49 protein-coding genes (2 of these 49 cut by a window edge) are annotated in these 56207 nt (G+C 63.9%); 30 read left to right on the top strand and 19 right to left on the bottom strand.

Annotated elements, in window-relative coordinates; genetic code table 11:
* The 6 genes in view from LNV08_RS08240 to LNV08_RS08215 are tightly spaced (at most 33 nt apart) and all read left to right on the top strand, a layout consistent with a single transcriptional unit that may run on beyond the window.
* A protein-coding gene (locus LNV08_RS08240) for a catecholate siderophore receptor Fiu (protein WP_263533216.1) crosses the window boundary here: on the top strand, positions 1-2396 show its 3' portion. 16 nt of this gene lie to the left of the window's left edge; the window shows 2396 of its 2412 coding nt (coding positions 17-2412); its start codon lies off the left edge, out of view; its stop codon occupies positions 2394-2396.
* A gap of 33 nt (positions 2397-2429) precedes the next feature.
* Positions 2430-3113, top strand: a complete 684-nt coding sequence (locus LNV08_RS08235; protein WP_263533215.1) for a Fe2+-dependent dioxygenase — start codon at positions 2430-2432, stop codon at positions 3111-3113.
* Positions 3110-3778, top strand: coding sequence for a PepSY-associated TM helix domain-containing protein (locus tag LNV08_RS08230; protein ID WP_263533214.1), 669 nt, complete (start codon positions 3110-3112; stop codon positions 3776-3778). The genes LNV08_RS08235 and LNV08_RS08230 overlap by 4 nt, the downstream gene beginning before the upstream one ends.
* An 8-nt stretch (positions 3779-3786) precedes the next feature.
* The gene (locus LNV08_RS08225; RefSeq protein ID WP_263533213.1) at positions 3787-4299 is read left to right on the top strand and encodes a DUF2271 domain-containing protein; all 513 of its coding nucleotides are present in this window, start codon (positions 3787-3789) and stop codon (positions 4297-4299) included.
* 11 nt (positions 4300-4310) lie between these two features.
* On the top strand, positions 4311-5126 hold the full coding sequence (locus tag LNV08_RS08220) for a DUF4198 domain-containing protein (RefSeq protein WP_263533212.1): 816 nt from the start codon (positions 4311-4313) through the stop codon (positions 5124-5126).
* 7 nt (positions 5127-5133) lie between these two features.
* Complete coding sequence (locus tag LNV08_RS08215; RefSeq protein WP_263533211.1) at positions 5134-6162, top strand: FAD:protein FMN transferase; 1029 nt, start codon at positions 5134-5136, stop codon at positions 6160-6162.
* Positions 6163-7291: 1129 nt separating this feature from the next.
* On the opposite strand, the gene LNV08_RS08210 is transcribed toward LNV08_RS08215, so the two are convergent.
* Entirely contained in the window at positions 7292-7765 is a 474-nt protein-coding gene (locus LNV08_RS08210; protein WP_263533210.1) for an MAPEG family protein, read from the bottom strand.
* Between the two features lie 98 nt (positions 7766-7863).
* Between LNV08_RS08210 and LNV08_RS08205 the strand changes: the two genes are divergently transcribed.
* Both LNV08_RS08205 and LNV08_RS08200 read left to right on the top strand, forming a co-directional pair.
* Complete coding sequence (locus LNV08_RS08205; RefSeq protein ID WP_263533209.1) at positions 7864-8865, top strand: GlxA family transcriptional regulator; 1002 nt, start codon at positions 7864-7866, stop codon at positions 8863-8865.
* 89 nt (positions 8866-8954) lie between these two features.
* Positions 8955-10811 carry a gamma-glutamyltransferase family protein gene (locus tag LNV08_RS08200; RefSeq protein WP_263533208.1) on the top strand — a complete coding sequence of 619 codons (1857 nt, stop codon included), beginning with the start codon at positions 8955-8957 and terminating at the stop codon, positions 10809-10811.
* On the opposite strand, the gene ubiM is transcribed toward LNV08_RS08200, so the two are convergent.
* From ubiM to LNV08_RS08185, 3 genes are all read right to left on the bottom strand, one after another.
* Positions 10812-12068 (bottom strand): 5-demethoxyubiquinol-8 5-hydroxylase UbiM, encoded by a 1257-nt coding sequence (gene ubiM, locus LNV08_RS08195; RefSeq protein ID WP_263533207.1) that lies wholly within the window; start codon positions 12066-12068, stop codon positions 10812-10814.
* Between the two features lie 65 nt (positions 12069-12133).
* On the bottom strand, positions 12134-12625 hold the full coding sequence (locus LNV08_RS08190) for a disulfide bond formation protein B (RefSeq protein ID WP_263533206.1): 492 nt from the start codon (positions 12623-12625) through the stop codon (positions 12134-12136).
* Positions 12625-13098, bottom strand: a complete 474-nt coding sequence (locus tag LNV08_RS08185) for a RidA family protein (RefSeq protein ID WP_263533205.1) — start codon at positions 13096-13098, stop codon at positions 12625-12627. Before LNV08_RS08185 ends, LNV08_RS08190 begins: the two co-directional genes overlap by 1 nt.
* A gap of 155 nt (positions 13099-13253) precedes the next feature.
* On the opposite strand from LNV08_RS08185, the gene LNV08_RS08180 reads away from it, so the two are divergent.
* A complete protein-coding gene (locus LNV08_RS08180; protein WP_263533204.1) occupies positions 13254-15827 on the top strand; it encodes a DNA internalization-related competence protein ComEC/Rec2 in 2574 nt (857 codons plus the stop codon).
* Here LNV08_RS08180 and mltB read toward each other — a convergent pair.
* Genes mltB through LNV08_RS08160 form a run of 4 tightly spaced genes read right to left on the bottom strand, consistent with a single transcriptional unit; the run spans position 15807 to position 21068 of the window.
* On the bottom strand, positions 15807-16904 hold the full coding sequence (gene mltB, locus LNV08_RS08175) for a lytic murein transglycosylase B (RefSeq protein WP_263533203.1): 1098 nt from the start codon (positions 16902-16904) through the stop codon (positions 15807-15809). The two genes, LNV08_RS08180 and mltB, sit on opposite strands and share 21 nt — an antisense overlap.
* 9 nt (positions 16905-16913) lie before the next feature.
* Positions 16914-19091, bottom strand: a complete 2178-nt coding sequence (locus LNV08_RS08170; protein ID WP_263533202.1) for a DUF3488 and transglutaminase-like domain-containing protein — start codon at positions 19089-19091, stop codon at positions 16914-16916.
* Positions 19088-20092 (bottom strand): DUF58 domain-containing protein, encoded by a 1005-nt coding sequence (locus LNV08_RS08165; protein WP_263533201.1) that lies wholly within the window; start codon positions 20090-20092, stop codon positions 19088-19090. Before LNV08_RS08165 ends, LNV08_RS08170 begins: the two co-directional genes overlap by 4 nt.
* Positions 20093-20117: 25 nt before the next feature.
* The gene (locus LNV08_RS08160; RefSeq protein ID WP_263533200.1) at positions 20118-21068 is read right to left on the bottom strand and encodes an AAA family ATPase; all 951 of its coding nucleotides are present in this window, start codon (positions 21066-21068) and stop codon (positions 20118-20120) included.
* A 95-nt stretch (positions 21069-21163) separates the two neighbouring features.
* On the opposite strand from LNV08_RS08160, the gene LNV08_RS08155 reads away from it, so the two are divergent.
* From LNV08_RS08155 to LNV08_RS08125, 7 genes are all read left to right on the top strand, one after another.
* The gene (locus tag LNV08_RS08155) at positions 21164-22099 is read left to right on the top strand and encodes a histone deacetylase family protein (protein ID WP_263533199.1); all 936 of its coding nucleotides are present in this window, start codon (positions 21164-21166) and stop codon (positions 22097-22099) included.
* 55 nt (positions 22100-22154) lie between these two features.
* Positions 22155-23444, top strand: coding sequence for a mechanosensitive ion channel family protein (locus LNV08_RS08150; protein WP_263533198.1), 1290 nt, complete (start codon positions 22155-22157; stop codon positions 23442-23444).
* Positions 23445-23569: 125 nt separating this feature from the next.
* Positions 23570-24223: a CerR family C-terminal domain-containing protein gene (locus tag LNV08_RS08145; protein WP_263533197.1), complete on the top strand. Its 654-nt coding sequence runs from the start codon at positions 23570-23572 to the stop codon at positions 24221-24223.
* An 11-nt stretch (positions 24224-24234) separates the two neighbouring features.
* Positions 24235-25695: an efflux transporter outer membrane subunit gene (locus tag LNV08_RS08140; protein WP_263533196.1), complete on the top strand. Its 1461-nt coding sequence runs from the start codon at positions 24235-24237 to the stop codon at positions 25693-25695.
* Positions 25696-25709: 14 nt separating this feature from the next.
* Entirely contained in the window at positions 25710-26816 is a 1107-nt protein-coding gene (locus LNV08_RS08135; protein WP_263533195.1) for an efflux RND transporter periplasmic adaptor subunit, read from the top strand.
* Positions 26817-26828: 12 nt separating this feature from the next.
* Positions 26829-29918, top strand: a complete 3090-nt coding sequence (locus LNV08_RS08130; protein WP_263533194.1) for an efflux RND transporter permease subunit — start codon at positions 26829-26831, stop codon at positions 29916-29918.
* A 22-nt stretch (positions 29919-29940) separates the two neighbouring features.
* Positions 29941-31125: an alpha/beta hydrolase family protein gene (locus tag LNV08_RS08125; protein ID WP_263533193.1), complete on the top strand. Its 1185-nt coding sequence runs from the start codon at positions 29941-29943 to the stop codon at positions 31123-31125.
* Here LNV08_RS08125 and LNV08_RS08120 read toward each other — a convergent pair.
* Positions 31020-31652, bottom strand: coding sequence for a hypothetical protein (locus LNV08_RS08120; protein ID WP_263533192.1), 633 nt, complete (start codon positions 31650-31652; stop codon positions 31020-31022). The two genes, LNV08_RS08125 and LNV08_RS08120, sit on opposite strands and share 106 nt — an antisense overlap.
* A gap of 205 nt (positions 31653-31857) precedes the next feature.
* On the opposite strand from LNV08_RS08120, the gene LNV08_RS08115 reads away from it, so the two are divergent.
* Together LNV08_RS08115 and LNV08_RS08110 are read left to right on the top strand one after the other, a co-directional pair.
* On the top strand, positions 31858-32916 hold the full coding sequence (locus tag LNV08_RS08115; RefSeq protein WP_263533191.1) for an AI-2E family transporter: 1059 nt from the start codon (positions 31858-31860) through the stop codon (positions 32914-32916).
* A 28-nt stretch (positions 32917-32944) separates the two neighbouring features.
* Positions 32945-33838 carry a YihY/virulence factor BrkB family protein gene (locus LNV08_RS08110; RefSeq protein WP_263533190.1) on the top strand — a complete coding sequence of 298 codons (894 nt, stop codon included), beginning with the start codon at positions 32945-32947 and terminating at the stop codon, positions 33836-33838.
* A gap of 26 nt (positions 33839-33864) precedes the next feature.
* Here LNV08_RS08110 and LNV08_RS08105 read toward each other — a convergent pair whose 3' ends face one another.
* A complete protein-coding gene (locus tag LNV08_RS08105) occupies positions 33865-35388 on the bottom strand; it encodes a DNA-3-methyladenine glycosylase 2 family protein (protein WP_263533189.1) in 1524 nt (507 codons plus the stop codon).
* Between the two features lie 171 nt (positions 35389-35559).
* On the opposite strand from LNV08_RS08105, the gene LNV08_RS08100 reads away from it, so the two are divergent.
* Entirely contained in the window at positions 35560-36399 is an 840-nt protein-coding gene (locus tag LNV08_RS08100) for an isocitrate lyase/PEP mutase family protein (RefSeq protein ID WP_263533188.1), read from the top strand.
* Between the two features lie 6 nt (positions 36400-36405).
* Here LNV08_RS08100 and LNV08_RS08095 read toward each other — a convergent pair whose 3' ends face one another.
* Entirely contained in the window at positions 36406-37005 is a 600-nt protein-coding gene (locus tag LNV08_RS08095) for a superoxide dismutase family protein (RefSeq protein WP_263533187.1), read from the bottom strand.
* 136 nt (positions 37006-37141) lie between these two features.
* On the opposite strand from LNV08_RS08095, the gene LNV08_RS08090 reads away from it, so the two are divergent.
* Positions 37142-37738 carry a GNAT family N-acetyltransferase gene (locus LNV08_RS08090; RefSeq protein ID WP_263533186.1) on the top strand — a complete coding sequence of 199 codons (597 nt, stop codon included), beginning with the start codon at positions 37142-37144 and terminating at the stop codon, positions 37736-37738.
* Here the strand turns inward: LNV08_RS08090 and LNV08_RS08085 are convergent.
* From LNV08_RS08085 to LNV08_RS08060, 6 genes are all read right to left on the bottom strand, one after another.
* The gene (locus LNV08_RS08085; protein ID WP_263533185.1) at positions 37671-38873 is read right to left on the bottom strand and encodes a patatin-like phospholipase family protein; all 1203 of its coding nucleotides are present in this window, start codon (positions 38871-38873) and stop codon (positions 37671-37673) included. The two genes, LNV08_RS08090 and LNV08_RS08085, sit on opposite strands and share 68 nt — an antisense overlap.
* Before the next feature lie 22 nt (positions 38874-38895).
* Positions 38896-40134, bottom strand: a complete 1239-nt coding sequence (locus LNV08_RS08080) for a DUF2252 domain-containing protein (RefSeq protein ID WP_263533184.1) — start codon at positions 40132-40134, stop codon at positions 38896-38898.
* A gap of 102 nt (positions 40135-40236) precedes the next feature.
* Positions 40237-40566: a hypothetical protein gene (locus LNV08_RS08075; RefSeq protein ID WP_263533183.1), complete on the bottom strand. Its 330-nt coding sequence runs from the start codon at positions 40564-40566 to the stop codon at positions 40237-40239.
* Positions 40567-40614: 48 nt separating this feature from the next.
* Complete coding sequence (locus LNV08_RS08070; protein ID WP_263533182.1) at positions 40615-41958, bottom strand: phenylacetate--CoA ligase family protein; 1344 nt, start codon at positions 41956-41958, stop codon at positions 40615-40617.
* On the bottom strand, positions 41933-43705 hold the full coding sequence (locus LNV08_RS08065; protein ID WP_263533181.1) for a PHA/PHB synthase family protein: 1773 nt from the start codon (positions 43703-43705) through the stop codon (positions 41933-41935). Before LNV08_RS08065 ends, LNV08_RS08070 begins: the two co-directional genes overlap by 26 nt.
* A gap of 84 nt (positions 43706-43789) precedes the next feature.
* Positions 43790-44653 (bottom strand): HDOD domain-containing protein, encoded by an 864-nt coding sequence (locus tag LNV08_RS08060; RefSeq protein ID WP_263533180.1) that lies wholly within the window; start codon positions 44651-44653, stop codon positions 43790-43792.
* Between the two features lie 134 nt (positions 44654-44787).
* On the opposite strand from LNV08_RS08060, the gene LNV08_RS08055 reads away from it, so the two are divergent.
* The 3 genes from LNV08_RS08055 (at position 44788) to LNV08_RS08045 (ending at position 48032) form a co-directional block, all read left to right on the top strand.
* A complete protein-coding gene (locus tag LNV08_RS08055) occupies positions 44788-45477 on the top strand; it encodes a transglutaminase-like cysteine peptidase (RefSeq protein WP_263533179.1) in 690 nt (229 codons plus the stop codon).
* 31 nt (positions 45478-45508) lie between these two features.
* On the top strand, positions 45509-47428 hold the full coding sequence (locus LNV08_RS08050) for a LapD/MoxY N-terminal periplasmic domain-containing protein (RefSeq protein WP_263533178.1): 1920 nt from the start codon (positions 45509-45511) through the stop codon (positions 47426-47428).
* 70 nt (positions 47429-47498) lie between these two features.
* Entirely contained in the window at positions 47499-48032 is a 534-nt protein-coding gene (locus LNV08_RS08045) for a hypothetical protein (protein ID WP_263533177.1), read from the top strand.
* A gap of 12 nt (positions 48033-48044) precedes the next feature.
* Here LNV08_RS08045 and LNV08_RS08040 read toward each other — a convergent pair whose 3' ends face one another.
* The gene (locus LNV08_RS08040) at positions 48045-48593 is read right to left on the bottom strand and encodes an NUDIX hydrolase (protein ID WP_263533176.1); all 549 of its coding nucleotides are present in this window, start codon (positions 48591-48593) and stop codon (positions 48045-48047) included.
* Between the two features lie 52 nt (positions 48594-48645).
* Here LNV08_RS08040 and maiA point away from each other — a divergent pair, with 52 nt between their 5' ends.
* The gene (maiA, locus tag LNV08_RS08035) at positions 48646-49278 is read left to right on the top strand and encodes a maleylacetoacetate isomerase (RefSeq protein ID WP_263533175.1); all 633 of its coding nucleotides are present in this window, start codon (positions 48646-48648) and stop codon (positions 49276-49278) included.
* A 76-nt stretch (positions 49279-49354) separates the two neighbouring features.
* Positions 49355-50074 (top strand): peptidoglycan editing factor PgeF, encoded by a 720-nt coding sequence (pgeF, locus tag LNV08_RS08030; RefSeq protein ID WP_263533174.1) that lies wholly within the window; start codon positions 49355-49357, stop codon positions 50072-50074.
* On the opposite strand, the gene LNV08_RS08025 is transcribed toward pgeF, so the two are convergent.
* The gene (locus LNV08_RS08025; RefSeq protein ID WP_263533173.1) at positions 50006-50305 is read right to left on the bottom strand and encodes a hypothetical protein; all 300 of its coding nucleotides are present in this window, start codon (positions 50303-50305) and stop codon (positions 50006-50008) included. The genes pgeF and LNV08_RS08025 overlap by 69 nt on opposite strands.
* A 114-nt stretch (positions 50306-50419) precedes the next feature.
* On the opposite strand from LNV08_RS08025, the gene phaC reads away from it, so the two are divergent.
* From phaC to LNV08_RS08000, 5 genes are all read left to right on the top strand, one after another.
* On the top strand, positions 50420-52162 hold the full coding sequence (phaC, locus tag LNV08_RS08020; protein WP_414858700.1) for a class I poly(R)-hydroxyalkanoic acid synthase: 1743 nt from the start codon (positions 50420-50422) through the stop codon (positions 52160-52162).
* A 109-nt stretch (positions 52163-52271) separates the two neighbouring features.
* Positions 52272-53450, top strand: a complete 1179-nt coding sequence (locus tag LNV08_RS08015) for an acetyl-CoA C-acetyltransferase (RefSeq protein WP_263533172.1) — start codon at positions 52272-52274, stop codon at positions 53448-53450.
* Positions 53451-53567: 117 nt separating this feature from the next.
* Positions 53568-54305, top strand: a complete 738-nt coding sequence (phbB, locus tag LNV08_RS08010; RefSeq protein WP_263533171.1) for an acetoacetyl-CoA reductase — start codon at positions 53568-53570, stop codon at positions 54303-54305.
* A 131-nt stretch (positions 54306-54436) separates the two neighbouring features.
* Positions 54437-55252: a TIGR00266 family protein gene (locus LNV08_RS08005; protein WP_263533170.1), complete on the top strand. Its 816-nt coding sequence runs from the start codon at positions 54437-54439 to the stop codon at positions 55250-55252.
* An 83-nt stretch (positions 55253-55335) separates the two neighbouring features.
* Positions 55336-56207, top strand: partial view of a YncE family protein gene (locus LNV08_RS08000; protein WP_263533169.1) — the 5' portion only. The gene runs 142 nt beyond the window's last position; 872 of the gene's 1014 nt are visible here — the first part of the coding sequence; it begins with the start codon at positions 55336-55338; its stop codon lies off the right edge, out of view.

The following is a 56207-nucleotide window of genomic DNA, read 5'->3' as shown; positions in this document are numbered from 1 at the left end:
GCCGCAAGCACGCGGCCATGCCGGCCTGCGTTTCATCCGCTTCTTCTTCTTCTTCTTCTTCTTCCTCAGTCGCCAGCGCGGCCTTGCTGGCGCTAACGCTGCCGCTCGGCGCATGGGCGCAGACGCCAACTGCAGACTCGGCCGAGACCGCGCTGCCGGTGGTGCGCGCCAAGGCCAAGGCCGTGGTTGAGAATGAGTTCAAGGCCGAGACGGCCTCCTCGCCCAAGTTTGTCAAGCCGTTGCTGGACACCCCGCAGACCGTCACCGTGATCAACCGAGAGCTGATTCAGCAGCAGGGCACATCTTCCTTGAGCGAGGCGCTGCGCAACACGCCCGGCATCACCTTCACGCTGGGCGAGAACGGCAACACCAATACCGGTGACACCGTCTTCATGCGCGGCTTCGACGCCAGCGCCAATATCTTTGTGGACGGCGTGCGCGATCTCGGCGGCATCACCCGCGACACCTTCAATGTCGAGTCGGTCGAAGTGGTCAAGGGCCCGAGCGGCGCGGACAACGGCCGCGGCTCGCCGAATGGTTTCATCAATATGGTCAGCAAGAAGCCGCAGTTACGGGACTTTGCCGAAGGCTCGGCCCAAGTGTCCAGCGGCAGCCGCGTGCGGGTGACGGCCGATCTGAACAAGAAACTGGATATTGGATTGCCCGGCGCGGCGCTGCGCCTGAATGTGTTCAGCGACCGTGGCAATGTAGAGGGCCGCGATGTGCTCGAGCGCAATCGCTGGGGCGTGGCACCGTCCTTGACCTTGGGGCTGGGCACGGCCACTCGCGCCACGCTGAGTTATCTACATGTCGATCAGGATGCGATTCCCGATGGCGGCATCCCCGGTGTGGGCCTGATGGGCTGGACGAATCAGCTGATTTTCAAGGATCTGGCCGGTGCCAATGCCAAGCCGCCGGTGGGCGGAGTGTTGGCCTCGGGCATCAAGCCGGTTGAGCGCAGCAATTTCTACGGCAGCAAAGACGATTTCGACAACACGCAAGCCGATATGTTGACCCTGTTGCTGGAGCATGACTTTGCGCCGGGCACCAGCCTGCGCAATATCTCGCGCTTTGGCCGCACCCAGCAGGATCTGAACCTGACGAACATCATCATCAGCAGCACGCCCGGCAATTGGTCCATCATCGGCGACGCCGCCAAACCGGCAGCCTGGACGGTAGGCCGCGCCCGCCTGGGCCGCGATCAGCGCAACCAGATTCTGGCCAACCAGACCAGCTTGAACAGCGCCTTCACGCTTGCCGGCCTCAAGAACAGCATCAGCACCGGCGTCGAGCTGACGCATGAAAAGCAGAACACTGCGGGCTTTGCCTATGTCAACATCGCCGGTGATCGCGCCAATTTGTATGCGCCATCGGTCAACGACAAGTTCGCCCCGCTGACCCGTAACGGCGCCAGCACGGCCGGCGAGACCACGACCGCCGCCGCTTTTCTGTTCGACACCTTGGATCTCAGCGAGCGCTGGCAGCTCAGCGCGGGCCTGCGCGCCGAGCGTTTCCGCAGCGAGTACACCAGCATTCCCGCCACCTCGACCCCAGCGGTCGCGGCCAGTGCTTTGGTGAACAGCGACACGCTGCTCAGCGGCAAGCTGGGTCTGCTGTTCAAGCCGAGCGAGAACGGCAGCGTCTACCTGTCTTACGCTACCTCGCAAAAGCCGCCCGGCAGCGACAACTTCGCACTGAGCAGCGCGACCCCCAGTGCCGACACCGGCGCGGTCAGCATCAATGCGCCTAACTTGAAACCACAGCAGGCCAATAATCTGGAACTGGGCACGAAATGGGACATGCTCGACAAGCAATTGCTGTTGACGGCCGCTTTGTTCCGCTCGCAAAACGAGAACGAGCTGGCGCGCGCCGGCAGCGCCACCGGAGAAGTGACGCAATACGGCAAGAAGACGGTCAAGGGCCTGGAGCTGGGTGCGGCGGGCGCGGTGTCGAACAACTTGCAACTGCAGGCCGGTCTGGTGTGGATGGACAGCAAGGTCAATGAGGCCGTCACGGTCGTGCCCGGCCAGGTCGACGTGCAGACCGGCGCTCAGCTGGTCTACACGCCGAAACTGAGCTTTACGTCCTGGGTCAACTACCGCGTGGCCGAAGGCCTGATGCAAGGCCTGAGCCTGGGCGGCGGCGCACGCTACACCGCCAGTCAGACCACGCAGGTCAACAACGGCGCGGCGCCGGTGGTCGGCATTGATGGCATCCCGAGCTACTGGGTGTTTGACGCGATGGCGGCCTACGAGATCAACAAGAACCTGGCCCTGCAGTTCAATGTGGCCAACCTGGCGGACAAATTCTATCTAGCCTCGGTCAATAGCGGGCGCAATCGCTTCACGCTTGGCGCGCCGCGCAGCATGAGCTTGGCACTGAACGTCAAGTACTGATCTGGGATAGACGGAAGAGGAGGGCGGGCGACCATGTTGCTGCATATCCAGGGCGTGCTGAGTGCCGCCGAAGTGAGCGAGTTTCGTCAGCGTTTGCTGGCCGAGGGCGAGTGGGGTGATGGCCGGGCCACCGTCGGCGCTTTGGGCGCGCAGGTCAAGCGCAATCAGCAACTCAAGCCCGGCTCGGCGCTGGCGGTCGAATTGGGTCAGCTGATCCAGCAGCGCTTGAGTGCCCACCCGCAATTCTTTTCGGCCGCCTTGCCCTTGCGCATGCTCAGCCCTTTGTTCAACCGCTATGCAGGCGGCGAGCATTACGGCCTTCATGTGGACGGTGCGGTGATGAGCCAGTTGGGCAGCTCGCAGCCGCTGCGCAGCGACGTCTCCAGCACGCTGTTCCTGTGCGAGCCCGGCGAGTACGAGGGCGGCGAGCTGGTGGTGCAGGACAGCTATGGCAGCCATGAGGTCAAGTTGCCTGCGGGCGACTTGGTCTTGTATCCCTCGACCAGTTTGCATCAGGTGCTGCCGGTCACTTCCGGCGAGCGCATCGCGGCCTTCTTCTGGACCCAGAGCATGGTGCGCGATGACGGCCGCCGCACCATGCTCTACCAGCTCGATCAAAGCATTCAAAGCCTGCGCGCTCGTTTCGGCGAGATCGACGAGGCTGTGAGCTTGAGTGGCCACTATCACAACCTCTTGCGGCAATGGGCCGAGACATGAGCAATGCCTCCGCCTACATCGCGACCGACGCCGCTGCCAGCAAAACGCAGCTCAAGAGCCGGGCCGCCTATCTGAAGCAACTGCATCTGTGGCATTGGGTCAGCAGCGCGATAAGCCTGGTGGCGCTGCTGATGTTCAGCGTCACGGGCCTCACGCTGAACAACGCCGGTCTATTTGAATCCAAGGCGAGGATTTCGAGCGGACAGGCGCAGTTGCCGGACGCGGTGTTGCGGGCCACGCTGGTGGCTGCGCATTCGGGTGCGCAGAAGGCCGAGTTGCCGCCTCCCTTGCAGCATTGGTTGAGGGAGCAATGGGGTTTCAAGACGGCAGGCTTGTTGGCCGAATGGGCGCCGGACGAGCTCTATCTGTCCTTGCCGCGCCCCGGCGGCGACGCCTGGTTGCGGATCGCCTTGCCCAGTGGCGAGGCCGAATTCGAGCGCAGCGAGCGCGGCGGCGTGGCCTATTTGAATGATCTGCACAAAGGTCGCCACACCGGCCCGGTGTGGAGCTGGTTCATCGACCTGTTTGCCGTCGCCAGCCTGCTGTTCGCGATCACCGGTTTGCTGATTTTGAAAATGCACGCGGCCAAACGGCCCAGCGTCTGGCCCTTGGTGGCCGCTGGTTTGCTGCTGCCGGTCGCTTTATTGCTCATATTTGTTCATTGAATTTTTCTATGCAAAACAAACTTTTTTCCTACACGGTCTTGCTCGCCAGTGCTGGCGCCGTGCTGCCCGCCTGGGCCGCCGAAGCCCAGCTCAGCCTGGAGTTGCCGCGTCTGAATGTGGCCGAATACCACCGGCCCTATGTGGCCGTCTGGGCCGAGCGTGCCGGGGAGCCGGCCATCAGCTTGGCGGTCTGGTATGACCAGAAAAAAGCCAATAACGCCGGTGCCAAATGGCTGCCCGATCTGCGCCAGTGGTGGCGCAAAAGCGGGCGCGATTTGAGCATCCCATTGGACGGGGTCAGCGGCGCCACCCGAGCGGTGGGCGAGCACAAGCTCAATCTGAGCAAGAGCCTGGCTGCGCTTCCCGCCGGCAAGTATGAAGTCGTGGTGGAAGTGGCCCGCGAAGGAGGCGGCCGCGAGGTCCAGCGTTTGCCGCTGCAGTTACCGATTAGCTCGGCGGTGCAGTTCGGCGCGCAAGGTGAGCATGAGTTGGGCGCCTTGTCTTTGTCGGTCAAACCTTGAGGGGAATACATATGAAACTATCCATCACAGCCCTTGGCTTGGCCTGTTTGCTGCTGAGCGCGGCCGGCGCGGCCGATGCTCACCGCACTTGGTTATTGCCCCAATCCGCGCATATTGATGCGGCCGCCGGCGGCAAGGCGACGCTGGTCAATATTGATGCGGTCGCTTCGGAGGAGTTGTTCGAGTATGAAATTGGCCTGCAACTGGGCGAGGTCTTGGTGCTAGGCCCAGACGGCAAGCCGCTAAAGCCCGAAGCCCCCGTCACGGCCCGCAACCGCACCAGCTTTGAGATCAAGCTTGAGCAGCCCGGCACCTACCGGGTCAGCAATAGCGCCGAGTCAGTGTTCGCCAGTTACAAACTGGGTGAGGAAACCAAACGCTGGCGGGGCAAGCCGGCTGATCTGTCTGCGCAGATCCCGGCTGAGGCCAAGGACTTGCAAGTGACGCGCACCTGGATGGTCAGCGAAACCTTTGTCAGCAAAGAGCGGGCCGGCCTGCCGCCATTCCAGCCCGCCAAACAGGGTTTGGAATTGCAGGCCTTGACGCCCGTCACCGACCTTTCCAATGGCGACAGCTCGCGACTGCGACTGCTGCTGGACGGGCAGCCCCTGCCGGATGCCACCGTGACGGTGCTGCGAGGCGGCAGCCGCTATCGCTACAAGCTCGGCGAGCTGACGCTGAAGACCGACGCACAGGGTGAGCTGGCCATCACCTGGCCCGAGCCAGGCCGCTATTGGCTGGGCCTGGGGCATGAGGTGGCCGCCAAGGGGGATCAGCAGGCCAGGCGCTATCGTTACAGCGCCACCTTTGAGGTGCTGCCCAAGTAGTTCCGCGATGCAGACCATGTTCGAGCGGCGGGTGCTTGTGCCGGCGCAAATCGATCCGGCTACGCCGGCCTTGGGTGAGCAGCTCTATGCGCTTGACGGCTTGAGCATGGGCACCAGTTGGCAAGTCAAGTTCTACGCGCCGTGTGGGCTGGACTGCAGCGCACTGCGGCGCGGCTTGGAAGCCAGGCTGGCCGAGGTGGTGGCGCGCATGAGCCCTTGGGAGGCCGACTCGGATCTGAGTCGCTTTGGCCGCGCTGAGGCCGGCAGCTGGGTCTCGCTGAGCGGCGTTTGCGCCCGGGTCTTGGGCGAGGCGCTGGCCGTGGCGCGGGCCAGCGGCGGCGCTTTTGATCCCACGGCGGCGGCCTTGGTGCGAGCCTGGGGTTTTGGGGCCGGGCGCCGCCATGAGGAACCCGGCTTTGTGGCGCCGGCCGACGCAAGTGGGCGGCGAGGTCAAAATCGCTGGCAAGACCTGAGCCTGCGTGAAGCAGGCGCCGGCGAATGGGAAGTCTTGCAGCCGGGCGGCTTGGAGCTGGATTTGTGCGGCATCGCCAAGGGCTTTGCCGTTGACCGATTGGCGGAGTTTTTGCGGGACTGTGGCCTCGAACACCATCTGGTCGAGATCGGCGGCGAGTTGCGCGGCGCCGGCCTCAAACCGAATGGCCAACCCTGGTGGGTTCAGTTGGAGTCCGTGCCCGGCGCCTCTGGTTTGAGGGACACGGCGCTGGCCCTGCACGGCTTGGCGGTGGCCACCAGCGGCGACTATCGCAACAGCTTTATCGACGCGCAGGGGCGGCGCCGCTCGCACACGCTTGACCCGCTTAGTGGCGAGCCCATCAAGCATGGTCTGGCCAGCGTCAGCGTGCTGCATGCCAGTTGCTGCTTGGCCGACGCTTGGGCCACCGCCTTGCTGGTTTTGGGGCCGCTCGCCGGGCCGGCCTTGGCGGCCGAGCTGGGGCTGGCCGCCTTGTTCGTCTTGCGCGAGCCTGAATGGCGCGAAATACTCAGCCCGGCCTGGCACGACTTGTCGTCAGAGTAAGGCGGCCGGCAGACACGGAAGCCAGCCGAAGGGAGGCGCGCTGGGCCAAGGTAGCGTCCTTTCGGTCCGACTTCGGCAACTGCAGCGCTCTTTGCTGCCGTTTCGCCGTGCTCCCGCGATCGACCAGTTCCATTCATTCGGACTCGCAGAGTGAGCGGCAATAATGTGCCCGGAACGGACCTGCTTTACCCAAAGCTTGCACGGGCGGCAAGCGGCCGATCAATCGGGTGACATCCTTTGTGCTTTTGCGCCCGGTCCCCTAATTTTTTTCGCGAATCAATCCATGACGCGCATTCCCGCAACAAGCTCTACTTATTCCTTGTGTCTATGGTCAGGCGGGCTCGCCGCCCTGGCATTGCTGTACGGCTGCCAGTCCACAGGCCCTATCCAAGTGCTCCTGCCGGAAGATGTTCAACAACAGGCTCAGCCTTGCGAAATTCGACAGAGCGTCGCCCAAGGGCGCACACAGTACAGCGCATGCCAGCACCTTCTTGTGCTGCAGGGCGGCTACAGCACAAGCACGGTCACGGACTCATGGAATATTGGCCTGGGTCCTTTGGGCGGGGGCGCGCGCAAGGAGTACCGTGTCGTCCGTTACGGATTTGGCTTCACGCCAGCGGGTGGGGAGTCGCAAGCCTGGCGTTGTGAACGGCGAGAAGAAATGGCCAGCGAGCATGCACTCAACGTCACGGTTCAGGACGCTGCTACTTCTCCCGTGCTGACTTGCTCACACGAGGGACCTGACGGCACCCAACGCTTGACCATAAACAGCCGGCATAGTGGCAACGTCACCTGGCATCGAGGTGGGGAGAGTCAAACCTGGGCAGTGATCCCCTACATGCGCTGGCAGTCCGAGCGAGGGCAGGGGAAATCTCGGACGCCATTGGCCTGGTGTGTGCAGGTTCAGGGCGGACAGCATGTGTCCTGCCACACCAAGAACAGGATCCCTGGCATGTTCTGGCTGATGCCCCAGTTGGATGCCGATACGGCTAGGCGGGCAGCGATGCTGGCTTTGGCGCCGCTTGATACGTGAATCCCAATGCCGGGTCTTCGCTGCTGCGCTTGTGCCTCAGAGTCTGAGCTTGAGCCTGAGCCTGAGCCGTCACTTCGCGAACCTTCTCTGGGATATTCAGCCCATCAAGCCTGCCAACAGCAGCGACTTCCACGCAATCACCCAGCACACTGCCATGCCGCTCAGGTACAGCAAGGCGCGCCAAGGCTGCAGGCCCAGCAAGAAAACAGCGCTGTGGGCGTAGCGCAGCAGCACATAGCTGCCGAACAGCAAGCGGGCGGCCTCGGCCGAAGCTCCTAAAAGCACATAGGCAACTGCCAAAGCAAAAAAGAGCGGCAGGTTCTCGGTGTCATTGCGCCAGACATTGGCGCAGCGGCGCACAAAGGGCGCCTCGGCGTCGGCCTGTTTCTTGCGCAGCAGGCGGGCGTCCTCGGGAATTGGAAACACACCGGCGCGCAGACGGGCCAGCACCTGCAAAACGCTGGTCAGTGTGGTCTTGGCAAACAAGGCCACCAAGGCCGCAACGAGGGCGGGCAGGGCGGGCAGGGTCGCCAGTGAGGGGCTGAGTGAAGTCAGATCGGTCGGGTTCATGCCGTGTGCTTTCAGAGTTTGCAAGCTGCAGTGTCGGCCCGGCTGGCAAAGTGCGGTAGTGGCTAAAATGACGTTTCTATGGCATTTTTGGACAAAGCATGGCCGCTGCCCGGGTGATTCGCGTTGGCATCCTGGTTTATCCGGGCTGCTTGCCCAGTGCAGCGGTGGGGGCGGCCGATGTGTTTCGCATCGCCAATACCCTGGCCGAGCTGCAGCCGGCCCGCCAGCGGCTGCGCTTTGAGCTGGACTGGCTGACGGCGCGCAGCGAGCCGCTGCTCAGCGTCGGTGGGCTCAGTTTTGCTTGCCAGCCTGTATTGCAAGGCAGCCTCCCCGACGTCTTGCTGCTGCCCGGCATCTATCACGCAACGGTCGCCGAGCTGGAGACGGTTTTGGCGGACTGCGGCGCGGAGTTGCAGGCGCTGCGCGAGGTGGGTCCGGAGCTGCCATGGATTGCTGCTGCTTGCTCCGGCACCTTTTTAGCCGCCGCTGCCGGCCTGCTGGACGGCCACCGTGCCACCACCAGCTGGTGGTTGAGCCCGTACTTCCGCAGCCGCTTCCCAGGGGTCGAGCTGGTGGCCGATCAGCTCTTGGTGCAGGACGGTGGCCTGCTCACGTCCGGCGGCGTAACCTCTTACTTCGACCTCAGCTTGCATCTGATTGGCCACTTTGGCGGCATTGATTTGCGCCAGCAAACGGCCCGTGTGCTGGTGATGGACGCGCAGCGCGCGTCGCAAGCGCCGTACGTCGCCCGCGCGATGATGGCTGGCGAGGGTCATGTCTTGATCGAGCGCGCACGCAGCTGGCTTAGCAAGCGCCTGGCCGAGAGCTGGACGCTGCCCGAGCTGGCCGCTCACTGCAACACCAGCCCACGCACGCTTTTGCGCCGCTTCCACGCGGTACAGGGCTGCACGCCGATTCAGTATGTGCAGCAGTTGCGGGTAGAGCGTGCGCGCGGCTTGCTGGAGGCCACAGCACTATCCCTGCAAGACATCACGCTGCGCTGCGGCTACGAGGATGTATCGACCTTCAGCAAGGTTTTCAAACGCTGGGCCCAGCTGACGCCGCGTGAATACCGCAGTCGCTTTGGGCTGCGGGTTTGAGGCCGGTTGCGCATGGACAAGTTCTTAGTTCTCGGGCATGGTGAGCGGACTACCATGCGCAGGCGCATTAGCAGCGTTTCAAATTACTGATGAAAACCTTTTTTTCACTCGACTTAGGGCCAAGGCTCTTGCCCGCTTCGCTTGCCTTGCTGCTGGCCGCTTGCGCTTCAGCGCCGCAGCCTTTTGCGAACCCGGCAAAAGATGTCAGTCACGCGGCCGCCATCCCCCAGCAACCCGAAGGCCCCAGCGGCTGGACGCACAAGCCGGCTTGGGGCATGCAGCGCTTTGCGGTGGCGGCCGCCAATCCGCTCGCCGCAGATGCGGGCTACGAGATGCTGCGGGCCGGCGGCAGCGCGCTGGATGCCGCGATCGCCGTGCAACTGGTGCTCACCCTGGTCGAGCCGCAGTCCAGCGGCATTGCCGGCGGCGCGTTTTTGATGCATTGGGACGGCCAGCAAGTGACTGCGATTGACGGGCGCGAGACCGCGCCGGCCGCCGCCGGTGAGGGCCTGTTTCTCAAGCCCGATGGCAAGCCGATGAGCTACACCCAGGCGGTGGTCGGCGGCCGCTCGGTGGGCACGCCGGGCCTCATGCGCATGCTGGAGCAGGCGCATCGCAAGTACGGTGCGCTGCCCTGGGCGCGGCTGTTTGAGCCGGCGATTCGGCTGAGCGAAAACGGCTTTGAGCTGAGCGCGCGCATGCATCAGATGCTGGTGATGGACCCGCAGATCAAGACCGACCCGCAGGCCTTGGCCTATTTTTTCGACGCGAAGGGCGCGCCGCTGCCTGTGGGCACGCTGCTGCGCAATCCCGCGTTGGCTGAGGTCTTGCGGATGGTGGCCAAGGGGGGCTCCGAAGCTTTTGTGCGCGGCCCGGTCGCTGCCGACATCGTGCGCCGCGTGCGCGGCCATGCCAGCAACCCGGGGCTGTTGAGCGAGGCCGATATGGCCGGCTACAGCCCTAAGCTGCGCGAACCGATCTGCACCGATTGGCGTGAATACTGGCGCGTTTGCGGCTTCCCGCCGCCTTCCTCCGGGCATATCGCGGTGATGCAGATGCTTGGGATGACGGCGCAGCAAAACGCGGCCCAGGCGCTGGACGCCAGCGGCCTGCCCAATGCCGCTTGGCTCAACCTTTACGCGCAAGCTGCCAATTTGGCTTTTGCCGACCGCGCGCAGTATGTGGCCGACCCCGATTTTGTCGCCGCACCCGCAGGCGACTGGGCCAGCTTGTTGGCGCCCGACTACCTGCGTCAGCGCGCGCTGCTGATCGGCCCGCGCAGCAGCGGCGTGGCCAAGGCCGGTCAGCCCGGCCAGCTCAAGACGGCCTATGCCCCGCAAGGCGCGCAGCCCGAGCATGGCACCAGCCACATCAGCGTGATCGATGCCGAGGGGCGCGCGGTGTCGATGACGACCACGATTGAGACGGTTTTTGGTGCCCGCATCATGAGCGACGGCGGCACCGGGCTGCGGGGTGGATTCTTGCTCAACAACCAGTTGACCGATTTCGCCCTCAACCCGCGCGACGCTAGCGGGCAGCCGGTGGCCAACCGCCTGGAGCCGGGCAAGCGGCCGCGCTCCAGCATGGCGCCGACCTTGGTTTTTGACCGTCGGGATGGCCGCTTGGCCATGACCTTGGGATCGCCTGGCGGCGCCGCCATCATTCACTACGTCGCCAAGACCTTGGTCGCCACCCATGACTGGGGCCTGGATGTGCAGCAGGCGATTGCGCTGCCCAATTTCGGCGCCTTCAATGGCCCCACGCTGCTGGAGAGCGACTTGTTCCCGGCCAGCACGGCGGCCGGCCTGCGCGCCCTCGGCCACGAGGTGTTGGAGCGAGACCTGACGAGTGGCTTGCAAGCCATCATGCGCCGGCCAGCAGCGGCCGGCGGCGGCTGGCTGGGCGGTGCCGACCCACGCCGTGAGGGCGTGGTGCGCGGCGAATGATCAGCCCCGCATCAAGCTTTGAAACTGGCCCAAAAGCCCCGGCCGGCGGCCGGTCAGCTGGGCGCTGATCGCTGCCTTCAGCGGCGGCAGATGTTGGGCCATTTGCAGCACGCTGCGGCGCAGCAGCCGCGCGGCAGGGCGTTCGTCGGTAAAGAGCTTCACGACCGCATTGGTGCCTTGATAGATCGCCCAGGTGTTGCGCCTGTGTGCGCTGGCGTAACGCTCTAAAGTGGCGGCTGCGCCCAGATCTTGCCCGGCTTTCTTGGCCGCGCCCAGCAGGCCCGCCAGCAGCTCCACCCCATACAAGCCGAAGTTATAGCCGTGGGCCGTGACCGGGTGCATGCCGACTGCCGCGTCGCCGACCAAGGCCAGGCGCTGGGCGGCAAAGCGGTGCGCGTAGGTGGCGACCAGAGGGTAGAGGTGTCGGGCGCCGACCGGCTCGATTTCGCCCAGGCGGCCTCGCAGTTCGGTGCTCACCCAATGCATGAACTGCGTCTCGTCCCAGGCCATCATGGCCGTTGCGCGATCGGCCGGCAGCGTCAGCACCAGCGAGCTGCAATCACCATTGAGCGGCAGTATGGCCAGCGTGTGGCCGTAGTGAAAACACTCCAGCGCAATGCCTTGGTTGGGCTGGCTGTGTTGGATGCGGCAAACGATCACGCTGCGGCCGAAGTCGCGCATCTCCACGCCGATGCCGGCTTGGCGGCGGATGTTGGAGAAGCGGCTGTCAGCGGCAATCAGCAACTGGGCCGTCAAGCGCTCACCGCTGGCCAGGCTGACGCTTGCGGCTTGCGCACCTAGCTCAATGCCGGCGACCCGGCTGTCGGCGCGAATGCTTATCAGCGCTGCACGCTTCAAAGCACCCTGATAGGCCACACGCCTCAGCCAATGGTTGGACACCAACTGCCCCAAGACCTCGCGGTCGGAACCTTGGGCGTCAAAGGCGAGTGGGTCGCCCAGACCGTCGCCATCAAAAACATGGGCGCGGCGCAGCGGCGCGATCTCGGCCGCCGGCAAGTCTTGCCATTGGCCCAGGCCTTGCAGGATGGCGATACCCTTGTGCGTCAGGGCTATTTCGCGGCCATCCTCGGCCGGGTCCTGCAGGGCGGCCAAGCTGCTGGCTTCCAGCACGCAGCTGGAGATGCCTGCATCGGCCAGCGCGCAAGCCATGCTCAGGCCGGCCGGGCCGGCGCCGACGATCAAGACCTGGGCGGATGTGGGGGCGTGATCGTCTTGGGGTGTGCGGGTCGCTTGCATGCGGGTAGCCTCATTCGGGAAGCCGCGAGCGTAGCCGGCCACCGGGCGGCAGGCTTTGACCTGGGTCAGCGCTTCTTCAGCGAGATCAAGCAGACCAAGCTGATGGCCGCAAACAGCAGGCCGCTCCAGATTTCGTAGGGCAGGCCCAACAAGCGGTAGGCAGCCGCTTCGCTGCACGAGGCCGTCACCATGAAGACCGAGGGCAGCAGGTTTTCCAGATCAAGCGCGCTCAGCAGCCTATCGGCAAAAGTCATATCGCAAGATGCCAGCTTGGAGGCGACTTCATGCTGAAACACCGCCGCCGCGACGCCCGCCGCACCCAGCACAGCGGTCAAGAGCAGGCCGGCGCTGCGCACCGGGCGCATGCCTTTGAGCAGCCAGGTCAGGCCTGCCACCAAGGCGATCAACAAGAAGACGCCGCGCTGCATCACGCACCAGGGGCAAGGCTTGACCCCGAAGGCGTGTTGGGCCACCAAGGCGGCGGCAACGGCGGCGAGACTGGCGAAGAAGATGGCGGCGAGCGCCTGGGCCGGGAACTTGGAGCGCTGCAGAAACATCAGTCGGCCGCCACTTCAGCGATCAGCTCAATCTCAACGCATGCGCCCATCGGGATTTGTGCAACACCGAAAGCGCTGCGGGCATGGGCGCCGACCTGCGGCCCGAAGACCTCGGCCAACAGTTCAGAGCAGCCATTGGTGACCAGATGCTGTTCGGTGAAGTCCGGCGTGCTGTTGACCAAGCTCATCACCTTGACGATGCGGGTGATGCGGCTCAAGTCGCCGACAGCGGCGTGCAAGGTGCCCATCAGGTCGATGGCGATGGCGCGCGCGGCGGCTTTGCCGGTGGCGGTGTCCACATCACGGCCGAGTTGGCCGACCCAGACTTTGCCGTCTTGCTTGGCCAGATGGCCGGAGATGAAGATCAGATTGCCGGTTCGCACAAAGGGCACATAGGCTGCAGCCGGCACCGCCAGGGGTGGCAGCGTGATACCCAGGGTCGCAAGCTTGCTATAGATGGGGCTGGTAGTCATGGTGGGCTCGCTGTATTTGCTTGGTGTTGCTTGGTGGGTCTTGCTGGGCTGGCGCACTGGTATTGCGGCCAGCCTATCGCTAGGATCAGGTGGCGCGCATCCTACACCGAGCCAAGCGCCTCGCGCGCGCTGGCCCGTGAGCAAGGCGATCCGACATGCCCCATCCGGCACCCCATTCTGAGTCCTTCCATCTGGCCCTCCCGGCCATGGGCTGGCTGTTGGGCCTTTGCTTGTTGCAGCAATCGGCCCGCCTGCCCAGCGCGGGTGAATACGCCGCCTTGTTGCTGGCGATGGTGTTTGCAGCGGGCTTGGCTTTGCGCAGCGTGCGCGTGGTCGGCGGCGAATCCATTGCTGGGCTAAGTACCGTGACCTGGGCTTCCCTGTGCGTCACCTTGGCTGCCGCATTGTTGGCCTTTGCCCAAGCCGCATGGCGGGCCGAGCTGCGCTTGGGCGAGCTTTTGCCCGAGGCCTGGGAGGGGCGCGACGTGCTGGTGCAGGGCCGCGTCAGCAATTTACCCAGCGCCACGCAGGGCATGTTCGGAGCACCCGGTTGGCGCTTTGCCTTTGAGCCGGAGCAGGCTTTTGCCGGGGCCAGCGTGAAAGACCCGCCGTTGACGCTGCCGCCGCGCTTGGCGCTGGCCTGGTATGCGGCCAGCGAGGATGCGGCGCCGCCAGCGCTGCGGGCCGGCGAGCGCTGGCAATTGCTGCTGCGCTTGAAGCGCCCGCATGGGCTGATGAACCCGCATGCATTCGACTTTGAATTCTGGATGTTCGAGCAAGACTTGCGGGCCAGCGGCGTGGTGCGGCCCGGCGGCGGCCTGCGGCTGGCTGCAGCACCTTGGTGGTCGCTGGACGCGCTGCGCTCGGACCTGCGCGAGGCCTTGCAGCGGCGCGTGCATGAGCCCGCCCATGCGGGCATTCTGGCGGCTTTGAGCTTGGGCGATCAGGCGGCCATCTCCAAGCGCGACTGGGCGCTGTTCCGGCTCACCGGTGTCAGTCACTTGCTCAGCGTCAGCGGCCTGCATGTGACCATGTTTGCCTGGGGCATGCAGGGCCTGCTGGGCTGGCTGTGGCGGCGCAGTGCTGGGCTGTGCCTGCGTTGGCCGGCGCCGAATGTCGCCCGCTGGGGCGGCGTGGCGGCGGCGCTGGCCTATGCGCTGTTCTCGGGCTGGGGTGTACCGGCGCAGCGCACGGTCTGGATGCTGATCACGCTGGCGCTGCTGCGCAGCCTGAGCCTGCGCTGGCCTTGGCCGTTGTGTCTGTTGATCTCGGCCTGGGTGGTCACGCTGATCGACCCCTGGGCCGTCGGCCAGGCGGGCTTTTGGCTGTCTTTTGTGGCCGTGGGCCTGCTGATGGCCGGTGGGGCGGAGCAAGCACCCGTGCAGGGCTGGCGCGCGCATCTGCGCGCCGGCCTGCGTAATCAATGGGTAGCCACCTGCGGTTTGGCCCCCCTGAGCTTGCTGTTTTTTCAACAAATCTCCTTGGTCGGTCTGCTGGCCAATGTGCTGGCCATTCCCTTGGTGAGTTTCGTCATCACGCCCTTGGCCCTGCTGGGCGCCTTGCTGCCCGTGGCTTGGCGCTTGGCCGAATGGGCGGTCCAGTTGTTAATGGCTTACTTGCACGGCTTGGCAAGCTGGCCCTTCGCCGTCTGGATGCTGCCGGTGGCGCCGGCCTGGGCGCAGGCACTGGGGCTTCTGGGCGGCGTGCTGCTGGTCTTGCCGCTGCCGCTGCGCCTGCGGGCTATGGGGCTGGCTATGCTGGCGCCGATGTTGTGGCCGGCGCCCGCGCGCCCGCCGGTGGGTGAGTTCGAGCTCTTGGCGGCCGATATCGGCCAGGGCACGGCCGTGCTCTTGCTGACCGCCGAGCATCAGCTGCTCTATGACAGTGGCCCGGCCTATGGGCCCGACGCGGATGCCGGGCAGCGCGTGCTCTTGCCGCTGCTGCTGGCCTCGGGCGTGAGCCGCCTGGACCTCTTGATGCTCAGCCACCGCGACAGCGACCATACCGGCGGCGCCGGCTCGTTGCTGGCCGGCATGCCGGTGGCAGCGCTGAGCAGCTCGCTCGAAGCCGCGCATCCCTTGCTGGCGGGCAGCGTGGCGGCCCGGCGCTGTGCGGCCGGCCAAAGCTGGGTGTGGGACGGTGTGCGCTTCGAGGTCTTGCACCCGGTGGACGCGGACTATCAGCTGACGCTCAAAAGCAATGCCATGTCCTGCGTTTTGAGGGTGACTTCGGCCTCGGGCCACAGCGCGCTGCTGACGGGTGATTTGGAAGCGCCGCAGGAGCTGGCTTTGATGCTGCGCACACCGGCCGGCGGCCTGCGCAGCGAGGTCTTGCTGGTGCCCCACCATGGCAGCAAAACCTCCTCCACCGAGGCGTTCTTGGACGCGGTGGCGCCGCGCTGGGCCTTGGTGCAGGCCGGCTATCGCAACCGTTTTGGCCACCCGGCGCCGGCCGTGTTGGCGCGCTACCAGGCCCGCGATATCGAGATCGTGAGCTCGGCCGCATGCGGCGCCTGGCGCTGGCGCAGCGGCCCGGATGGAGTGAAGGGCGGGCAATGTCAGCGCGAGCAATTCAGGCGTTACTGGCATTGGCAGCCCGAGGCACAGGCGCAGCTGCAAGGTCCGTGGCCGCGGCTGCTTGAGCCACCTGTGGATTCGTCTCATGAATCGCCGTTGGAGCCCATGGGCGCGCCGACCGAATTGCCAGACTCAGCGGGCCTGCCGCAGTAAGCGCAGTGCCTGCCCCATCTCGATCACGGCCATCGCGTAATAGCTCGACCAGTTGTAGCGCGTCAGCGCATAGAAGTTTTCGCTGCCCAGCCAATACACCGGCGCGGCCGCGCCCATTTGCAGCTCGACCACGGCCAGTGGCCCGCTGTGCGCTAGCGCAGCCTCGGAGGGCTGGGCGCCGAGCGCCTGCAATTGCGCGCTGCTGAAGCTGGGCAAGATGTCGGGCGCCAAGAGCTTGGCGCGCGCCGAGGTCTCTACCGGCAGGGCGACGCTGTAATGGGTCGGCATGCCGCGCTGCCAGCCGAAATTGGCCAGGTAATGCGCCACGCTGCCGATCGCATCAGCCGGGCTTTGCATCAGATCGATGTGACCATCGCCGTCGAAATCGACCGCATGCTTGTTCCAGCTGCTGGGCATGAACTGCGGCCAGCCCATGGCGCCGGCAAAACTGCCTTTGACGCTCAGCGGGTCCAGCCCTTCGCGGCGGGTGAGCTTGAGGAACTCGACCAACTCGCTGCGGAAAAATGCACTGCGGTCGCTGCGCCCGCTGGGGAAGTCAAAGCTCAGCGTGCTCAAAGCGTCGATGACGCGAAAGCCGCCGGTGATCTGGCCGTAAAAGGTCTCCACGCCGATCAGGCCGACGATCAGCTCGGCCGGCACGCCGTACTGCTCTTGCGCGCGCGCCAGGGCGGCGGCGTTTTGCTCCCAGAACGCCAGGCCCGCCTGCAAGCGACGCGGTTCGACAAAGCGCGCCCGGTAAGCACCCCAATCTTTCGCGCTGCCGGGTGGGCCGGGCATGATCAGCCGCTGCACGGCGGGCACGCTCTTGGCCTGCGCCAACAACGCTTGCAGGGCCGGCGCGTCCCAGCCTTGCTCGGCCGCTAACTCGGCGCCAAAGCGCATCACATCGGCGCGTTCACCGAAGGGCTGGGCCGCCTTGTCCAGCACCTTGCTGGACTTGGTCGGCTTGGGTTTTTTCTTATGCGCTTCTTTATGTGCTTCTTTGGCCCAGGCAGCGGGCGCGTTCGAGAGCAGGGCGGCACAGAGAACAAAAAGGACTGCGTTGAACTTGGACATCGGTGTGGATTAGCGAATCTTGCCGCGCAGCATACGGCCTGCGGCGCGGAAGTCGCGCAGCCAGCGCCGCCTTGCCCATGCTTTGGCCATTTTGTCGGCCAGCTTGGCGGGCCGCCTGCCCTCGGCTTGACGCCCATCGGCTTGGCGGCCCTCGGCCCGCCGGCCATAACGTGCGGCTTCCAGGGCTAGCAACATCCTTGCCGCCTGATCTGCGGCTGCGCCGTGACGTTGGCTCAGCAGCTCGGCCCAGCGTCGCGGACCCTGGTGCAGGCCGGCTTCGTCCAGACCCCAACGCCGCAGTTCACGCAGGATGCGGCCGCTCTGGCGGCGCCATTCGTCATGCGGCCGGGCACGCCAATGCGACCAAACCGTGCCCAGCAGCGTCGCCAGCGCGATCAAACCGGCGCTGACCTGACCCAGCAAGGTCCAGTCGGGAGCCGCAAAGCCAGCGCTCTTGAGCAGGTCGAATTGGCTTTGGCGCGAGTAGTTCAGCACGCCTTGCTGCCAGCGGTTCTCCAGCACCTCCCAGCCGCGCCGCAGCGACAGCCAAAGTTGCGGGCTGATCTGACCGAGCGCGCCCTGGAAGGCGCCGGCAAACACACCCGGCGGCGGGCGCAGCGCCAAGCCGATCTGAATCCGCTCGGGTGCCACCGCCGCCGTTGGATCGGCGCGCACCCAGCCCTGGCCCGGCGCCCAGTACTCGGCCCAGGCGTGGGCATTGCTGTTGCGCACGATCCAAAAGCCGTCCTGCGGCTGTGCGTCCATGCCTTGAAAGCCGGTCACGATGCGGGCGGGCACGCCCATGGCCCGCATCACCACCACAAAGGCGGCCGAGAAATGCTCGCAAAAGCCCAGCCGACGGTCGAACCAGAACTCATCGATCAGATGCGGCGTGACCTCGCCGTAACGTCCCGGCGCCAGGGTGTAGATGAAGTCGGCGCTGGCGATGTGCTGCAACACGGCCGCTGCCAGCGCCGGGGCCAGCGCCGCTTCATCCAGGCGGGCGAAGCGCGCCTCGCGCCTGAGCTGGGCGGCCCATTGCAGCGTGCGTGGGTTGAAGCCGGGTGGCAGATCGGAATAGTTTTGCAGCGCCAAGCTGGCCTGCAGCGGGCCATGGCTGAAGTGCGGGTAGACCTGCGCGTTCAGGCGCAGGCGCTCGGTGATGGGCCGGGGCGCTAGCCACTGCAGCTCGGGCGCGCGCTTCAGGGTCAGATCTTCCAGCGGGCGTTCGCTGCCGGCGGGCTCGCCGCTCATTTCCAGCAGCGGCACCACGCTGCTGCGCAAGGGCTCCAGCGTCAGCTCATAGTCCAGCGCCGTGCCACTGACGCGCAGCGCGTCGGTCTGGCCCGGCCAAGCCATGGTGGTTTGGCGCCAGCTGCGGCCATCAAACTGCCCCAGTACCGGGCCACGAAAATAGCGTGCCGAGGGCGGCGGAGGCGGGCCGGCAAAGCGCAGGCGCATCGCCACGCTGTCGTCATTGGCAATCTCGGACATCGCACCAAAGTCCAGTTGGTTCGACAAGCCGGTGCGCCCGACCGAGTCGGCCGGAATACCCCAAAGCGGCCCGATGCGGGGAAACAGCACAAACAAGAAAATCATCACCGGCAGACCGAGCAGGGTGCTGCGCGCGGCTTGGGCGGCGGCCAGCCGCAAGCTGGGCGTGCCGACCGGCATCTGAGCCAGCACCAGCGCGCTCAGCAAGGCCCAGACGCTCAGAATCATCCAGGCTGCCGTCAGCATGGTCTGCGAGTAGAAAAACTGCGTCAGTACCAGGAAGAAGCCCAAAAAGAACACGACAAAGGCGTCGCGCCTGGCACGTAACTCCAGCGTCTTCAGCGCCATCAACATCACCAGCATGGTGATGCCGGCCTCGCGGCCCAAGAGCGTGCGGTGGGTCAACCAGGTCAGGCCGGCGCTGAGCAGCAAGACCGCGACCAAGACCCAGCGCCCCGGCAGCGCCGCGCCGCGCCAGGCCAGCAAGCCCCGCCAAGCCAAGATCAGCGCGGTGATGGCGGCGGCCCAGGCCGGCAAATGCCCGCTGTGCGGCAAGACCACGGCGGCGATGGTGGCCAGCAGAAACAGCGTGTCGCGGCTGTCGCGGCTCAGATGGCCCAAACGCTCAAAACGCCCAAAACTCCTAAAAGCATCAAGGCGCCCTTGCTTGCCGCTGGAGCCGTCGGCGTTCATCGCGGTGCTCCGCTTGGGCTGACTTGCAGCGTCAAGGCTTGCAAGCAAGCCCGCAGATGTTCGGGCCCCAGATTGGGCGCTAGTTCAAGCGGCAACTCGCCCCCGGGCAGGCGCAGCCCGCAAGGGGCTTGGGCGCGCTCGGCGGCAAGCAGCCAGGCGCACAGGCGCGAGGCCCGCGCTTCGGCGCTCAGGCCGGCGCAGTCACGCCAATCCAGCCACAGTGTTTGCGCGACCGGCGCATGGGTTTCGCGCACCCAGAGCTGCGAGCCTCCTGAGTCGGCCTGGGCCAGACTCAGCGCGGCTTTTTTCCACAGCACCTGGCGCATCGAGTCGCCGCGCCGGTATTGGCGCACGCCTTCGAAATCTTGGCCGCGCTGCAAGACGCTGCTTGACTGGGCCTGGCCTGAGCCGCCTTCCGTCTGAGCGGGGAAGGGCGGCGCGGGCTGCTCCGGCTGCGGATAGATCCAGACCATCGAGGCCGGCCGCCACACACTCCAGGAACGAAACAAGCCCAGCGGGAAGCGGGTGACGATTTGCAGCGTCGGCAGCGGCTGCCGGCCGCAAGTCTTGGCGGCGAAGCGCAAGCCCAAGACGGCATGCCCCTGGGCTGGCACATCGGTCCAGGCGATCTCGCTGCGCGGGCCGCCCTGCACATGCACACCAATGCCGTAGCGGGCGCCGCCGCTGTTGTGCAGGCGCAAGTTCAGGCGCACATCATCGCCGGCAAAGACGGGCTCGGGCGCTGCGAGGTCCAGGCTCAGGCCGCGCAGATTGGCATGCGTGCTGTGCATCGAGGCCAGGCCGGCGCCGGTCAATAAAAAGGTCAGCAAATAGCCCAGGCTGAGCTGATCGTTGATCGAGGCCAGCAGCAGCAGGCCCAGGGTGGCGCAAAAAGCCAGGCCGGGGCGGCTGGGCAGGATGTAGATATTGCGCTGCCCCATCAGGTGGCTGTCACTGAGCGGATGCCGTGCCGCCCACCAGCCTTGCCAAAGCTGTCTCAAACGGGACCCATCAGCTGGCTTCATCTCAGGGCAGCTGTATCGCTTCGATCATGGCCCGCACCTGTTCGCGTGCGCCGCGCCCGCTGCCGGCCTTGGGGCTCAGGCGGTGCGCAATCGTCTGCGGCAGGATGGCCTGCACATCGTCGGGGGAGACAAAGTCGCGCTCCTCGAGCAAGGCGCGGGCGCGGGCGGCGCGCAAGACGCCCAGGCCCGCGCGCGGGCTCAGACCCTGTGCGAACCATTGCCCGGAGCGCGTCGCTTCAATCAAGGCCTGCAAGTAATCCAGCAGCGCAGCGGAGGCGTGGACGGCGCTGACCAGCTCCTGCGCGACCAGCAAGTCGGCGGCCGTCATCAGCGGGCGCAGGGCGCGCAGTGCGACCCGGCTGTCTTGCCCGCTGAGCAGCTCGCGCTCGGCGGCGCGGTCGGGGTAGCCCAGCGAGATGCACATCAAAAAGCGGTCCAGCTGCGACTCGGGCAGCGGGTAGGTGCCGAGCTGCTCGCTCGGGTTTTGGGTAGCGATGACGAAAAAGGGCTGGGGCAGCGCATGGCTGACGCCGTCTACGCTGACTTGCTTTTCTTCCATTGCCTCCAGCAACGCGCTTTGCGACTTAGGGCCAGCCCGGTTGATCTCGTCGGCCAGCAAGACCTGGGCAAACACCGGGCCGGGATGAAACACAAAATCGGCCCGACCGCCGGCCTGATCGCGCTCATAGATGCTGACGCCGAGCAGGTCGGACGGCATCAAGTCGGAAGTGAACTGCAGGCGCGAAAACTTCAGCCCCATCGAGATCGCCAAAGCATGGGCCAGCGTTGTTTTGCCAACGCCGGGCAAATCCTCGATCAAGAGATGGCCGCCGGCGATCAAGCAGGCGACACAGTCGGCGATCTGAGTCCGTTTGCCCTTGATGATCGTGCTAACCTGCTGCTGTAGAGCTGTTAGTTGAGCCGAAATTTGGGGAAGTGAATGTGAACTCATTGGCCCATCTTATGGCTTAGATCCAGAACTTGAGACAAGAGGGGAATGGCCGCGCGGCATGCCTGCGCGGGCGGCCCTGCGAAAACGATAGAACTATGTCCACTGCTTTCTTCAGCCACCCCGACTGCCGCCGGCACGATATGGGCGCCGGCCATCCCGAATGCCCGCAGCGCCTGACGGCGATCGATGACTGGTTGCTGGCTACCGGCATCGACTTGGCGCTGACCCGCGTTGAGGCCGAAAAGGTCAATCTCGCCGATGTGGAGCGCGCTCACACCCATGGTTATGTGGCCGAAATCGGCGATTTGCTCAGAGGCTGCGAAAGCAGCGGCGAGTCGCGTGCGGTGGACCCCGACACCGTCGCCTGCCCGCACACCTGGGCGGCCACGCTGCGGGCTGCGGGCGCGGCCGTGCAGGCCACCGAGATGGTGCTCAATGGCGGCGTCGAGAACGCTTTTTGCGCCGTGCGCCCGCCAGGCCATCACGCCACGCGCGACCAAAGCATGGGTTTTTGCTTCTTCAACAATGTTGCCGTAGCGGCGCGTTATGCGCTGGATGTGCGTGGGCTGCAGCGCGTGGCCATTGTTGACTTTGATGTGCACCACGGCAATGGCACCGAGGACATCATCGCCGGCGATGACCGGGTCCTGATGGTGAGCATCTTCCAGCATCCGCTCTACCCGTATAACGGCGCGGTGCCCAAGGGTGAGAACATGGTCAATGTGCCGGTGCCCGCCTACACCAAGGGAGCGGAGATCCGCGCGCTGATCGAATCGATGTGGATGCCGGCGCTGGAGGCATTCAAGCCCGAGATGATTTTCATCTCGGCCGGCTTCGACGCGCACCGCGAGGACGACCTGGGGCAGCTCGGTCTGGTCGACTCCGACTACGAGTGGATGACGCAGCGCATCAAGGATGTGGCGGCCAAACATGCGCAAGGTCGCATCGTGTCTTGCCTGGAGGGGGGCTACAACTTAGACGCGCTGGCCCGCAGCGTGGGTGTGCATCTGCGCGTTCTGGCGGGAATCTGAGCATTGAGCTCGGCTGCTGAACCCGGGCAAGTTTGATAGAAAAATACGGTTTTGAATGACAAGTAAAGCAATCGATTTCGCCGAGTTGCGCGATTTGGGCGAAGCCCTGCTGAGTACAAATTCCCTGGTCGGTCTGGCCATTTTGATAGCCTGTCTGGGCTTGTCCTGGGTGGTGGTGAGTTTGCTGCAGCGGCGCATCGCGCACCTGAGGCCCTCGGTGTTTTTCGGCCAGCGCATCGTGGACGGTGTGCTGTTTCCCATTCTTGCGCTGCTGCTGGCATTGGCGGCCAAGACCTGGCTGCCCTTGATGGGCATATCGCACGCGGTGTTCAAACTGGCCGTGCCGGTGCTGGTGTCTTTGCTCATCATTCGCCTGACGGTGCAGGTGCTCAGGACTGCGCTGCCCAACTCCGCTTTGGTCGAGCTGATTGAGCAGACCGTTTCTTGGGCGGCCTGGGTCGGCTCGATTTTGTGGGTGATAGGCGTGCTGCCCTGGCTGCGCGACGAGTTGAACGACATCACTTTCAAATTGGGCGCCACCACGATTTCGGTGACGAATCTGCTGGAGGCCTCGATGACGGCCTTGATCGCGGTCGTGTTGGCGCTGTGGTTGTCATCGGTGATCGAGTCGCGCCTGCTGAGCCGCCCGGTCGGTGATTTATCGCTGCGCAAGATCGCCGCCAACGTCACCCGAGCCGTGCTTTTGCTGAGCGCGATTCTGTTCTCATTGTCTGCGGCCGGCATGGACTTGACGGCCTTGAGCGTGATGGGCGGCGCCGTGGGTGTCGGCATTGGCCTGGGCATGCAAAAGCTGGCCTCCAACTATGTGTCGGGCTTTGTGATCCTGGCCGAGCGCTCGCTGCGCATCGGCGATATGGTCAAGGTCGACAACTTCGAAGGTCGTATCACCGACATCAAGACCCGCTTCACGGTGATCCGGGCTTTGAACGGGCGCGAGTCCATCGTGCCGAATGAGTTGCTGATCACGCAGCGGGTCGAAAACTCCTCGTTGGCTGACCCCACCGTCTTGATCAGCACCGTGGTGCAAGTGGCTTATGGCACCGATCTGGACCTGCTGCTGCCGCAGCTGACCGATGCGGTGCGCCATATTCCGCGCGTGCTGAAAAGCCCCGAACCCTCGGTGCTTTTGACCCAGTTTGCCGCTGACGGCCTGGAGCTGACGGTGAGCTTTTGGATCTCCGATCCCGAAAACGGCCAGGGCGGGGTGCGCTCCGAGGTCAATCTCAGCCTGCTTAGAAAGCTGAATGAATTGGGTATCGAGATCCCGTTCCCGCAGCGCGTGATGCATCATCAAGTACCGCCCGCCGGCTTGCCTTCTGCGTAGGGCTTGCGGCCAATAGGCGCGCCTTTGGTGTTTTTCATGGCTATGCCGGAAGTCACGCTAAAGGTCGCGCTGCCGTGATTGAATTAATTAATCAATCGATTGATTAATTGCGCTTACGATGGGGAATGCCCAAATCAGCCCCCGTGCCAGAAGAACTCAGCGGCCGGCGTGCGCGCTTGTTGACGGAAGCCCGGCGCATCTTTGCCGCCAAGGGTTTTGACAAGGCCAGCACACGCGAGATTGCCGCCGCCGCCGAAGCCAATATTGCCCTGATCGCCTACTACTTTGGTGACAAACAAGGCCTTTACCGCGAAGTCTTGGTGCAGCCCATCGCCGATGTGATGCGCGGCATGCCCGAAGCGGACGCGAGCTTGCCCTTGCGTGAGTGGTTGCAGAGTTTCTATGCCGCTTTTTTGCGCCCGCTGTACGACGCCGAATCCGGCTTGAGCGACAGCACGCGCATCTTCTGCCGCGAAATGATTGCGCCCAGCCCGGCTTGGCCAGACATCTGCGGTGAGCACATCGCACCCCAGCATCACGCCTTGGTGGCGATGCTGGGGCAACGCTGCGGTGCAGCCAGCATCGATGCGGAGCTGCACCAACTCGCCTTCGCGCTGATTGCGCTGGCCCATGACTACTGGCTTTCGGCCCAAGATATGGAAGGCTTGCTGCCGGGCGTGGTCTATGGCCCCGGCGCGTATGAGCGCACGCTGAATCGCTTGGTCACTTTTGGCCAAGCGCTGATTGAAGCTGAACAGGCTCTGCGTCAGAGCCGCTGAGGATGAGAGTCATGCCCGTATTGAAACCGAAGCTGCGCCTGCCATTGCTGGTGTCGGCCCTCGCCGCGGGGCTGGTCTTGGGGCTGGCCGGCTGTGCGACCCCGCCGCCGCCTAAAGACGCGCTCAAGCAAGCCGAGCAAACGCCGCCGGCCTGGATGGCACCACTGCCGCATGGCGGGCAGGCAACCGCGCTGCAGGATTGGTGGTCCCAGTTCGACGACCCCTTGTTGGGGCAGTTGATCGAGCAAACGCAAGCCGCCAATCCCACGCTGCAGCAAGCGGTGGCACGCATCAAGCAAGCCCGCGCTCAAGCCACTCAGGCCGGCAGCGCTCAGTGGCCGAATGTCAATTTGAACGCGGCCGCGCAGCGCCAGCGCCTGCCCTTGGTCAGCGGTGTGCCCACGCAGACGCTGAGCACGGCCAGTCTGGACGCCGCTTGGGAAATTGACCTGTTTGCACGCGTACGCCAGCAGCGCGATGCGGCCGAGGCGCGCGCCCAAGCCAGTGAGCTGGAATGGCATGCCGCGAGAGTCAGCCTGGCGGCCGAGGTGGCGCAGAGTTATGTCAGCCTGCGCGCTTGCGAGCGTTTGACGCAAATCAGCGCCGCCGATGTCGAGGCAATGACGCGGCTGAGCCAATGGTCCAGCGACAAGCTCAAGGTTGGCTTTGAGTCCACGGCCAATGATGCTTTGCTGCAGGCCGCTGCGGCCGACAGTCAGAACCGTTGGTTGAATCAGCGCGCGGAATGTGATTTGCTGGTCAAGGCCCTGGTCAGCCTGAGCGGGCGGCCCGAGCTTGAGCTGCGCGCTCAGCTGGCCCCGGCGTTCGCAAAATTGCCCAGCAGCCCCGGCCTGCAGGTCGCGCAATTGCCGGCCGCCACCTTGGCTCAGCGGCCTGACTTGGCAGCACAGCAGCGTCAGGTGCTGGCCGCTTGGTCAGAGCGCGGCGCGGCTGAAGCCGCGCGGTACCCGCAGTTGCAGCTGGGCGGCTCGATTTCGCTGTCGGCGCTGCAGGTCAGCGGTGGGCCAAAGATTGACGGCAATGGCTGGAGTTTTGGCCCCTCGCTGAGCTTGCCGATTTTCGATGCCGGTTCGCGCCTTGCCAATGCCGATGCGGCGCAAGCGCGCTTTGACGAAAGTCTGGCCGGCTACCGCGCTGCCGTGCTGCTGGCGGTACGCGAGGTTGAGGAAGCCCTGGTGCGGCTTGATGCTGCCCAGCAGCGCGAGCGTTATGCGCAAAGCAGCGCCGATGGCTATCAGCGATCGGCCGTGGCGACCGCCGGCAGTTGGCGTGCGGGCTTGGCCAGTGCGGCCGAGTTGGAGCAGGCGCGCCGGCTGACCTTGAACGCGCAGTCGGCTTTGGTGCAGGTTCAAGCAGCCCGCTTGGCGGCCTGGTTCTCTCTCTACAAAGCTTCAGGCGGCGGATGGCAGCCCGAAGCGTCTCAGTCAATCCCTGGCGGCACAGCCCTTTGATGATGGCCAATCACATGAATAAATTCCAAATTTGCGGGCTGTCTTTGTTGGCCGCTGTGGCGCTGCAAGGCACCGTGCTGGCCGCCGACCCGGCGCCCGCAGCCAAGGCCCGCCCAGCGCTGACGGTCAATTTGATCAGCGCCGAGATAAGCAACTGGGCGCAAACCTTGAGCGCCAATGGTAGCGTCGCCGCCTGGCAAGAGGTGCTGATCGGCAGCGAGCTCGGCGGCTTGCGTTTGGCCGAGGTCGCGGTCAATGTCGGTGATGTAGTCAAGCGCGGCCAACTCTTGGCGCAGCTGTCGGTCGACACCGTGCAGGCCGAGTTGGCGCAATCAAGGGCCGCCGCCAGCGAAGCGCGCGCCCAGCTGAGTGCAGCCAAGCTTGACGCCGACCGGGCGCGCGAGCTCAAAAGCAGCGGCAGCGATGCCTTGAGTGGCCAGCAATTGCAGCAATACCTGACCCTCGAGTTGACCGCCGCCGCCCGCCATGAAGCCGCCGTGGCCCGCCTCAAGAGCGATGAGCTGCGGCTGGCGCAAACCCGCATCACGGCAGCCGATGATGGTGTGATCTCAGCGCGCGCTGCGGCCCTTGGCGCTGTCGTGCAGCCGGGTCAGGAGCTGTTCCGCATGATTCGCAAGAACCGGCTGGAGTGGCGCGCCGAAGTGCCCGCCACCGAGCTGCTGCAGCTCAAGCCCGGCATGTCGGTGTCCGTGACGGGCTTGGACAATCAAGCGATCACGGGCCGCTTGCGCATCACCTCGCCCACGGTGGATGCACAAACCCGCATGGGCCTGGCCTATGTTGATTTGCCGGCCGGCGCGGCTGTCAGGGCAGGTAGCTTTGCGCGGGGCGAGTTCAAGCTGGGTCACAACAATGCACTGAGCTTGCCGCAAACCGCACTGCAGCTGCGCGACGGCTTTGCCTATGTGTTTCAGGTGGCGGCCGATGGGCGCGTGCAGCAACGCAAGGTCACGGTCGGCCGCCGCGTCGGCGATCGCATCGAGTTGACCGGCGGCCTGGACGCCGGTGCGCGTGTTGTCGCCAGCGGGGTTGGCTTCTTGAGCGATGGCGACCTGGTGCGGGTGGTCGATGCGGCCAAAGCCGCCAAACCCGTCAATTAAGCGGAGCCCGCGATGCTGAACGTTTCCTCCGCTTCGATCCGCAACCCGATTCCGGCGATTCTGTTGTTCATCATGCTCACGCTCGGCGGTTTGCTGGGTTTCAGGGCGATGAAGATCCAGAACTTCCCGGACATCGACCTGCCCACGGTGACCGTGACGGCAGCCTTGCCCGGCGCCTCGCCGGCACAGCTGGAGTCGCAGGTCGCGCGCAAGCTGGAGAACCAATTCGCCACGCTGCAAGACGTCAAACATATTTACACCACGGTGCAGGACGGCGTGGCCATCGTGACGGTGGAATTCCGGCTGGAAAAGGGCACGCAGCAGGCGGTCGATGATGTGCGCGACGCGGTCTCGCGCGTGCGCTCCGACCTGCCGGCCGATATGCGCGACCCGGTGATTTCCAAGATGGAGCTGTCGGGCATGCCCATCCTGACCTATACGGTGGCGTCTGCGAGGATGGACGAGGAAGCCTTGTCTTGGTTTGTAGATAACCAAGTAGCCAAAAGCATCCTCGCGGTGCGCGGTGTCGGCGCGGTGTCTCGGGTGGGCGGCGCCAGCCGCGAGGTACGGGTCGAGTTGGATCCGGCCAAATTGCTGGCGCTCAATGCGAGCGCCGCCGATGTGTCGCGCCAACTGCGCCAGATCCAGCAAGAGGCCTCGGGCGGCCGTGCCGATATTGGCGGGGCCGAGCAATCGGTGCGCACGTTGGCGACGGTGCAGACGGCGCAGGAATTGGCTGCGATGGACATCGCTTTGTCGGATGGCCGCCGCATCCGCCTGGACCAGGTGGCGCTGGTCAGCGACACGGTGGCCGAGAGGCGCTCGAGCGCACAGTTGAATGGCAAGCCGGTGGTCGGCTTCGAGATCACCCGCACGCGCGGTGCCGGTGAGGTGGAAGTGGCCGCTGGCGTCAAGGCCGCGATTGCAGCGCTGCGCGCGGCCCACCCCGAAATCGAGTTTGCCGAGGCCTATAACTTTGTCGACCCGGTACAGGAGAACTACGACGGCTCGATGGTGCTGCTATACGAGGGTGCGCTCTTGGCCATCATCGTGGTGTGGTTCTTTCTGCGCGATTGGCGCGCCACGCTGGTTGCGGCCACCGCCTTGCCGCTGTCGGTGATCCCGGCTTTTGGCCTGATGTATCTGCTCGGTTTCACGGTTAACACGGTGACGCTGCTGTCTTTGTCGCTGGTGGTCGGCATCCTGGTCGACGACGCCATCGTCGAGATCGAAAACATCATGCGCCATCTGGCCATGGGCAAGACCCCGTATCAAGCGGCGATGGAGGCGGCCGACGAGATCGGTATGGCCGTCATCGCCACCACCTTCACCTTGATTGCGGTGTTCTTGCCGACCGCCTTCATGGGCGGCGTTCCGGGCAAGTTCTTTGTGCAGTTCGGCTGGACGGCGGCGATCGCGGTGTTTGTCTCGCTGGTGGTGGCGCGCATGTTGACGCCGATGATGGCGGCCTACATTCTCAAGCCCCCGAAAAAGGATCACACCGAGCCGCGCTGGTTGACGGTCTATACCGGCTGGGCCAAATGGTGTTTGCAGCACAGGCTGCTGACCTTGGCTGGGGCCTTGGTGTTCACCGTCGGCTCGCTCGCCTTGGTGCCCTTGCTGCCGACCGGTTTCATCCCGCCGGATGATTTGAATCAGACCCAAGTGACATTGACGCTGCCGCCGGGCAGTACCTTCAAGCAGACCGAGGCCTTGGCCGAACAGGCCCGTCTGATTGTGGCGGCGAACCCTCATGTCAAGCTGATCTATACGGCCATAGGCGGCGGCAACGCGGGCGGCGACCCCTTTGCGGTCAGTGGTGCGGCGGAGGTGCGCAAAGCAACGCTGACGCTGAATATGACGCCGCGCGGTGAGCGCAAGGGCTTGAGCAAGCAAGACCTGGAGAAGCAGTTGCGTGAGGCCTTGGATGTTTTGCCCGGCGCACGCGTCAAGGTCGGCTTTGGCGGCAGCAGTGAGAAATACGTTCTCGTGCTGGCGGGGGAAGATGGTCATGCGCTGGGCGAACATGCGCAATTGGTTGAACGCGAGTTGCGCAGCATCCCCGGCATCGGTGCGGTCACCTCGACTTCCAGCCTAGTGCGGCCCGAATTGATCGTGCGGCCGGACTTTGCGCGCGCCGCCGATCTGGGCGTCAGCGCTGCGGCGATCGCCGATACCTTGCGCATTGCCACCGCTGGTGACTATGACCAAGGCCTGGCCAAACTCAATCTGGCCCAGCGCCAGGTGCCCATCGTCGTCAAGCTGCGCGCCGATGCGCGCGCCGATCTGGCGCTATTGGGCAGTTTGCCGGTACCGGGTAGCCGTGGACCTACGGCGCTGTCAAACGTCGCCACGCTCGAGATTGCCAGCGGGCCTGCGCAAATTGACCGTTATGACCGGCTGCGCAATATCAACTTCGAGATTGAGTTGAATGGCCAGCCGCTGGGTCTGGTCGAGAAGACCGCCTTGGGCCTTCCTAGCTTGAAGAATCTGCCGCCCGGCATCATCCAGACCACGGTCGGTGACGCCGAGGCGATGGGCGAGTTGTTCGCCAGCTTTGGCCTGGCCATGCTGACCGGCGTGCTGTGCATCTACATCGTGCTGGTGCTCTTGTTCAAGGACTTCATCCAGCCGGTGACGATTCTGGCCGCGCTGGTCTTGTCGATTCCGGGGGCGTTTTTGGCGCTCTTTATCACCGGCACCGCGCTGTCCATGCCCTCGATGATTGGCCTGATCATGCTGATGGGGATTGCCACCAAGAACTCGATTTTGCTGGTCGACTATGTGGTGATCGCGCGCCGCGATCATGGCTTGCCGCGCTTCGATGCCATTCTCGATGCCTGCCACAAGCGGGCTCGGCCTATCGTGATGACGACGATTGCGATGGGCGCGGGCATGTTGCCGATCGCCTTGGGCTGGGGGGTGGATCCGAGCTTTCGTGCGCCGATGGCCATCGTCGTGATTGGCGGCTTGATCACCTCGACCTTTTTGAGCTTGCTGGTGATCCCGGTCGTGTTCAGCTATGTGGATGACGGCATTCAGCGTGTGGCGCGCTTGTTCAGACGGCCGGTGCCGACGCCGGCCGAAGTCCTCGAGTCTTGAAATTCGGCCCTTCGCAACCATCATGAACAAGATGAAAAAGACCTTGCTGTCGAACTGCTTGCGTGGCGCCCAGGTCTTGGGTCTCAGCTTGGGTCTGGCAATGAGCCTGAGTGCTTGCCGCACGCCCGAGGCCGGGGCCTTGAGTGGCGATCCCTTGCCGCTGCTGGATGCGCCGCCCGCTGCCGATGTGGCGCCTGGCTACAGCACCGAGGACTTGGACTGGCAAGACGGCGCCCGCCAGCGTGCGGTGCCAGCGCGCTTGTACTGGCCGGCGCAGACTGCACAGACCAAGCAAACGAACCGACATGCAGCCGGCGTGCCACTGATCGTGTTTTCGCATGGCATAGGAGGCTCGCGTCGCGGTTACAGCTATCTGGGGGCCTATTGGGCGGCTCAAGGGTATGCAACGCTGCATGTGCAGCATGTGGGTAGCGACCGGGCGTTATGGTTAGGCAACCCCTTTGGGCTGGTGGGGCGTTTGCAGGATGCGGCCAAAGAGACGGAGGCGCTGAGCCGGGTTGCCGATATGCGCTTTGCGCTGGACCAGTTGCTGAAAGGGCCCCATGGCGCGCAGATTGATGCCGAGCGGGTGATTGCGGCCGGCCATTCCTACGGCGCCAACACGGTGATGTTGTTGTCTGGCGCGCAGGTGCAGCGGCAGGGCGTGGTGATGGACCAGCTGCGCGACCCGCGCTTCAAGGCCGCCATCATCATCTCGGCACCGCCGTTTTATGGCGAGACCGAACGCACCGCCGAAATTCTCAAACCCATCACCATCCCGACGCTACACATCACGTCCACCGAAGACGTGATCGTGATTCCCGGCTATCACTCGGATGCGCGGGACCGCATTGCCGTGTTCAACGCGACCGGCAGTGCGGCCAAGTCGCTGGTGGTGTTCGAGGGCGGCTCACACAGCATGTTCACCGACCGTGCCGGCACCGGCGGGGTGGCGCTCAATCCGCTCGTGAAGACGGCGACCAAGGAGGTCGCGCTGGCCTTCTTGAGCCAGGTCTTCGACGGGCAGAGCGAGCCGCTGCAGCAGTGGAGTGAGCGCCACAAGGCGATCGTCAATCAGACCCAAATGGCCGCTGCTGCATTTCAGCCGTTCAGCGTCGTGCGACCTTCGGGTTCGCAACTGGCCACGGGCTTGGGGATGCTGCCTTCCAGATCGGAGATCCAGCAGGCGTCCAGCACCGAGCAGTAGCAGGCTTCGACGGTGATCTTGCCGCGGCCTTGGCGGTCAAATTGACGCCATAGCTGCAGGGCTTCTGCGTCTTTGGCGGCCGGCTGGGACCATGAAAAAAGCTTGATGGTGCTGCCGGGTGAAATCAAGCGTGGCGCAATCGTCGAGGTCATGATTTCGACCGATAACTTGGCAGTTTCAGGGCTGGATTCGCGAACCTGTGCGCGCAGGCTCTTGACCAATTTGCCTTCGGACTTCATCTCGAACCAGACGATGCGAGCCGGGCCATTGCCGTCATTGGTGACCGAGAAGCTCAGCGCAGGCTGGCCGCCGTCGAAATTGCTGCTCATGAATTGCAGCAGCGGGGTCGAGCTGGCCAGCACGAGGCGCGAGTTCTCTTTCACCAAGGCCTGCATCGCGGCGCTGGTGCGCATCGAGCTGTAGACCGCGCTGGCCGTGCTCAAGACCATGCTGGCCGCGACGGCAATATGAAACCACTTCGGTGCCGGGTCGGCTTGGGGCTTGATCAGTTTGGTCGCTTCAATCATGGGCTGAGTTTTGTGTTTGCGCAGGCTTTTGCTGCGCGCGGCCGACTATAGCGCCCGCGGGGCCCATTTGCGCCACGCCAGTTCCGGGCCTGGGTGCATCGTAAACTCCGCCAGAATCCTCCAGGCCAGCAAGCCGCTGAACTGTGCATGACGTGCAGGTGGCGGCTTATTTGGGCGCAGTCCCTTTCTCAACAAGGCAGTAAACATGGTCAACGAGCCTCTCAACCGACTTCGCAATGTCGTCTACAGCAGCATCCTCTTGCTGATAGGCGGCTGGTTGCTGGTGATTGGCAAGAAGACCTTGATTCCGGTGGTGGCCGGGGCAGCTGTTGTCTATGTGTTTGTCGGTCTGACGCATTCCTTGCGGCGCCTGTCCTGGCGCGGCCATCTCTTGCCGCTGCGGCTCAGCTATGTGCTGGCTTTGGCCTGTATTGGCCTGGCGCTGTCCTTCATTTTCTATTTGGTCGCCGCCAATTTCGAGCAGATATTGCTGCGGGCGCCGGCCTATCAGCAGGCACTTTTGGTCGGTATTCAAAAACTGGCCGTGTTGATGGGCATTGAAAACGAGCCGACCTGGACCACGCTGCGGCAAGATTTTTTTGCGCAGATCAATTTTCAGAGCTTGCTGGGCTCGATGGTGGTCTCGGTCTCGTCCCTGCTGTGGGCCATCGTGGTGGTGATGCTTTACGCGACGTTTTTATTGGTGGAGATGCGCTCCTTCCCGGCTAAGGTGGATGCCATCATGAACAGCCAGGGCGGGGCCGAGCGTGCGCGCCAGATTGGCCAGCGCATCAATGGGCGCATTGGTGCTTACCTGTCACTCAAGGCGATTTTGAGCGTGCTGCTGGCCGGCTTGAGCTGGGCCATCATGGCGCAATACGGCTTGGAGTTCGCGCCCTTTTGGGCTTTGCTGATCGGCCTGCTCAACTTCATCCCTTATATCGGCTCCTTCCTCGGGGTCTTGCTGCCGCTGGCCATGGGCATTGCGCAGTTTCAGGACCCCAGCATCATCGTGCCGATGATGCTGGGCTTGAGCTTGGTGCAGTTTGTAATTGGCAATTTTCTGGACCCCTACATGATGGGTAACTCGCTCAATCTGAGCCCGCTGGCGATTCTGATCAGCCTGGCCGTTTGGTCTGAGCTGTGGGGTGTTGCTGGCGCGTTTTTGGCCGTGCCCATCACCGCCGTGATCGCCATCATCTGCTCCGAGTTCAGCAGCACCCGCCCGGTGGCGGTCTTGCTGTCTCAGAACGGTAGGCTTTAAGTGTCAAGAACTGGGCGAGAGTCAGCGCATGCGGCATAAATTGAGGCAAATTGGCGGCTTGCTGCGCGCGGCGGCGCTGAATTGGGTGCGTGACTATGCGCAGAGCATGGGCGCGGCCTTGGCGTTTTACACGATCTTCTCGATCGCTCCGCTGCTGCTGATCGTGATTTCGCTGGCCGGCCTGGTGTTTGGTGAAGAAGCCGCACGCGGTGAAATCTACGACCAGTTGCAGGCCTTGCTCGGGTCCCCCGGCGCGATCGCCGTGCAGGATTTGATCGAAAGCGCGGGCCGCCCGAGTGAGAGTTTGATGACGGCCGGCTTTGGCCTGTTGTTCTTGTTCATCGGTGCCACCTCGGTGTTCACCGAGCTGCAAGACGCCCTCAACCGTATCTGGCGGGCGCCGCAGAAAGAAAAGGTATCGGGCCTGTGGGCCCTGCTGCGCGCGCGGCTGCTGTCCTTCGGCATGATTTTGGGCATAGGCTTTTTGCTGATTGTGTCGCTCGCCTTCAGCGCCGGCCTGGCCGCTTTGAGCCGCTGGTGGGACCCGAGTTCGGTCGGTTGGTTGACCTTGGCGCGGGTCAGCGAGTTGACCCTGGGCCTGGGCGCTTCGACGCTGATTTTTGCGCTGATTTACAAGTCCATGCCGCGCGCCCAGGTGCAGTGGGCCGATGTCTGGGTCGGTGCTTTGGTGACCTCACTGCTGTTTGCCGCGGGCAAAAGCCTGATCGGCAGCTATATCGGCCACAGCGGCGTATCCACAGCGTTTGGTGCGGCCGCTTCGCTGATCGTCGTACTCTTGTATGTCTATTATTCGGCGCAGATTTTTCTGTTCGGCGCCGAATTTACCTGGGTCTACGCCCACCGGTTTGGCTCGCGCCGAGGCCATGTGTTGACGCCTGATGGCAGCGTGGAGCCGCCTTGATACCTGCCCTTGATCGGGGCTGTTGATCAAGCGGCGTCCATCCCCAGTGGGGTCTCGACCGCTGCTTCGCTCGTCAATGACTGCCACAGATGCTGCGCCGCATAGGCGCGCCAAGGCCGCCAGGCCAATGCCCGCTCGCTCAGCTGTTTAGCGCTGGGCCGGCTGCCCTCCAGGCGCGCTATCGCTTGCATCAGGCCGACATCACCCGCCGGGAATGCATCCGGCTCGCGCTGCTGGCGGATCGCAATGTATTGCGCCGTCCAGTCGCCGATGCCGGCTAGCGCCAGCAGCTTGGCCAAGCTCTCGTCAAGGCTGGCGCCGGCATCAAGCAGTTGGGGCGTGGTGAGCAGGGCGCTGGCCACGCCTGACAGGGTCGCCGCTCTGGTTCTGGGCATGCCCAGCGTGCTCAAGTCGGCTGCTGCGATCCGCTCCGGGCTTGGGAAGGTGTAGCTCAAGCCGAGCTGATTGGCTGTGATGTCCAGCAAGGGCTCGCCGTATTGCCGAACCATATTGCCGGCCAGTTTGATCGCCGCGCCGACGGTGATTTGCTGGCCCAGCACCGCACGCATGGCCAGCTCGAAACCGTCCCAGTTTCCCGGCACCCGCAGACCCGGTCTTGCCGCGGTCAGTGCCGCCATCAAGGGGCAGGCGGCCGATAGCTGCGCCTGTATCACGGCCGGATCGGCCGCCAGATCGAACATGCGGCGCAGGCGCGCAATGATGGCGGGCAGGGCGGCCAGATTGGGGAAGCGCACCACTACACGCAATGCCTTGCTTTGCGCGGCATGGCTGATGGCGACGCTGCCCTGCACGCCATTGAGGCTGATGCTGCGCGTATAGGTATCGGCTTGCACTGTCTCCATGCCGGGGATGGCGCGGGCGGCCAAGAAGCCCAGCATTGCCGGCCAGTCATAGGGCGGACGGTAGCGCAATAAGAGACTCACCTCGCCTTGCGGGCCGGCCGAGCAATCGGGCGCCGAGCCATGCCGCAGCGCGCTCGGCGGGCGTGCGAACATCTGCTGAAATACCTCGTTAAAACGGCGAATGCTGCCAAAACCGGCGGCAAACGCGACCTCGGTCAGCGGCAGGCGGGTTTCGTGAATCAGCTGCTTGGCCAGCAGCACCCGCCTGGTCTGCGCGACCGCATTGGGCGCCGCGCCGACATGCTCGGCAAACAAGCGGCGCAACTGGCGCTCGCCCACGCCGAGCTTGTTGCACAGGCTGGCCAGATCGGCGCTGTCCAACTCGCCCGCCTCGATCAAGGCGAGCGCGCGCGTCACGGTATGCGAGACACCGCTGTTGGAGACGCCGCGCCAAGCGCCCGAGTCCGGTGCTGCTTCGGGGCGGCAGCGCAAGCAGGGCCGAAAGCCCGACTCTTGCGCGGCTGCGGCGCTGGGCATGAAAACCACGTTTTCGGACTTGGGTGTGCGCGCCGGGCAGATCGGTCGGCAGTAGATGCCAGTGGTTTTGACGGCGATGAAAAAGCGCCCGTCAAAGCGGGCGTCGCGGCTGGCCAAGGCGCGGTAGCAGTTGTCGTGATCCAAATTCATGGCCGCGATCGTCCGAGTTTCGCCCCGGGCTGTCTAGCGGTTTTCGGACCTGGCCATTCGGGCTGAGGCACCCTTTAGCAAAAATGCCGACGGCCGAAAAGCGCCAGTCTGGGTGATGAGGTCTGGGCAAGATGCAGGGCTTCTCTTTTTGCCGCTCATTTCCTTTCCATCATGACCACTCAATTTCAACTCGCCGAGCAGTTCCGCCAACTCAATCAGCAAGGTCAGCTACTGCTGCCCAATGCCTGGGACTGCGCCAGCGCCAGGGTTTTTGCCGCCGAGGGCTTTGCGGCCATCGGCACGACCAGCGCCGGCATCGCTTACGCACGCGGTTTTCAGGATGCCGAGTTGATCGGACGCGACGCGATGCTGCGCGAGGTCGGGACAATAGCGGCCTGCGTCAAGGTCCCGGTCAACGCGGATATCGAAGCCGGCTATGGTGCCGCGCCGAGCGATGTCGCGCAGACCGTGTTGGCCAGCATTGCCGCCGGCGCGGTGGGCGTCAATCTGGAAGACCGCCAGCATGGTCAGGAGAGCGCCGTCTTGTTTGCCCTTGAAGATCAGGCGGCTCGCTTGAGCGCGGCGCGGGTGGCCGCGAGCCAAGCCGGTTTGCCGCTTTGGATCAATGCGCGCACCGACACTTTCCTGCTCGGCCTGGGCGTCGACGCGGAAGACCGTTTCGCCCAGACGGTGGCGCGTGCCAACAGCTATTTGGCGGCCGGCGCAGACATGGTGTTTGTGCCCGGTCTGGCGGACTTGGACATGATCCGGCGACTCTGCGCGGCGGTGCGTGGCCCGGTCAACCTGATGGCCATGCCGGGCGCACCGTCGGCGCCGGAATTGTTCGCGGCCGGCGCGCGCAGGGTCAGTCTAGGCCTGTGCCCGATGTTGGCCGTGATGGGCACGGTGCGAGACATCGCGCAGGAAGCCAAGGCCAGCGGCACTTGGCAACACATGACGCGCAGCTTCTACGGCTTTGCCGAGGCCGAGGCGCTGTTCTCGGCCGAGTAAATCAGGTCAGTGGGCGGCAATCACGCCGCAGGCAATCCGCGCGCCCGAATTGCCGGTTGGCTGGGTGGCGTAGTCATCCGGGGCAATGTGCACGATCACGCTGCGCCCGTTGATGCTGGCCGGGCCGGCGGCCACGGTGGGCCCGTGCAACATGAACTTCTGATCAACGAAGCCGTTGGCGTCGGCCTTCAAGGCGGGCATATCGCCGGCATGGTGATCAGCAGTTTGGGGACCATGCGGTTTGCCGTCGGGATTGAAGTGGCCGCCGGCGCTGGTGCCATCGGTGCTGGCGCAATCGCCTTTTTCATGCAGATGGAAGCCATGCTCGGCATTGGCTTTGAGTCCGCTGAGCTTGGCGTGCACCATCACATGGCCGTCTTTTTCATGGAACATCACCATGCCGCGCACATTATTGCCCTGGGTGGGCGTCAGCGAGGCCATGGCCATGCCGGCCATGCTGCCCGTCCCCATCCCCATGCCCATACCTTTTCCTGCAGCGTCGCCGGACGGGTGATCCGCGTGGCCGGTGACGGGCGCTGCGCAAGCGCTCAAGGCCAGCGCAGCGGACAAGACGAGCAATCGAAACGGCGTGTTGAAAGTGTTCATTCGATGATCCCTTTGGGTTGATACATGGGTGCCTGCTTGAGCGGATGCTTGGGCGGAAAGCTCGAAACCAAGATGAGACATAGTCTCAGCAAACTTTTGGCTGCTGTCTCAAGCCTCTTTAGACTACCCGAAAAACATGACGAAGACCAAGGTGACACAGGAGACCATGCGCATGACTGTTTTGACGACCGCCCGTTTGCGGCTGGAGCCCATCTGTGACGAGCATTTGGCCGGCTTGTTCGAGCTCAACTCGGACCCTGAGGTGATGCGTTACATCACCGGCAAGCCCGATACCCTCGAAGACACGCAGGCCATGATCACTCGCTGCAAAGCGCGCTGGGCCGAATGGGGCTACTCCTGGTGGGCTTGTATTGAGTCGGCCAGCGGCGCTCTGATCGGTGCCGGCGCGATTCAGCATCTGGGGCATGACGCGGTCAATCCGCTCGAGATTGGCTGGCGTTTTCGCAAGGATAAATGGCGTCAAGGCTTTGCTTCCGAGGCTGCGCGCTGCATGGCCGGCTTTGCCTTCGACACGCTCAAGCCGCCTTGTTTGCTGGCCGTATGCCACCCGGATAATCTCGGCTCGGCGCGCGTGATGCAGGGCTTGGGCATGCGCTACCGGGGCCAAGAGCCCTGGTACAAGATGGACTGTGCGGTTTACGAGATCAGCGCCGAGCAGTGGCGGGCACAGGCTGCGGCTCAGCCTTCTTCTCCCCCGCAGCCTCAGCCGTGAGGTCATAGACATGCACGCCATGCTCGCTGCGCTCGCGCGCTAACCAGCGCGGCGAGTGCAAGGTGCTGTTCATATCGGCAAGCCCGGCCTCCCAATGCTCCTTCATGGACAGGCGTGAGAACTCGAAGTCTTTGGACTGGGTTTCGTAATGCTTGCTGCGGTAGATCAGGTGCACCACATCGACCGAGCCATCACAGCGTAAATCGGCCAGGGCGCGCACATCGGGGTCGGCTTGCAGATGGGCGGGAAGTTTGGCGATCAAGCGCCGTGCGGTCTGAGCAATGAGCTGCCGATCCAGCTCCATGCTGGTGTTCAAGCGGGTGCGGCTGGAGAAGCGAATGTCTTTTTCGCGTTCGGTCACCTCGCCCAAATTGGCGGGGTAGGCGCCGCGCGCCGAGAATAAATCGACCTGGAACACGGTGCGCGGGCCGCTGGCGGCTTGATCCAGCACATATTGCAGCGGCGTGTTGGACACTAGGCCGCCGTCCCAGTAATGCTCACCGTCGATTTCCACGGGCGCAAAGCCTGGCGGCAGGGCGCCGCTGGCCATGATGTGGCGCGCGTCCAGGCGCTGCTGGTGCGAGTCGAAATAGGCAAAGTTGCCGCTGCGCACATTGACGGCGCCGACCGACAAACGCATCGGCCCGTCATTGATGCGATCAAAGTCGACCAAGCGCTCCAGGGTTGCGCGCAAGGGCGTGGTGTCGTAATAGCTGATGGCAGCAAGGCTGCCGGGCGCCTGCCAGGGCGCGGGCGGAAAGCGTGGTCTGAAAAACCCCGGCACGCCGAACATCATCACCTGGGTCGCGCTGGCCTCGTTGAGGTTCTCGCGCGCCTTGGCAATGGCCTGGCCCACAAAGCCCGGCACCGGCAGGGCCGAGCTCAATAAGTCCCAAAACTCGCGCAGGCGCGGCACCCGCAACTCGGCCGGGTTGCCGGCAATCAGCGCTGCATTGATCGCGCCGATCGAGATGCCCGCGACCCAGGACAGTTCGGCTTCACATTGCTGCAGCGCCTCATAGACGCCGGCCTGATAGGCGCCCAGAGCCCCGCCGCCTTGCAAGACCAAAATGCTTTCACCGACTTCACCAACTTCACCGGGCTGCTGGCTTGGCGTTCTGCTTGTGTTTGTCATAGAGAGTCCGTGGAGTGCCGATTCAGGCCGCAAAAGCGCCGCTGTCATAGGCTTTGTTGAAGGCTGCGGCATCCGCCCTGAGCTGCTCGGTGCATGCCTGGGTGGCGCGCATGAGCTGGGGCTGCCATTGGCTTTGCGCGTGGCCAAATTCGATCAAGGCATCGGCCGGGCAGGCGCCGCGCCTGCCCGAGCTGCGCAGCTGCGCCCAGGCCAGCAACTCAGCCATTGAGGCCATCATCTGGGCCAGCTTCTTCGCCAGCTCGCCTGGCTTGAAGGACTCGGCCGCGATGGCGATGCGGTCCTCGCTGGGCTGCAGATCGCGCAGCACAAAGGGCTGACCCTGCATCTGCACGGTTTGCAAAAACGCCGGGCTTAGCGCCTGCATGCTGCGCTGGGTGGCGACGATGCGCTCGGCTTCGCTGGGCCAGGCCGGCTGCGGCCCGCGCCCCTGCAAATGGGGCATGAGGCTCGATGGCATGGCCAGCTTGAGGTCGAGCAGATAGTTTTCGTCCGGCCCACCCTTGCCGGCCACCAGCAGCACATAACGCGGCAGACCCAGGCTGCCGGTGCCGGCGATGCGCCGCCCGACATCCAAGACCTCAAAGAAGTCGGGCTTGGCCTGGGTTTTTGCAAACGCCTGCATCAAAGCCTCCACCTCGGCGCGTTCGGCCTCGCTGGCGGCCAGGGCTTTTTTGCCGTCGAGTTTGAGGCGGCGCTGCTTGTCGTCGAGGCGCGTGCGGTTGTTCAAAAACGCCGCGCGCTTGCGCCCCTGCAAGTCGCTCAGCAAGGTGTGCACTGGGCCGCTGGCCGTTTCGCGCTCTATCCACAGGGCGCGGCCCTCACGCAAGGCGCCGGCATAGCGATCCACAAAGACCTGGCTCAGCGCGGCCAGCTCGTTCTCGCTGAGCTGCAACCCTTGCGCACCCACCTGAAGACTGGTCAGCAAGCGCAGCGCATCCCAGCTGCAGGGCGCCAAGGCGGCCTCGTCGAAGTCATTGATGTCGAAGTAGACCAGGCGGTTTTCGCCCTTGAAGCTGCCGAAGTTCTCGATATGCAGATCGCCGCAGGCCCAAGCTTGGGGGATGTCGGCCTTGCCGCCCAAGAGCAGCGCTTCGCCGGGCAGCTGGGCAAAAAAAAGATGGCAGCTGCCACGCAGAAAGGCGAAGTCCGAGGCGCGCATGCGCCGGTACTTCATTTGCAGGCGCTCCGGGTCGCGCCCCGCGTTGTAAAGGCTGATCTCTTCTATGACGTCCAAAGCCATCTGGGCCACTCCTGTGCTGCTGTAATTCTTGGCTGGCAAGCATAGTGGATGGCCTTGTGCTGCTGCCCTCGGCTGTCTTGGTTTGAAAGGCCGATGGCAGGTCTATTTGGCGCCCTCGCTGAGCCAGCGCACCAGCAGCTCGGCCGCCTCGGGACTGAGCCGCTCGTGCGCCGCGATCGGATGCAGCGCCGAGCCTGCGCGCAGCTTTTGCGCCCGTTTTTTCAGCGCTTCATCGTCGCCGCGCGCCTTGGCGGCATGTTCGGCCAGGCTGGCCATGGACGGTGCGGTTTGGAGCTTTGGGCTGCCGTGACAGTTGTAGCAGCCCATATCGGCCGCCATTTGTTGACTCGCGGATGCTGGCTGTGTCAACAGGCACAGCGCGGCCGCCAGACCTGACAAGCACGTGGAGGTGACGAGCAGATTTTTATTCATGAGGGGTGAAGCCGGTGGGTGGGTGGCTGAGCGCTCAGTGCTGAGTGCTCAGGGCATGGCCAAAATGCGTTTTTGCTTGCCGCTGCGCCCGCGCTTGAAGGCCTGGCCGCTGCAGATGCTCAAGGATATGTCGGAACAGCCCTGCGCCAGCAAAAACCGATGCAGCACGCGGCGGCAATGTTCGCGAGCCGACCGGCTGTGGTCGGCCGTGGCACCCAGTTGCAGGCGCAGCGCCGCGGGGTCGAGCTGCTGCAGCTGGAAGTCGAACAGTCCGGCTTCGTCCTCCAGCACCGTCGTCAAAGCCAGCGGCAGCAGTGCCAAGCGGCCGCCGCTGCGATCAGACAGATAGAGCATGTCGTCTCGCCGACCCTGCACTTGCAGCACCGGCAGGGCCGAGCCACAGGCGCAGCGCTCTGCGGCCACGGTGATGCTGTCGCCGATGTCATAGCGGATCAGCGGCTGCACATGATTGGCCAGATTCGTCAGCAAGCTGGTGTGCGAGCATTGGCCCAAGGGTGTGGGGCGGTATTGCGCATCGACCGGCTCCAGAATCACCCAGTCGGCGTTGAGATGCAGATGGCCTTGCTCACATTCCCAGGCCAGTGGCAAGAACTCCGATGCGCCGTAGCTGTTGCGCAGCGCGCAGCCGAAGGCGCACTCGATGCGCTTGCGCATGGCGGCGCTGAGAGTTTCGCCGCCGGTCCAGATTTCTTGTGGACTGCAGTGCAGGGCGCCACGCTCGAATTCCTCTGCCAGCAGCAACGCTGCGGTCGGATAGGTCGCGATGATGCTTGGCGCGAAGACGTCCAGCTGGGCGATCAAGGCGGGCGTGGGCTGCAGGATGGAGAAGCTGCGCCACTGGCGCGTCATCCAGGGTTGGGCGCGGCGCAGGCGCTCCACCGAGACATGGCTGGCGAAATGACCACCTGAGTTGCCACTCAAAGCCCCCACGAACGCAAAGCGCTCGCTCAGGTAAAGCGGGTCCCACAAGCGCGCCCAGGGTCTTGGTGAAGACCGTCGCGTGCCCTCCAGGTTCTCATACACGGCCATCGCCGCCTCGTCCTGCACATAGACGCCGGGCTGGCCGCTGCTGCCCGAGCTTTCCCAGACGGTGTAGCGGCCGAGGTAGCGCTCGGCAACGCGCCCCGGGTCGCGGCACAGCGCTTGCAACTCCGTGAGCTTGAGCAGCGGGTCGCTGACATGCTGCTCGAATGCTTGCATCAGCCCGGCTTTGCTGATGACAGGCAGCTCTTGCAGCTTCAGCTGCGTCAGATCGCGGCCCTGCAGCAGCGGGCGGTAAAAAGGCGTTGCCTGTGCTGCCCGCAGCAAGGCCTGCAGGCGCTGGCTTTGCTGCTGGGCAATGCGCTCAGTCTGAATAGCACTGGCGTACATAGTCGCCCGGCGCTGCGCCCAGCAGCATGGTCTTCGGCGGGGCCTTGGGGCTGGCCGGGGCTGAAGATCGGGCGGCCAGCCATACATGCCAAGCCAGCCACCATGAGCCGCTGGTGGATTCCAAGCCCTGGCCCCATTCCTGTTGCGGCACCCAGGCGCCGTGACGCGGGCGGGTATCGATCTTGTAGCGGCGTCCGGCATGGCCCGGCTCGGAGATGATGCCGGCGTTGTGGCCGCCGCTGGTCAAGACAAAGGTGATTTCGGCCTCGCACAAATGGTGCAGCTTGTAAACCGACGCCCAAGGCGAGACATGATCCCGCTCGGTGCCGACCAGAAAGATCGGCGCTTCGATGTCACCCAGCGACACGCTGCGACCGTCCACCCGGTAGCTGCTGGTGGCCAGCGCGTTGTGCAGGTAGAGCGCGCTGAGGTACTCATGGTGCATGCGGGCCGGCATGCGGGTGGTGTCGGCATTCCAGTCCATCAAATCGCTGTGGGGCTCGCGTTCACCCATCAGGTACTCGCGCATGCGGCGGGTCCAGACCAGATCTTGGGAATGCAAAAACTGGAAGGAGCCGGCCATTTGCTCGCCGGTCAAATAGCCCTTGCCGCGGGTGATTTCGTCGACGTAGCCGATCTGGCTCTCATCGATGAACAGACCCAGCTCGCCCGGCTCGGAGAAGTCGGTCTGCGCCGCCAGCAGCGTCAGCGAGCACAGCGGGGGCAAGAGATCGGCCCCGGCAACTTGGGCGTCGCCGCGCCGCGCCAGGGCGGCCGCCGCGATGGCGAGCAAGGTGCCGCCCAAGCAGTAACCCATGGCATGGACGGGTCTGGCCTTGCCGTGAATCTGCGCTATGGCCCGCAGCGCCTCGAAGACGCCCAGGCGCAGATAGTCACTCATGCTCAGATCATGGTCGCTGGCGTCCGGGTTGCGCCAGGACAGCATATAGACCTGATGGCCCTGCTCGACCAGAAAGCGCACCATCGAGTTGTGCGGCGACAGGTCGAGGATGTAGTACTTCATGATCCACGACGGCACGATCAGCAGCGGCTCCGGGTGGACCTGTTTGGTCTGCGGGCTGTAGCGGATCAGCTCAACCAGGTGGTTACGCATCACCACCTCGCCTGGCGTGATGGCGACGTCACGCCCTGGCAGATGGCGCGGCCCGGCCGCCGACCCCGCGCCGCTGATGTCCTCCATATAGTGCCGAGCACCCTGGAGCAGATGGGCACCTTGGCTGGCCACCGCATCTTGCAGCACGACCGGATTGCTCACCAGCCAGTTGGCCGGCGCCAGCATATTCAAGGCTTGCCGGGCAAAAAACTGGGTCATCTCGGCATGGTGGGCACTCATGCCTGGCATACGGCCGGCCTCCTGCCAAAAGGTCTCACTTTGCCGAAAACCGCTGCGCAAGGCGCTGAACGGCCATTGCGCCCAGGCTTGATGGCGAAAACGCGGGTCTTCGTCCGCCTCGCCAATCCCTGCGATCGGCGCATCGGCAGGCACGCTGTCTTTCAGGGTCTGGGTGGCGAGCTGCGCGCCCAAGCCCGCCAGCTCAAGCTGCCGGCCCGGCGAAACGGCCAAATGCCAGGCCCAGTCTGCGACGGCCAGAGCCAGTGCCACCGGAGACAGACCTTTTGTCAACGGCGCTGCGCTGGCATGCAGCAGTCGGTCCAAGCGCTGAGTCGCAGACTCGACGTTGCGGGCGGGAGTTGGCTGATCGAGGGGGGTGTTGAGTCGCTGCATGGCCTGAATTCTGTGGCGGCATGCAGCGCTGAACTTTGATCTAGGGCAATCGCAGCTTAGCTTGGGCGTTAGCTAGGCGGCGACCTAGGCTTCATCCAAAATAGGCCGCAGCAAATCATCCCAGTGCTCAACGTCGGCCAGGCTGGCGTTCAACCAGTCGAGCGCTTGCGGGGCATGGGCGATCCAGTCGGCGTCTTCAGGCAGGCCTTCGTGCAAACGCATCAAATGCTCGGCAATCAAGCCGGCGGCAATCAAGGTGTGGACTTCCGGCTCGACCCGGCTGTCGCCGAGCGAGAACAGGTCGTGATGCAGGCGGATGGCAGCCATCAGCTCGGGCGCCATATTCCAGGCGCGCGCCAGCAGGGCGCCGGCCACCGCGTGGTCGGTGCGGTGGTTGGCGTTCTCGGTGGCGATGTAGGAGCGGTCGACACGGGCGGCAGCTTCCACCATGGTCGAGCCATAGCCGCGCACGCATTGCAGCAAGACCGGCATGCCGACATGGCAAAACAGCCCGTAGGTATGGGCCAAATCGACCGAGATGCCGGGCAACTGGCGCGCCACAAAAGACATCGCCAGCGCACGTTTGGCCGAACGCTCCCAAAAGCGCGCCAAATGCGGGCTGTTGACCGGAATGGCGTTTTTCAGCAAAAAGCCGGTCATGATGGCGGTGGTTTCTTTGAGGCCGATGCGGGTCATGGCCTGGCCCACCGTCGTGCAAGGCATGCCGTCGGCGATGTGCACGGGGCTGTTGGCCATGCGCAGCAAAATGGCCGACATCGCCACATCGCTGGCCGCAATGCGAGCCACTTCATTCAGATCTGGTTGCTCCTGCGCCATCGCCTGCTGCAAGCGCGCCAGCAATTCGGGGCAGGGTGGAATCAAGATGGTCTTGAGCACGCCACTCTTGCGCGAACTGTCAATTTCTTGGCGTATGGATGGGATGCTCATTGATTGGCGGTGATTTAGGCGCGACTTCAGGGATGGGCCGGATGCACAGGCTGTAAAGTGCTTCGCATTATCCGCACAGTCCGCCCGGCTCCGATTGATTATTGCTCTCCACGCGAGGGCGCATCCGCTACAGCATGGCCCCGTTCACCCGCAGAGTCTTCCCGAACAAGCCGCGCTGGCTGTGTGGTGGACGGCTGCTCGGGCTATTTGCCTTGTCTGGCTCTCTCTGGCTGCTGCCTTGCGCGGCCTTGGACAACGCCCGCTTTTTGGAAGCGGCCGCCAAGTTCAACCCTCGCACCGTCGGCGAAGCACAAGCGCTGCTGCAAGCGATCGAGCGCGCCGCCGTGCTGGAGGAGCCGCAGCGGCTGACGGCGCTCAACAGCTATTTGAACCGCCGCATCGAGTTTCATGACGATATCGAGGTCTGGGGCAAGGTTGACTTCTGGGCCAGCCCCTTGGAGGCGCTGGACAAGGGGCGGGGCGACTGCGAGGACTATGCCATCGCCAAATACCTGAGCCTGATAGCGGCCGGCACGCCGGTGGCCAAGCTGCGCATGGTCTATGTGCGCGCCATGGTGGGCGGGCGATCGCTCGCACATATGGTGCTGGCCTACTATGCCGAGCCGGGGGCGGAGCCCCTGATTCTGGATAATCTGATCGGTGATGTCAGGCCGGCCTCACAGCGACCCGATCTGCAGCCGGTATTCAGTTTTAACGGCGAGGGTTTGTGGCAGGGCGTCGGGGCCACATCGGCCGGTGACCCCATGGTCAGGCTCTCACAGTGGCGCGACTTGCTGGCCAAGGCGCGCGCGGAAGGTTTTTGAACAAGATGAATACTTTTGATTGGGATTTGCCATGTCCTTGATGCGTCAAGTCTGGTTGCTGTTGCTGGGTGTGGTCTTGCTGGCGCTGGCCGGCAGTGTGGCCGTGTCCACTTATTCGACCCGGCAACTGCTGCAAACCCAGCTGCAGATCAAAAACAGCGATAACGCGGCCGCGCTGGCCCTGGCTTTGTCGCAGCAGCATGGTGATGCGGAACTGATGGAGCTGCTGATTTCGGCGCAATTCGATACCGGCTACTACCAAAGCGTGGTCTGGCGCAAGGCCGACGGCAAGCTCGCATTCGAGCGCCAGGCTGCTGCTCAGCCCAGCAAGGCGCCGGCCTGGTTTGTAGCACTGCTGCCTATCGCCGTGCAGCCCGGCGTGGCCCAGGTCTCGAATGGTTGGAACGCGATTGGCTCGGTCGAAGTGCTGTCGCATTCGGCCTACGCCCACGACGAGTTGTGGCGCAGCCTGAGCCGCATCAGCATCTTGCTCGGCGCCTTGGGCTTATTGGCCAGCATAGGGGCCTACCTGGCCCTGCACCGCATCCGCCGCCCGCTGGACAACGCCGTTGCGCAGGCGCGCGCCGTCGTCGATGGCAGCTTTCAAATCATCGAAGAGCCCCAGGTGCCCGAGCTGAAGGGCTTGACGCAGGCGATGAACGCGATGGTTTTGCGGGTCAAGAGCATGTTCGAGGCGCAGGCCGATCAGTTGCAGGTGCTGCGCGTGCAAGCGCATTGCGATCCGCTCACCGGCATGAGCTCGCGCAAGCATTTCCTGGCCGAGCTGGAGTCGGCTCTGACCCGCGATGAAGGGCCGTTGCACGCCGGCTTGGTGCTGGTTCGCTTGCGTGATCTGGCCGGCCTGAATCAGCGCCTGGGCCGCCCGGCGGTGGATCAGGCCTTGCAAACCATGGCCAAGGCGGTGATGGCCTATCCTGAGCGCGTGCGTGGTTGCTTGGCTGGCCGACTCAACGGTGCCGACTTTGCCCTGTGGCTGCCGGCCCCCGATGTAGCGGCCGAGACGGCACAGGCCTTGTCCGACGCGCTGCAGGCCAGCTTGCCGGCCTTTGGTTGCGGCATTCAACTGGCCTTGGGTGCCGTCAATTTGCCGCGCGAGTCGACCGTCGGTCGCTGGTTCGGCGAGGCCGATGCGGCGCTGGCGCGGGCCGAGAACCAGTCCGGCTTTGTGGTGGAGTCCATCAACGCCGGCAGCGCGCAGCAGCGCGCGCAGGGCGAACGCGCCTGGCGCTCACAGATCAGTGAGGCCTTGGCGGGCCGGCGCGGCAAGCTGCTGCAATACCCGGTCTTGGACCGCGAAGGTCGGGTCCTCCATCTGGAATGCCCCTTGCAATTGCAACTGGAGGAAGCGGGCGAGTTCGAGCCGGCCACACGCTGGCTGCCTTTGGCGGTGCGCAGCCGTTTGACGGCCGAGGTCGACCTGTTGGCGGTCGCGCTGGCGCTGGAGGCGATCGCCAAAGACGGTTTGCAGCGCTGCGTCAATATCGCGCCGGCTTCGCTGCTGGACGGCAACTTCGTGGCGCGTTTGCGGGATCAGGTCTTCCATGCTCCGCAGGCCGCCCGCAAGCTCGGTCTGGAGTTGGCCGAGAGCGCGGCGGTCAATCATTTTGATCTGCTCTTCGAGATGGGCCGGCAGCTGCGCCCACTCGGCGTCAAGCTTGGGCTTGAACATGCCGGCGCCGGTTTGGCCCATGTCGACCGGCTCTACCAGGCCGGTCTGGACTATGTGAAGCTGGATGTGTCGGTGGTGACCGGCGTGTCGGGCGACGCGGCCCGCGCGGCCTTTGTACGAGGCATGTTGGTGATGCTGCGCAGTTTGGCGCTGAAGGTCTATGCAGAGGGTCTGCGCGACGCGATGGATGTGCAAGCACTCTGGGATTGCGAGCTTGACGGTGTGACCGGGCCTTGGGCGACGGCACGCCTGGGGCAATAACGGTGAGCGGCAAGTACCCGCCCAAGGCCGGGCCGGGCGAGGATGGCTTTGGCCATGGGCAGCAAGAAAAATGAACCTGACCCCATTTTTTAGGATGGTGCTGCTGCTGGGTTTGCTTGTTGCTGGCAGCGCGCAGGCGGCGTCGCCGCAGCCGCCGCCGCCGATGCCGATCACGCAGTTCAATATCGTCTTGCTGCAGCCCAGCGCGGTGCTGGAGGAGCGGGTGGCCGATGTCGACGCTATGGCCGCCTACGTCAAGGCGCTGGGTGCCGCCGCAGGCGAAGCGGTGCTGGCCAGCGGTGCGCAGCAGTCGGTGGGCGGCTTTATCGTGATGGCGGTGCGGCCCGGTGGCCAGTCCCGGGTCTGGCTGGACTTTGATGCCATGTTGGATCTGGAACTGAAGCGGCAGATCACCAGCCGGCTCAAGGCAGTTCAGCCCTTCGAGGCGCACAAAGGCCCGGTTGTTTTTGCGCTGAAAGTGGCGACCTGGAGCGGCAAGGAATCTAAGCGCTTGGCGCCGGCGCCGCTGGAGTGGAAGGCCGCACGGCAAGCCGGCGCGCCGCTGGAGGTTGGGGCCTTGGTCGAGAGTCTCTGGGCGGACTGAGCCGCTGAAGCTTCAGCTGAGATCGCCGCAGTGCAACTCGAAAGGGCGGCCCAAGCGCCTGTCCTCAAAGAAATGCTTCAAGGTTTCGCGCACTGTGCGAAACGCCAGCTCGTCCCAGGGGATTTCATGTTCAGAAAAAAGCCGGGCTTCGAGCGTCTCCGGCCCGGGATTGAATTGGTCCGACAGTAGCCGGGCGCGGTAATACAGATGGATTTGCCCGACCTTGACCACATTCATCAGGCAGTAGAGCGGCTGCAACTCGATTTGCGCGCCGGCTTCTTCGTCGGTCTCTCGCAGGGCGCCTTCGGCCGCCGTTTCGCCCAACTCCAAAAATCCCGCCGGCAAGGTCCAAAAACCGTGGCGCGGCTCGATCGCACGGCGGCACAGCAGCACCTGCTCACCGTAGACGGGCAAGGTGCCCACCACATTGATCGGGTTCTCGTAGTGAATGCTGGCGCAGACCGTGCAAGTGGCACGTTCGCGGTTGTCGTCGGCCGGCACCAAGTACTCGACCGGGGCGCCGCAGCTGGGGCAATGTTTGAAGCGTCTAGGGTTCCACATGGGCCTCAGTTTAGCGGCCACAGGTGAAACACTCATGGCATCATCACGACCCATGGAACTCTTCAATTACTTTCGCTCCTCGGCTTCTTACCGCGTGCGCATTGCGCTGGCGCTCAAGGGGCTGGATTACGACTACCGCGCCGTTCATTTGGCCAAGAACGAGCAGTTCGACCCGGCCTATGTCAGCGCCTCGCTGTCCAAGCTGGTGCCGCTGCTGCGCGACGGCGACGCGCTAATCAGCCAGTCCATGGCAATCATCGAATACCTCGATGAAACCCACCCGCAGCCGCCTCTCTTGCCCGCTGATGCCCTGGGCCGTGCCCAGGTGCGCGCCTTGGCGCAGGACATCGCCTGCGAGATCCACCCGCTCAACAATCTGCGCGTGCTGCGCTACCTGAGCAAGGATTTGGGTCTGGATGAGGACAACAAGAATCGCTGGTATCGCCACTGGGTCGAGACCGGACTGGAGGTGGTCGAGCTGCGTCTGAAGGCCAGTGCCGGCCAGTTCTGCCATGGCGATACGCCCGGCTTGGCCGACTGTGTGCTGGTGCCGCAGATCTTCAATGCGCAGCGCTTTGATTGCCGGCTGAGCCATGTGCCCGAGGTGATGCGGGTGTTCGGCAATTGCATGGCGCTGGACGCTTTTGCGAAAACCCAGCCCTCGGCCTGTCCTGATGCCGAGTGAGGCGCCTTCCCTGACGGTCCACCCTGATTGGCTGCAGCCGCAGTGGTCGCAGCCCGCTAGCGGGCTGCGAGCCTTCATGAGCACGCGGGCCGGCGGTGCGAGCGTCGGGCCCTTCGAGAGCATGAATGTCGGCTTAGCGGTGCAAGACGATCCCGCGGCAGTGACGGCTAACCGCCTGCGGGTCGATCAGACCTTGGGCGCCAAGGCGGTTTTTTTGCAGCAAGTGCATGGCAGCGAGGTTGTGGTTTTGAACGCGGCCCATGCGCTACCCGATGTGTTGGATATTGCGCCCGTGCTGCGTGCCGATGCCAGCGTCAGCACCACGCCAGGGCTGGCTGTTGCGATCCAAGTGGCCGACTGCTTGCCGGTTTTGTTTGCCGCACCCGGCGGTGTGGCCGGCGCTCACGCCGGCTGGCGCGGCTTGGCTGGCGGCGTGCTGGAGCACACCTTGGCGACCCTGTGCCGCGAGGCCGGCTGCCGGCCCGGCGATGTGCAGGCCTGGTTGGGGGCTTGCATCGGGCCTGAGGCCTTCGAGGTCGGGGCCGAGGTGCTGCAGGCCTTCGCGGTGCCTGCGGTGGCAGCGTCCAGCGAATTTTTCAACTACCGGCCCAACGCCGCCGGCGAAGCGCGCTGGCGCGCCGATTTGGCCGGGCTGGCGCGGCAACGCCTGCAGCGCGTAGGACTGAGCGCCATCAGTGGCGGCACTTGGTGCACCTATAGCGAGCCCTCAAGATTCTTTTCTTACCGGCGTGATCGGGTCAGCGGCCGCATGGTCGCCGCCATCTGTTTGGTCTGAATTGGCAGCCGCCAAGGCCGCCTCGTGTTCTTGCAGCTCCGCTTGCTCTTTACGCTTGCGCGCCTTCTTGCGGTGCGGTGTGCCCATCAAGTACAAGACGATGGAGATCGGCAAGACGCCGTAGAGTATCAGCGTCACGATGGCGCCCAACACGGTGCCTTGGCTGCTGGTGGCTTCGGCCAGCGCCATCATCAAGGCCACATAGCCCCAAGCCATTGCGATCAGATACATGGTTCGTCATAAGCGGGTAAGACAAGGAGGTTACAACAAGGTCTGCGATGATGGGCTGGAATGGCTATCGCGCGATGGACATGACGCCAAACGCCTTATTGTTTGAGGAAACTTATGACCGCTAGACCCAAGTCCGGAGCGCCAGCCGGCGCCGCGACACAGCCTGAAACCCTGCCCGTGGCCGCGGCCGCCGCAGCAGCCAGCGAGGCCGCCGCCGGCTTCGGGGAAATGTGGAAGACCATAGCGGGTCTGCAGATCCCGGCCGCCTCATTGGCCGAGTTGCAAAGCAATTACCTGAACCAAGCCACCGCGCTGTGGAATGCCTCGCTGCAAAGCAGCTTAGGTACACCTGCTGCCGCGCCAAAGCCGCTGGGCGACCGCCGCTTTGCCAATCCGGCCTGGAGCGCCAACCCTGCCAGCGCCTTCATGGCGCAGCTGTATTTGCTCAATGCCAACACCTTGCAGCAAATGGCCGACAAGGTCGAGGGCGAAGACAAGGCGCGCGCGCGTGTGCGCTTCGCCGTGCAGCAGTTTGTTGACGCTGCCGCACCGAGTAACTTCTTGGCGCTGAATCCTGAGGCGCAGGCGCTGGCACTTGAGAGCAAGGGCGAGTCGCTGAGCAAGGGTATGCAACTGCTTTGGGATGATTTGCAGCGCGGCCATGTCTCGCAAACCGACGAGAGCGCCTTCGAGGTGGGTCGCAATGTCGCCACCACCGCCGGTGACGTCGTGTTCGAGAACGACTTCTTTCAGCTGATCGAATACAAGCCGCTGACCGACAAGGTGTTCGAGCGACCGCTGCTCTTCGTGCCGCCTTGCATCAACAAGTACTACATCCTCGATCTGCAACCGGACAATTCGCTGATCCGCTATGCGGTGGAGCAGGGCCATCGCTTGTTTGTGATCAGCTGGCGTAACCCGGACGCGTCCTGCGTGGCCTGGACCTGGGACGACTACATCGAGCACGCCGCCATCAAGGCGATCAGCGTGGTGCAAGAAATCAGCGGCGCCAAGACCATAGATACCCTGGGCTTTTGCGTCGGTGGCACGATTTTGTCGACCGCCTTGGGCGTGTTGGCGGCGCGCGGCGAGCAGCCGGCCGCCAGCGTCACCTTGCTGACGACCTTGATCGACTTCACCAGCAACGGCATCTTGGACATTTTCGTCGACGAGCCCTCGGTGAAAAAGCGTGAGGCCACCATAGGCCTGCAGTCGCCCAAGGGCCCTGGCCTCTTGAAAGGGCAGGAACTGGGCAGCACCTTCAGCATGTTGCGGCCGAATGATCTGGTCTGGAACTATGTGGTGGGCAACTACCTGAAGGGCGAGGCGCCGCCGGCCTTCGATCTGCTGTACTGGAACGGCGATTCGACCAATATGAGCGGGCCCATGTACTGCTGGTACTTGCGCCATACCTATTTGCAAAACGAGCTGAAGGTCCCCGGCCGCTTGACGGTCTGCGGCGAGGCGCTGGATCTGGGCAAGATCAAAGCGCCGGTCTATATCTACGGCTCGCGAGAGGATCACATCGTGCCTTGGGACGCCGCCTACCGCAGCACGCAAGTGTTCAAGGGAGAGCGGCGATATGTGCTGGGTGCCTCCGGCCATATCGCCGGCGTGATCAACCCACCGGCCAAAAAGAAACGCAGCCACTGGATCGGCAACTCGTCCGCCTTGCCGGCGGCTGCCGATGATTGGCTGGCGACGGCTACCGAGCAGCCTGGCAGCTGGTGGACCGATTGGTCCGCCTGGTTGGCGGCCCATGCCGGTGCCCTCAAGCCCGCACCCAAGGCGCCGGGCAGCCGCAAATACAAGCCGATCGAGCCCGCGCCGGGCCGCTATGTGCAGCAAAAAGTCTGATCTTTTTTCGTAACCGTTTGGAACCCGTCGTACGTGAATTTTCACCGACCCGATTGAATTAAAATCATCGGGATAACTTGTTAGTTACAGTGCAAAGAGAGTAAATCAAATGACCGACATCGTGATCGTCTCCGCGGCCCGTACCGCGATTGGCAAATTCGGCGGCACGCTCGCCAAGACCACCGCTGTGGAACTGGGCGCCACCGTCGTGCGCGACCTGCTGCGTCGCAGCGGACTCGACGGCGCGCAGATCAGCGAAGTCATCATGGGCCAGGTCTTGACGGCCGGTGCCGGTCAAAACCCCGCCCGCCAGACCGTCATCAAGGCCGGCCTGCCCAACACGGTGCCGGCGATGACGATCAACAAGGTTTGCGGCTCGGGCCTGAAGGCCGTGATGCTGGCTGCGCAATCGATTCGCGACGGCGATTCGGAAATCGTCATCGCCGGCGGCCAGGAAAGCATGAGCCTGAGCGCACATGTTTTGCCGGGTTCGCGCGACGGCCAGCGTATGGGTGACTGGAAGCTGGTTGACACCATGATTGTTGACGGCCTGTGGGATGTCTACAACCAGTACCACATGGGCATCACGGCCGAGAACGTGGCCAAGCAATACGGCATCAGCCGCGAAGCGCAAGACGCGCTGGCTTTTGGCTCGCAGCAAAAGGCCGCTGCCGCGCAAGACGCAGGCCGCTTCAAGGATGAAATCGCTGCGGTGACGATCCCGCAAAAGAAGGGCGACGCGATTGTTTTCGACGCCGACGAGTTCATCAACCGCCGCAGCACCGCCGAAGTGCTGGCCGGTTTGCGCCCCGCCTTCGACAAGGCCGGCAGTGTCACCGCCGGCAATGCCTCCGGACTCAATGACGGCGCCGCAGGACTGCTGATCATGAGCGCCGCAAAAGCCTCGGCCCTGGGTCTGACCCCGCTGGCCCGTATCGCTTCTTATGCCTCGGCCGGGCTTGACCCGTCCATCATGGGCATGGGCCCGGTGCCTGCGGCCAAAAAGGCGCTGGAGCGCGCCGGCTGGAAGGCGCAGGACCTCGACTTGTTGGAAATCAACGAAGCCTTCGCCGCACAGGCCTGCGCCGTGCATCAGGAAATGGGCTGGGATCTGAGCAAGGTCAACGTCAACGGCGGCGCGATCGCGCTGGGTCACCCGATCGGCGCGTCTGGCGCCCGCATCTTGGTGACGCTGCTGCATGAGATGCAGCGCCGGGATGCGAAGAAGGGCATTGCCTCCTTGTGCATCGGTGGCGGCATGGGCGTGGCGCTGACTGTCGAGCGTTGATTTTTTGAACTGACGATTGGCCCCACTTGACGTAACACTAGGGCCAACCCGCTTGACCCGGGCCCGCCGATGCGCGAGTCTGGGCAAGCCATCCGTTTTTAATTATTGGAGACAAACATGACTCAAAAAGTAGCTTACGTGACCGGTGGCATGGGCGGCATCGGGACCTCGATGTGCCAGCGCCTGCACAAAGAGGGTTTCAAGGTCATCGCCGGCTGCGGCCCTAGCCGCGACTTCGACAAGTGGTTGAGCGAGCAGGCCGCGCTGGGTTACACCTTTTACGCTTCGGTCGGCAATGTGGCCGATTGGGACTCCACCGTCGAGGCCTTTGCCAAGGTCAAGGCCGAGCATGGTCCGATCTCGGTGCTGGTCAATAACGCCGGTATCACGCGTGACGGCATGTTCCGCAAGATGACACGCGACGACTGGGACGCAGTGATGAACACCAATCTGAACAGCATGTTCAACGTCACCAAACAGGTGATCGAAGACATGCTGGACAAGGGCTGGGGCCGCATCATCAATATCTCCTCGGTCAACGGTGAAAAGGGCCAGTTCGGCCAGACCAATTACTCGGCCGCCAAGGCCGGCATGCACGGCTTCACGATGGCGCTGGCGCAAGAAGTGGCCAGCAAGGGCGTGACGGTCAACACCGTCAGCCCCGGCTATATCGGCACCGATATGGTCAAGGCGATTCGCCCTGACGTGCTGGAGAAGATCGTCGCCACCATCCCGATCAAGCGTTTGGGCAAGCCCGAAGAAATCGCCGCCATCGTCGCGTGGTTGGCCGGTGAGGACTCCGGCTTCACCACCGGCGCAGACTTCAGCTGCAATGGTGGCTTGCACATGGGGTGATTGAGTTCAAGCCCGCATGGGCTTGACGTACAGACGCGGGAGCTGCGGCCTAAGGTTGCAGCTCCCGTTTTTTTGGGGCTTGCTTCACGCAATAATGCCCAGACCGAACTGAATCGTCTGAGGGAACTGTGATGGCAATGGATGTAGTCGACTACGAGATCAAGGGTGCAGAGATGCAGTTCGTCGAGGTCGAACTCGACCCCGGCGAGGCGGCCGTTGGCGAGGCCGGCAGCATGATGTTCATGGATGCCGGCATCCATATGGACACCGTCTTTGGTGACGGCGCGCCGCAGCAGGGCGGCTTCTTCGGCAAGCTGATGGGCGCAGGCAAGCGCCTGGTGACGGGCGAGTCCTTGTTCACGACCGTCTATACCAACCAGACCACTATGAAGCAGCGGGTCGCATTTGCCGCGCCCTTTGCCGGCAAGATCCTGCCCATGGACTTGCGTCAACTCGGCGGCACCCTGATTTGCCAGAAGGATGCCTTTCTGTGCGCGGCGCGCGGCGTCTCGCTTGGCATTGCCCTGCAGCAGAAGATCTCGACCGGCTTTTTTGGCGGAGAAGGCTTCATCATGCAAAAGCTTGAAGGCGATGGCCTCGCCTTCGTCCACGCCGGCGGCACCGTCGTGCGGCGCACGCTGCAGGCCGGCCAGACCTTGTTGGTCGACACCGGCTGCGTGGTCGCCTACACACCCAATGTGTCCTTCGAGATTCAGTATGTGGGCAAGATCAAGACCGCCTTGTTTGGCGGCGAGGGTCTGTTCCTGGCCAAGCTGAGTGGCCCTGGCGAGCTGTGGTTGCAAAGCCTGCCGCTGTCACGCCTGGCCTCACGCATCTTTGCGGCGGCGCCGCAACGCGGTGGCAGTCGTGAAGAGGGGTCGGTGCTTGGCGGCCTCGCCGGCGTTGGCCTACTCGGCGGTCTATTGAGCGGCAATGACGACGAGTAAGGCGACGAGTAGGTGCGTGCAATTACACTCAAAGGGTGGCACTGGCCACCTTTTTTTCGCATGTTTCGATTCAAGGATTCCTGATGTTCTTTCTGTCATGGCCCCGCAGCCTTGTCGTGGCCCTGGGTTTTTCTGTAGCAGCATTCGGCGCTGTGGCAGCCGGTCCAGCCAAACCGATCTTCGTTTTGAACTCATTGGACGCCGACATCAGCGTGGTGGACCCGGTCACCTTCAAACAGATCAAGCGCATCCCGACCGGGAAGGAGCCGCATCACCTGTATTTGTCTCCGGACGAAAAGTCCTTGCTGGTGGCCAACGCGCTGGGGGATTCGTTGACGTTTTTGGATCCCCAAACCGCCGAGGTTCAGCGCGTGGTGCACGGCATCAGCGACCCCTATCACCTGCGCTTTTCGCCCGATATGAAATGGCTCATCACGGCCGCCAACCGGCTGGATCATGTCGATTTCTACAGTTGGACGCCGACCAATAAAACCGAGCCGCTGAAGCTGGTCAAGCGCATCAGCGCCCCCAAGACGCCCAGCCATCTGGCCATCGACAGCAAGAGCAGCACACTCTATGTGAGCTTGCAAGACAGCAATGAGTTGCTGGCGGTAGATATTGCAACGCAGACGCCGCGTTGGAAGATCAAGGTCGGCGAAATGCCGGCCGACATCTTCTTGACCGCCGATGACAAGCACATCCTGGTCGGGCTGACCGGCGACTCGGTGGTCGAGGTCTACGACGTCAGCGCCCCGGGCAACACCGGCGCCAAGCTCGTCAAGCGTCTGCCCACAGGCAAGGGCGCGCATTCCTTCCGCGCTTGGGGGGATAAGCGCCATGTGCTGGTCAGCAACCGCGTGGCCAACACCATCAGCAAGATCGATACACAGAACTTCACCGTCGTTGACAAATTCCCAGGCCCCAGCGGCCCGGACGATATGGAGGTGATGGGTGA

It is taken from the genome of Paucibacter sp. TC2R-5, assembly GCF_025717605.1.
GTDB classification, from domain to species: domain Bacteria; phylum Pseudomonadota; class Gammaproteobacteria; order Burkholderiales; family Burkholderiaceae_C; genus Paucibacter_A; species Paucibacter_A albus.
This window is presented reverse-complemented; position numbering and strand designations above follow the sequence as displayed.

Bases quoted from the DNA above. Each gene is read 5' to 3' on its own strand.
- LNV08_RS08235 (WP_263533215.1), top strand. From the start codon at position 2,430: ATGTTGCTGCATATCCAGGGCGTGCTGAGTGCCGCCGAAGTGAGCGAG.
- LNV08_RS08230 (WP_263533214.1), top strand. From the start codon at position 3,110: ATGAGCAATGCCTCCGCCTACATCGCGACCGACGCCGCTGCCAGCAAA.
- LNV08_RS08225 (WP_263533213.1), top strand. From the start codon at position 3,787: ATGCAAAACAAACTTTTTTCCTACACGGTCTTGCTCGCCAGTGCTGGC.
- LNV08_RS08220 (WP_263533212.1), top strand. From the start codon at position 4,311: ATGAAACTATCCATCACAGCCCTTGGCTTGGCCTGTTTGCTGCTGAGC.
- LNV08_RS08215 (WP_263533211.1), top strand. From the start codon at position 5,134: ATGCAGACCATGTTCGAGCGGCGGGTGCTTGTGCCGGCGCAAATCGAT.
- LNV08_RS08210 (WP_263533210.1), bottom strand. From the start codon at position 7,765: ATGAACCCGACCGATCTGACTTCACTCAGCCCCTCACTGGCGACCCTG.
- LNV08_RS08205 (WP_263533209.1), top strand. From the start codon at position 7,864: ATGGCCGCTGCCCGGGTGATTCGCGTTGGCATCCTGGTTTATCCGGGC.
- LNV08_RS08200 (WP_263533208.1), top strand. From the start codon at position 8,955: ATGAAAACCTTTTTTTCACTCGACTTAGGGCCAAGGCTCTTGCCCGCT.
- ubiM (WP_263533207.1), bottom strand. From the start codon at position 12,068: ATGCAAGCGACCCGCACACCCCAAGACGATCACGCCCCCACATCCGCC.
- LNV08_RS08190 (WP_263533206.1), bottom strand. From the start codon at position 12,625: ATGTTTCTGCAGCGCTCCAAGTTCCCGGCCCAGGCGCTCGCCGCCATC.
- LNV08_RS08185 (WP_263533205.1), bottom strand. From the start codon at position 13,098: ATGACTACCAGCCCCATCTATAGCAAGCTTGCGACCCTGGGTATCACG.
- LNV08_RS08180 (WP_263533204.1), top strand. From the start codon at position 13,254: ATGCCCCATCCGGCACCCCATTCTGAGTCCTTCCATCTGGCCCTCCCG.
- mltB (WP_263533203.1), bottom strand. From the start codon at position 16,904: ATGTCCAAGTTCAACGCAGTCCTTTTTGTTCTCTGTGCCGCCCTGCTC.
- LNV08_RS08170 (WP_263533202.1), bottom strand. From the start codon at position 19,091: ATGAACGCCGACGGCTCCAGCGGCAAGCAAGGGCGCCTTGATGCTTTT.
- LNV08_RS08160 (WP_263533200.1), bottom strand. From the start codon at position 21,068: ATGAGTTCACATTCACTTCCCCAAATTTCGGCTCAACTAACAGCTCTA.
- LNV08_RS08155 (WP_263533199.1), top strand. From the start codon at position 21,164: ATGTCCACTGCTTTCTTCAGCCACCCCGACTGCCGCCGGCACGATATG.
- LNV08_RS08150 (WP_263533198.1), top strand. From the start codon at position 22,155: ATGACAAGTAAAGCAATCGATTTCGCCGAGTTGCGCGATTTGGGCGAA.
- LNV08_RS08145 (WP_263533197.1), top strand. From the start codon at position 23,570: ATGCCCAAATCAGCCCCCGTGCCAGAAGAACTCAGCGGCCGGCGTGCG.
- LNV08_RS08140 (WP_263533196.1), top strand. From the start codon at position 24,235: ATGCCCGTATTGAAACCGAAGCTGCGCCTGCCATTGCTGGTGTCGGCC.
- LNV08_RS08135 (WP_263533195.1), top strand. From the start codon at position 25,710: ATGAATAAATTCCAAATTTGCGGGCTGTCTTTGTTGGCCGCTGTGGCG.
- LNV08_RS08130 (WP_263533194.1), top strand. From the start codon at position 26,829: ATGCTGAACGTTTCCTCCGCTTCGATCCGCAACCCGATTCCGGCGATT.
- LNV08_RS08125 (WP_263533193.1), top strand. From the start codon at position 29,941: ATGAACAAGATGAAAAAGACCTTGCTGTCGAACTGCTTGCGTGGCGCC.
- LNV08_RS08120 (WP_263533192.1), bottom strand. From the start codon at position 31,652: ATGATTGAAGCGACCAAACTGATCAAGCCCCAAGCCGACCCGGCACCG.
- LNV08_RS08115 (WP_263533191.1), top strand. From the start codon at position 31,858: ATGGTCAACGAGCCTCTCAACCGACTTCGCAATGTCGTCTACAGCAGC.
- LNV08_RS08110 (WP_263533190.1), top strand. From the start codon at position 32,945: ATGCGGCATAAATTGAGGCAAATTGGCGGCTTGCTGCGCGCGGCGGCG.
- LNV08_RS08105 (WP_263533189.1), bottom strand. From the start codon at position 35,388: ATGAATTTGGATCACGACAACTGCTACCGCGCCTTGGCCAGCCGCGAC.
- LNV08_RS08100 (WP_263533188.1), top strand. From the start codon at position 35,560: ATGACCACTCAATTTCAACTCGCCGAGCAGTTCCGCCAACTCAATCAG.
- LNV08_RS08095 (WP_263533187.1), bottom strand. From the start codon at position 37,005: ATGAACACTTTCAACACGCCGTTTCGATTGCTCGTCTTGTCCGCTGCG.
- LNV08_RS08090 (WP_263533186.1), top strand. From the start codon at position 37,142: ATGACGAAGACCAAGGTGACACAGGAGACCATGCGCATGACTGTTTTG.
- LNV08_RS08085 (WP_263533185.1), bottom strand. From the start codon at position 38,873: ATGACAAACACAAGCAGAACGCCAAGCCAGCAGCCCGGTGAAGTTGGT.
- LNV08_RS08080 (WP_263533184.1), bottom strand. From the start codon at position 40,134: ATGGCTTTGGACGTCATAGAAGAGATCAGCCTTTACAACGCGGGGCGC.
- LNV08_RS08075 (WP_263533183.1), bottom strand. From the start codon at position 40,566: ATGAATAAAAATCTGCTCGTCACCTCCACGTGCTTGTCAGGTCTGGCG.
- LNV08_RS08070 (WP_263533182.1), bottom strand. From the start codon at position 41,958: ATGTACGCCAGTGCTATTCAGACTGAGCGCATTGCCCAGCAGCAAAGC.
- LNV08_RS08065 (WP_263533181.1), bottom strand. From the start codon at position 43,705: ATGCAGCGACTCAACACCCCCCTCGATCAGCCAACTCCCGCCCGCAAC.
- LNV08_RS08060 (WP_263533180.1), bottom strand. From the start codon at position 44,653: ATGAGCATCCCATCCATACGCCAAGAAATTGACAGTTCGCGCAAGAGT.
- LNV08_RS08055 (WP_263533179.1), top strand. From the start codon at position 44,788: ATGGCCCCGTTCACCCGCAGAGTCTTCCCGAACAAGCCGCGCTGGCTG.
- LNV08_RS08050 (WP_263533178.1), top strand. From the start codon at position 45,509: ATGTCCTTGATGCGTCAAGTCTGGTTGCTGTTGCTGGGTGTGGTCTTG.
- LNV08_RS08045 (WP_263533177.1), top strand. From the start codon at position 47,499: ATGAACCTGACCCCATTTTTTAGGATGGTGCTGCTGCTGGGTTTGCTT.
- LNV08_RS08040 (WP_263533176.1), bottom strand. From the start codon at position 48,593: ATGTGGAACCCTAGACGCTTCAAACATTGCCCCAGCTGCGGCGCCCCG.
- maiA (WP_263533175.1), top strand. From the start codon at position 48,646: ATGGAACTCTTCAATTACTTTCGCTCCTCGGCTTCTTACCGCGTGCGC.
- pgeF (WP_263533174.1), top strand. From the start codon at position 49,355: ATGAGCACGCGGGCCGGCGGTGCGAGCGTCGGGCCCTTCGAGAGCATG.
- LNV08_RS08025 (WP_263533173.1), bottom strand. From the start codon at position 50,305: ATGTATCTGATCGCAATGGCTTGGGGCTATGTGGCCTTGATGATGGCG.
- phaC (WP_414858700.1), top strand. From the start codon at position 50,420: ATGACCGCTAGACCCAAGTCCGGAGCGCCAGCCGGCGCCGCGACACAG.
- LNV08_RS08015 (WP_263533172.1), top strand. From the start codon at position 52,272: ATGACCGACATCGTGATCGTCTCCGCGGCCCGTACCGCGATTGGCAAA.
- phbB (WP_263533171.1), top strand. From the start codon at position 53,568: ATGACTCAAAAAGTAGCTTACGTGACCGGTGGCATGGGCGGCATCGGG.
- LNV08_RS08005 (WP_263533170.1), top strand. From the start codon at position 54,437: ATGGCAATGGATGTAGTCGACTACGAGATCAAGGGTGCAGAGATGCAG.